Source organism: Leptolyngbya sp. FACHB-541 (genome assembly GCF_014695875.1).
GTDB lineage: Bacteria > Cyanobacteriota > Cyanobacteriia > Elainellales > Elainellaceae > JAAUTN01.
Genome location: NZ_JACJPC010000018.1, coordinates 1 through 57127, shown reverse-complemented (window position 1 = coordinate 57127; position 57127 = coordinate 1). Strand labels below are relative to the sequence as shown.

The 57127-nt window shown below is 48.6% G+C and carries 57 protein-coding genes (1 of these 57 cut by a window edge); 35 read left to right on the top strand and 22 right to left on the bottom strand.

Going from position 1 to position 57127, the window contains the following annotated elements:
• From H6G00_RS02520 to H6G00_RS02505, 4 genes are all read left to right on the top strand, one after another.
• Positions 1-2261, top strand: the 3' portion of a protein-coding gene (locus tag H6G00_RS02520; protein ID WP_190795503.1) for an ATP-binding protein. It extends 76 nt beyond the left edge of the window; 2261 of the gene's 2337 nt are visible here — the last part of the coding sequence; its start codon lies off the left edge, out of view; the stop codon is at positions 2259-2261.
• Between the two features lie 97 nt (positions 2262-2358).
• On the top strand, positions 2359-2664 hold the full coding sequence (locus H6G00_RS02515; RefSeq protein ID WP_190795502.1) for an acylphosphatase: 306 nt from the start codon (positions 2359-2361) through the stop codon (positions 2662-2664).
• A 121-nt stretch (positions 2665-2785) separates the two neighbouring features.
• Positions 2786-4213, top strand: a complete 1428-nt coding sequence (locus tag H6G00_RS02510) for an NCS2 family permease (protein ID WP_190795501.1) — start codon at positions 2786-2788, stop codon at positions 4211-4213.
• A gap of 87 nt (positions 4214-4300) precedes the next feature.
• A complete protein-coding gene (locus tag H6G00_RS02505) occupies positions 4301-4789 on the top strand; it encodes an ureidoglycolate lyase (protein WP_190795500.1) in 489 nt (162 codons plus the stop codon).
• A gap of 136 nt (positions 4790-4925) precedes the next feature.
• Here H6G00_RS02505 and H6G00_RS02500 read toward each other — a convergent pair whose 3' ends face one another.
• Positions 4926-5384, bottom strand: coding sequence for a hypothetical protein (locus H6G00_RS02500; RefSeq protein ID WP_190795499.1), 459 nt, complete (start codon positions 5382-5384; stop codon positions 4926-4928).
• A gap of 229 nt (positions 5385-5613) precedes the next feature.
• On the opposite strand from H6G00_RS02500, the gene H6G00_RS02495 reads away from it, so the two are divergent.
• From H6G00_RS02495 to H6G00_RS02485, 3 genes are all read left to right on the top strand, one after another.
• Positions 5614-5859 (top strand): hypothetical protein, encoded by a 246-nt coding sequence (locus tag H6G00_RS02495; protein ID WP_199318270.1) that lies wholly within the window; start codon positions 5614-5616, stop codon positions 5857-5859.
• A gap of 270 nt (positions 5860-6129) precedes the next feature.
• The gene (locus tag H6G00_RS02490; protein WP_190795497.1) at positions 6130-7260 is read left to right on the top strand and encodes a HetZ-related protein 2; all 1131 of its coding nucleotides are present in this window, start codon (positions 6130-6132) and stop codon (positions 7258-7260) included.
• A gap of 70 nt (positions 7261-7330) precedes the next feature.
• Complete coding sequence (locus H6G00_RS02485; RefSeq protein WP_199318269.1) at positions 7331-8650, top strand: hypothetical protein; 1320 nt, start codon at positions 7331-7333, stop codon at positions 8648-8650.
• 107 nt (positions 8651-8757) lie between these two features.
• On the opposite strand, the gene aroF is transcribed toward H6G00_RS02485, so the two are convergent.
• The 4 genes from aroF to H6G00_RS02465 all read right to left on the bottom strand — a co-directional run bounded on the left by aroF (position 8758) and on the right by H6G00_RS02465 (position 11508).
• Entirely contained in the window at positions 8758-9816 is a 1059-nt protein-coding gene (aroF, locus tag H6G00_RS02480; RefSeq protein WP_190795496.1) for a 3-deoxy-7-phosphoheptulonate synthase, read from the bottom strand.
• A gap of 246 nt (positions 9817-10062) precedes the next feature.
• A complete protein-coding gene (locus tag H6G00_RS02475) occupies positions 10063-10626 on the bottom strand; it encodes a PAM68 family protein (RefSeq protein ID WP_190642418.1) in 564 nt (187 codons plus the stop codon).
• Between the two features lie 29 nt (positions 10627-10655).
• Positions 10656-10925 carry a 30S ribosomal protein S15 gene (gene rpsO, locus H6G00_RS02470; protein ID WP_190642417.1) on the bottom strand — a complete coding sequence of 90 codons (270 nt, stop codon included), beginning with the start codon at positions 10923-10925 and terminating at the stop codon, positions 10656-10658.
• A gap of 115 nt (positions 10926-11040) precedes the next feature.
• On the bottom strand, positions 11041-11508 hold the full coding sequence (locus H6G00_RS02465) for a DUF4278 domain-containing protein (RefSeq protein ID WP_190642416.1): 468 nt from the start codon (positions 11506-11508) through the stop codon (positions 11041-11043).
• A gap of 232 nt (positions 11509-11740) precedes the next feature.
• On the opposite strand from H6G00_RS02465, the gene H6G00_RS02460 reads away from it, so the two are divergent.
• Together H6G00_RS02460 and corA are read left to right on the top strand one after the other, a co-directional pair.
• The gene (locus H6G00_RS02460; protein ID WP_190642415.1) at positions 11741-12046 is read left to right on the top strand and encodes a DUF3288 family protein; all 306 of its coding nucleotides are present in this window, start codon (positions 11741-11743) and stop codon (positions 12044-12046) included.
• Positions 12047-12091: 45 nt separating this feature from the next.
• Positions 12092-13276 carry a magnesium/cobalt transporter CorA gene (gene corA, locus H6G00_RS02455; protein WP_190642414.1) on the top strand — a complete coding sequence of 395 codons (1185 nt, stop codon included), beginning with the start codon at positions 12092-12094 and terminating at the stop codon, positions 13274-13276.
• 18 nt (positions 13277-13294) lie between these two features.
• On the opposite strand, the gene H6G00_RS02450 is transcribed toward corA, so the two are convergent.
• The gene (locus tag H6G00_RS02450) at positions 13295-14140 is read right to left on the bottom strand and encodes an SH3 domain-containing protein (protein WP_190642413.1); all 846 of its coding nucleotides are present in this window, start codon (positions 14138-14140) and stop codon (positions 13295-13297) included.
• Positions 14141-14389: 249 nt separating this feature from the next.
• On the opposite strand from H6G00_RS02450, the gene H6G00_RS02445 reads away from it, so the two are divergent.
• The 7 genes from H6G00_RS02445 to H6G00_RS02415 all read left to right on the top strand — a co-directional run bounded on the left by H6G00_RS02445 (position 14390) and on the right by H6G00_RS02415 (position 20475).
• A complete protein-coding gene (locus tag H6G00_RS02445; protein ID WP_190642412.1) occupies positions 14390-14902 on the top strand; it encodes an adenine phosphoribosyltransferase in 513 nt (170 codons plus the stop codon).
• 68 nt (positions 14903-14970) lie between these two features.
• Positions 14971-16032 carry an ABC transporter permease gene (locus tag H6G00_RS02440; protein ID WP_190642411.1) on the top strand — a complete coding sequence of 354 codons (1062 nt, stop codon included), beginning with the start codon at positions 14971-14973 and terminating at the stop codon, positions 16030-16032.
• A gap of 18 nt (positions 16033-16050) precedes the next feature.
• A complete protein-coding gene (locus tag H6G00_RS02435) occupies positions 16051-16365 on the top strand; it encodes a hypothetical protein (protein ID WP_190642410.1) in 315 nt (104 codons plus the stop codon).
• Positions 16366-16506: 141 nt separating this feature from the next.
• Entirely contained in the window at positions 16507-17262 is a 756-nt protein-coding gene (locus H6G00_RS02430) for a response regulator transcription factor (protein ID WP_190642485.1), read from the top strand.
• A gap of 95 nt (positions 17263-17357) precedes the next feature.
• Positions 17358-18755, top strand: a complete 1398-nt coding sequence (locus tag H6G00_RS02425; RefSeq protein ID WP_190795495.1) for an ATP-binding protein — start codon at positions 17358-17360, stop codon at positions 18753-18755.
• A 112-nt stretch (positions 18756-18867) separates the two neighbouring features.
• Positions 18868-19644: a pseudouridine synthase gene (locus H6G00_RS02420; protein ID WP_190642409.1), complete on the top strand. Its 777-nt coding sequence runs from the start codon at positions 18868-18870 to the stop codon at positions 19642-19644.
• Positions 19645-19665: 21 nt separating this feature from the next.
• A complete protein-coding gene (locus tag H6G00_RS02415; protein ID WP_190642408.1) occupies positions 19666-20475 on the top strand; it encodes a RodZ domain-containing protein in 810 nt (269 codons plus the stop codon).
• Between the two features lie 52 nt (positions 20476-20527).
• Here H6G00_RS02415 and malQ read toward each other — a convergent pair whose 3' ends face one another.
• A complete protein-coding gene (malQ, locus tag H6G00_RS02410; protein WP_190795494.1) occupies positions 20528-22042 on the bottom strand; it encodes a 4-alpha-glucanotransferase in 1515 nt (504 codons plus the stop codon).
• Positions 22043-22324: 282 nt separating this feature from the next.
• On the opposite strand from malQ, the gene H6G00_RS02405 reads away from it, so the two are divergent.
• Positions 22325-22462, top strand: coding sequence for a photosystem II reaction center protein K (locus H6G00_RS02405; RefSeq protein WP_190642406.1), 138 nt, complete (start codon positions 22325-22327; stop codon positions 22460-22462).
• Between the two features lie 107 nt (positions 22463-22569).
• Here the strand turns inward: H6G00_RS02405 and H6G00_RS02400 are convergent, their stop codons facing one another.
• Entirely contained in the window at positions 22570-23034 is a 465-nt protein-coding gene (locus tag H6G00_RS02400) for a hypothetical protein (RefSeq protein WP_190795493.1), read from the bottom strand.
• A gap of 461 nt (positions 23035-23495) precedes the next feature.
• On the opposite strand from H6G00_RS02400, the gene H6G00_RS02395 reads away from it, so the two are divergent.
• Positions 23496-24284, top strand: coding sequence for a tetratricopeptide repeat protein (locus H6G00_RS02395; RefSeq protein WP_190795492.1), 789 nt, complete (start codon positions 23496-23498; stop codon positions 24282-24284).
• Positions 24285-24405: 121 nt separating this feature from the next.
• On the opposite strand, the gene H6G00_RS02390 is transcribed toward H6G00_RS02395, so the two are convergent.
• Positions 24406-25527: an aminotransferase class V-fold PLP-dependent enzyme gene (locus H6G00_RS02390; protein ID WP_190795491.1), complete on the bottom strand. Its 1122-nt coding sequence runs from the start codon at positions 25525-25527 to the stop codon at positions 24406-24408.
• A gap of 118 nt (positions 25528-25645) precedes the next feature.
• Here H6G00_RS02390 and H6G00_RS02385 point away from each other — a divergent pair, with 118 nt between their 5' ends.
• Positions 25646-26437: a YdcF family protein gene (locus H6G00_RS02385; protein WP_190642402.1), complete on the top strand. Its 792-nt coding sequence runs from the start codon at positions 25646-25648 to the stop codon at positions 26435-26437.
• On the opposite strand, the gene H6G00_RS02380 is transcribed toward H6G00_RS02385, so the two are convergent.
• Positions 26405-27400: a CHAD domain-containing protein gene (locus H6G00_RS02380; RefSeq protein ID WP_190795490.1), complete on the bottom strand. Its 996-nt coding sequence runs from the start codon at positions 27398-27400 to the stop codon at positions 26405-26407. The two genes, H6G00_RS02385 and H6G00_RS02380, sit on opposite strands and share 33 nt — an antisense overlap.
• 336 nt (positions 27401-27736) lie before the next feature.
• On the opposite strand from H6G00_RS02380, the gene H6G00_RS02375 reads away from it, so the two are divergent.
• Entirely contained in the window at positions 27737-27973 is a 237-nt protein-coding gene (locus H6G00_RS02375; RefSeq protein WP_190795489.1) for a hypothetical protein, read from the top strand.
• On the opposite strand, the gene H6G00_RS02370 is transcribed toward H6G00_RS02375, so the two are convergent.
• Positions 27968-28195: a ferredoxin-thioredoxin reductase variable chain gene (locus tag H6G00_RS02370; RefSeq protein WP_190642399.1), complete on the bottom strand. Its 228-nt coding sequence runs from the start codon at positions 28193-28195 to the stop codon at positions 27968-27970. The two genes, H6G00_RS02375 and H6G00_RS02370, sit on opposite strands and share 6 nt — an antisense overlap.
• Before the next feature lie 225 nt (positions 28196-28420).
• On the bottom strand, positions 28421-30469 hold the full coding sequence (locus H6G00_RS02365; RefSeq protein WP_190795488.1) for a protein phosphatase 2C domain-containing protein: 2049 nt from the start codon (positions 30467-30469) through the stop codon (positions 28421-28423).
• 341 nt (positions 30470-30810) lie between these two features.
• Here H6G00_RS02365 and H6G00_RS02360 point away from each other — a divergent pair, with 341 nt between their 5' ends.
• Entirely contained in the window at positions 30811-31260 is a 450-nt protein-coding gene (locus H6G00_RS02360) for an NfeD family protein (protein WP_190795487.1), read from the top strand.
• 30 nt (positions 31261-31290) lie between these two features.
• Positions 31291-32271: an SPFH domain-containing protein gene (locus H6G00_RS02355; RefSeq protein ID WP_190642397.1), complete on the top strand. Its 981-nt coding sequence runs from the start codon at positions 31291-31293 to the stop codon at positions 32269-32271.
• Here H6G00_RS02355 and H6G00_RS02350 read toward each other — a convergent pair.
• Positions 32268-32678: a Fur family transcriptional regulator gene (locus tag H6G00_RS02350; RefSeq protein WP_190642396.1), complete on the bottom strand. Its 411-nt coding sequence runs from the start codon at positions 32676-32678 to the stop codon at positions 32268-32270. The genes H6G00_RS02355 and H6G00_RS02350 overlap by 4 nt on opposite strands.
• A gap of 27 nt (positions 32679-32705) precedes the next feature.
• On the opposite strand from H6G00_RS02350, the gene H6G00_RS02345 reads away from it, so the two are divergent.
• A complete protein-coding gene (locus H6G00_RS02345; RefSeq protein ID WP_190689668.1) occupies positions 32706-32843 on the top strand; it encodes a hypothetical protein in 138 nt (45 codons plus the stop codon).
• A 359-nt stretch (positions 32844-33202) separates the two neighbouring features.
• Here H6G00_RS02345 and H6G00_RS02340 read toward each other — a convergent pair whose 3' ends face one another.
• The 5 genes from H6G00_RS02340 to bcp all read right to left on the bottom strand — a co-directional run bounded on the left by H6G00_RS02340 (position 33203) and on the right by bcp (position 36944).
• Entirely contained in the window at positions 33203-33769 is a 567-nt protein-coding gene (locus tag H6G00_RS02340; RefSeq protein ID WP_190642394.1) for a late competence development ComFB family protein, read from the bottom strand.
• 138 nt (positions 33770-33907) lie between these two features.
• Complete coding sequence (locus H6G00_RS02335; protein ID WP_190795486.1) at positions 33908-34858, bottom strand: M23 family metallopeptidase; 951 nt, start codon at positions 34856-34858, stop codon at positions 33908-33910.
• A gap of 146 nt (positions 34859-35004) precedes the next feature.
• Complete coding sequence (locus tag H6G00_RS02330; RefSeq protein ID WP_190795485.1) at positions 35005-35817, bottom strand: alpha/beta hydrolase; 813 nt, start codon at positions 35815-35817, stop codon at positions 35005-35007.
• 139 nt (positions 35818-35956) lie between these two features.
• Positions 35957-36412 (bottom strand): NUDIX hydrolase, encoded by a 456-nt coding sequence (locus H6G00_RS02325; RefSeq protein ID WP_190642391.1) that lies wholly within the window; start codon positions 36410-36412, stop codon positions 35957-35959.
• A gap of 61 nt (positions 36413-36473) precedes the next feature.
• Positions 36474-36944, bottom strand: coding sequence for a thioredoxin-dependent thiol peroxidase (gene bcp / locus H6G00_RS02320; protein ID WP_190795484.1), 471 nt, complete (start codon positions 36942-36944; stop codon positions 36474-36476).
• A 154-nt stretch (positions 36945-37098) separates the two neighbouring features.
• On the opposite strand from bcp, the gene H6G00_RS02315 reads away from it, so the two are divergent.
• The 6 genes from H6G00_RS02315 to H6G00_RS02290 all read left to right on the top strand — a co-directional run bounded on the left by H6G00_RS02315 (position 37099) and on the right by H6G00_RS02290 (position 42494).
• The gene (locus H6G00_RS02315; RefSeq protein WP_190795483.1) at positions 37099-37845 is read left to right on the top strand and encodes an MOSC domain-containing protein; all 747 of its coding nucleotides are present in this window, start codon (positions 37099-37101) and stop codon (positions 37843-37845) included.
• Positions 37846-38151: 306 nt separating this feature from the next.
• Entirely contained in the window at positions 38152-38643 is a 492-nt protein-coding gene (psbV, locus tag H6G00_RS02310) for a photosystem II cytochrome c-550 (RefSeq protein WP_190795482.1), read from the top strand.
• 138 nt (positions 38644-38781) lie between these two features.
• The gene (gene psbV2 / locus H6G00_RS02305) at positions 38782-39270 is read left to right on the top strand and encodes a photosystem II cytochrome PsbV2 (protein ID WP_190795481.1); all 489 of its coding nucleotides are present in this window, start codon (positions 38782-38784) and stop codon (positions 39268-39270) included.
• Positions 39271-39502: 232 nt separating this feature from the next.
• A complete protein-coding gene (gene petE, locus H6G00_RS02300; protein WP_190642386.1) occupies positions 39503-39922 on the top strand; it encodes a plastocyanin in 420 nt (139 codons plus the stop codon).
• 386 nt (positions 39923-40308) lie between these two features.
• Positions 40309-40752, top strand: a complete 444-nt coding sequence (locus tag H6G00_RS02295) for a VOC family protein (RefSeq protein WP_190795480.1) — start codon at positions 40309-40311, stop codon at positions 40750-40752.
• Positions 40753-41246: 494 nt separating this feature from the next.
• Complete coding sequence (locus H6G00_RS02290) at positions 41247-42494, top strand: pentapeptide repeat-containing protein (protein WP_190795479.1); 1248 nt, start codon at positions 41247-41249, stop codon at positions 42492-42494.
• 248 nt (positions 42495-42742) lie between these two features.
• Here H6G00_RS02290 and H6G00_RS02285 read toward each other — a convergent pair whose 3' ends face one another.
• The 3 genes from H6G00_RS02285 to ppsA all read right to left on the bottom strand — a co-directional run bounded on the left by H6G00_RS02285 (position 42743) and on the right by ppsA (position 46592).
• Positions 42743-43018: a hypothetical protein gene (locus tag H6G00_RS02285; RefSeq protein WP_190795478.1), complete on the bottom strand. Its 276-nt coding sequence runs from the start codon at positions 43016-43018 to the stop codon at positions 42743-42745.
• A 177-nt stretch (positions 43019-43195) separates the two neighbouring features.
• Positions 43196-43780, bottom strand: coding sequence for a L,D-transpeptidase (locus H6G00_RS02280; RefSeq protein WP_347278136.1), 585 nt, complete (start codon positions 43778-43780; stop codon positions 43196-43198).
• Positions 43781-44060: 280 nt separating this feature from the next.
• Positions 44061-46592 carry a phosphoenolpyruvate synthase gene (gene ppsA / locus H6G00_RS02275; RefSeq protein ID WP_190795477.1) on the bottom strand — a complete coding sequence of 844 codons (2532 nt, stop codon included), beginning with the start codon at positions 46590-46592 and terminating at the stop codon, positions 44061-44063.
• A 589-nt stretch (positions 46593-47181) separates the two neighbouring features.
• On the opposite strand from ppsA, the gene ptsP reads away from it, so the two are divergent.
• Genes ptsP through H6G00_RS02260 form a run of 3 tightly spaced genes read left to right on the top strand, consistent with a single transcriptional unit; the run spans position 47182 to position 52478 of the window.
• The gene (ptsP, locus tag H6G00_RS02270) at positions 47182-49650 is read left to right on the top strand and encodes a phosphoenolpyruvate--protein phosphotransferase (RefSeq protein ID WP_190795476.1); all 2469 of its coding nucleotides are present in this window, start codon (positions 47182-47184) and stop codon (positions 49648-49650) included.
• Between the two features lie 18 nt (positions 49651-49668).
• Complete coding sequence (gene pfkB / locus H6G00_RS02265) at positions 49669-50631, top strand: 1-phosphofructokinase (RefSeq protein WP_190795475.1); 963 nt, start codon at positions 49669-49671, stop codon at positions 50629-50631.
• 14 nt (positions 50632-50645) lie between these two features.
• Positions 50646-52478, top strand: coding sequence for a PTS fructose-like transporter subunit IIB (locus H6G00_RS02260; RefSeq protein WP_190795521.1), 1833 nt, complete (start codon positions 50646-50648; stop codon positions 52476-52478).
• A 70-nt stretch (positions 52479-52548) separates the two neighbouring features.
• On the opposite strand, the gene H6G00_RS02255 is transcribed toward H6G00_RS02260, so the two are convergent.
• The gene (locus H6G00_RS02255) at positions 52549-53862 is read right to left on the bottom strand and encodes an FGGY-family carbohydrate kinase (RefSeq protein WP_190795474.1); all 1314 of its coding nucleotides are present in this window, start codon (positions 53860-53862) and stop codon (positions 52549-52551) included.
• Positions 53863-54263: 401 nt separating this feature from the next.
• On the opposite strand from H6G00_RS02255, the gene H6G00_RS02250 reads away from it, so the two are divergent.
• From H6G00_RS02250 to H6G00_RS02240, 3 genes are read left to right on the top strand one after another with little or no spacing between them, the layout of a single operon-like run.
• Positions 54264-55310: an aliphatic sulfonate ABC transporter substrate-binding protein gene (locus H6G00_RS02250; RefSeq protein ID WP_190795473.1), complete on the top strand. Its 1047-nt coding sequence runs from the start codon at positions 54264-54266 to the stop codon at positions 55308-55310.
• The gene (locus tag H6G00_RS02245) at positions 55307-56173 is read left to right on the top strand and encodes an ABC transporter permease (RefSeq protein ID WP_190795472.1); all 867 of its coding nucleotides are present in this window, start codon (positions 55307-55309) and stop codon (positions 56171-56173) included. The genes H6G00_RS02250 and H6G00_RS02245 overlap by 4 nt, the downstream gene beginning before the upstream one ends.
• A gap of 41 nt (positions 56174-56214) precedes the next feature.
• Complete coding sequence (locus H6G00_RS02240) at positions 56215-56958, top strand: ABC transporter ATP-binding protein (protein WP_190795471.1); 744 nt, start codon at positions 56215-56217, stop codon at positions 56956-56958.
• Positions 56959-57127 lie beyond the last annotated feature (169 nt).

Below are 57127 nucleotides of genomic sequence, written 5' to 3'. Positions count from 1 at the left end.
TCTCGTTAGTCACTGTCGTATCATCCAGCTTATTTTACTTGCAATTCCGTTCGCGCTACCAAAATGAATTAGAGCAGCTGCAAGCAAGATTTCTACAGGAGGCATCCAGTCTAAACTATCTTGTGAAAGGAGCCTCTGACCATGTCCATAGCCTTAAAACTGAAGCCGAGTTTTATCTAGCAACTCATTCTTCTGAGGAGACACCTTCCCTACTCCTCTCTCAGTTACAGAATCTACCAGAAGAAGATTACTACGTCTTAGATCAGATTCAGCCTCCTTTTACTAAGGACATGGTTGGTAACGTGACTGGAATAGGCTCAGTGGAGCAGATTTCACCCGATGTCAAGCGAGAGATTGAGATGGCGTTATCACTCAACCCTCTTTTTCAAGCGTCCAGAGAAAATATACCTAATCTCGCTTGGGTATATTACATATCAGAAAACAGATTCGTTAATATTTATCCCTGGGTTTCAAGCAGTGAGTACTTGATTAAGGAGAGTGATTACGATCAAGATTTTTATCAACTTGGACTACCAGAGAACAATCCTCAACGCCAAATTTTTTGGACTCACGCCTATACCGATACAGCAGGCAAAGGGTTGATGGTTACCATTTCCGCCCCAATCTATGACAAAGATAATTTCTTAGGTACCATTGCTTTAGATTTTACACTAGATGTACTGAATGAAACGATCAAAAACTCTGCGATTGAGCGCGATCGCCAAATAAATACATTTATTATTAATCAATACGATCAACTATTAGCTCATCCCGACTTAGTTAACTCGACCGATGCTAAAGTAAAGTCTATTCAAGCTGCATTGCCAGAAGATTTACAAAACCAATTTAAGCAACTTCTACAAACTCCTGCCGACCAAATCAACTCCGTCAATTCCTATATATTACTTCACCATCAACTAGAAAATGCACCGTGGAAGCTAGTTCTGTGGGTTCCTAAAACAGCAATTACTTTAAAGGCTTTATCTGGAACGAATTGGCTATTTCTAGCTCTCCTACCTGGACTAGGTTTAATCCTTATCGTTGCTAATCATCTCACTCGCAAAAGATTTATCTTACCCGCTCGAAAATTAGTAGAACACATTGAAACCGAGAGCCAAGGAATTATCTCTGATGAATTAGAGGTGCCTAAAATTTGGCAGCCCTGGTTTGAAAGAATTTCTTACATTTTTGGTGAAAACCGCACTCTACTTCAAAGGTTGGAAGCCTACACTCAACAATTAGAAGCTAAGAATGCTGACTTGCAGAGAACAGAAAACTTGTTAGCTGAGCATAACCGCAACTTAGAGATTCAGGTTGAAGAGCGAACTAACCAGCTCAAGCAAGTTATTTCACAACTTCGCCAGCAAACTCAAGACTTAGAAAACACACTAGAGGAATTAAGACAAACGCAAACTCAGCTTATTCAAAGTGAAAAAATGTCTAGTATGGGCCAACTTGTTGCAGGAGTTGCCCATGAAATTAACAACCCAGTTAACTTTATTTATGGCAATATCGAACCTGCTAGTAATTATGTTGAAGATCTATTTAATCTAATTGATTTGTATCAAGAATATTATCCCAATTTGTCACCAATTATCCAAGCAAAGCTTGAGGAAATCGAACTTGAGTTTTTAAAGGAAGATCTACCTAAATTGTTGTCATCCATGCAGATGGGAGCCGAACGTATTCGCCAAATTGTTCTTTCCCTACGTAACTTTTCTCGCTTAGATGAAGCTGAATTTAAAGCAGTTGATATTCATGAGGGAATTGAAAACACTTTGATCATTTTGGAGCATCGCCTCAAAGCTAAATCTGACTGTCCAGCTATTAAAGTAATTAAGGAGTATGGAGAGTTACCGCTAGTTGAATGCTATGCAGGACAGCTAAATCAAGTGTTTATGAATGTCCTGACCAATGCCATTGACGCTTTAGAGGAGCAAAACCAACAATGCGCTTCCCGTGAGAGCAAAAGTTCTCAAGGTTATATTCATATACGCACTAAACTCACTGATAATAATCAAGTTACTATTAAAATTGCTGATAACGGTTCAGGAATGTCAGAAAAAGTAAAGCATCACATTTTTGATCCCTTCTTCACTACCAAATCTGCTGATAAGGGAACAGGTATGGGTATGTCAATTAGCTATCAAATTGTGACAAAAAATCACGACGGCTCGCTCGGCTTTATTTCATCTCCTGGTCAAGGTACAGAATTTGTAATTGAAATTCCTCTACAGCAGCGCGTCAAGTTTTCCAGATGATGTTGACTGCTGCCCAAACCACTCCCCCCTCAATTCTTTAATTCTGAGGAGAATATTTCAGGATTCAATTAGACAAAGTGCAGGGAGCTTAACCTAAATGAATAGCTCATCGAGTGACTCGTCTCAAGCCAATATTATTCGCGCTCACGTTTTTGTCTCTGGTCGCGTTCAAGGAGTTGGCTATCGGGCTGCGACTGCCGACACTGCCCAACTGTTAAAGCTGAAGGGTTGGGTTCGCAATTTGCGCGATCGCCGAGTTGAGGCCATGTTTGAAGGCGATCGCGCAACCGTTGCAGAAATGCTGCGCTGGTGCCACGAAGGCCCTCCTGCTGCGGTTGTTGACCAAGTTGAGGTGAATTACGAAACGCCGGAGGGACTTAAGGAATTTCAGGTACTTGTGTAGCTAACTGCACATTTTGCGGCTAGACCTGCCGTAATATCATGGTCGTCTCTGGCGGCAATCGATAGTTGAGTGCGATCGCCTACCAGAAATTCCTCCAAAACCTAAAATCCAAAGTTGCCGTATGAGTAGTGGATCTACTGAACTTGAGCCAAACTCCCCTCCTGTCCCGCAGCCGCCTGAGGAAACAGGGGCGATCGCCCGCTTCTTCAAATTTGCCGAACTAGGAACCAACCTGCGAACTGAAGTAATCGCTGGGATCACTACCTTCGTAACGATGGCTTACATTCTGGTGGTGAATCCTGGGATTCTCTCTAACGCCATCTTTTTACAGGAATCGGGTGATTTGTTTGGAGAACTGGTGATTGCAACAGCCATTTCGTCGGCGATCGCCACCCTGGTCATGGGGCTCCTAGCAAACTATCCCTTCGCCCTGGCACCCGGAATGGGGCTAAACGCCTTCTTCGCCTTCTCAGTCGTGATCGGTTTGGGCGTCAGTTGGCAGTTGGCCCTGGCAGCCGTCCTGGTAGAAGGGCTAATTTTTATCGCTCTGACCGTTTCCAATGTTCGTAGTCAAATCATTACGACTATTCCTGAATGCCTGAAACGCGCCACCGCTGTAGGCATTGGTCTATTTATTGCTTATATCGGGCTATCTGGTGATCCGGCTGTTGGCGGAGCCGGACTTATCGTCGCTAACGAAGCCACCAAAACCTCACTAGGAAATTTGGGGCAACCCCAGACCCTAATGGCGATCTTCGGAATTCTAATCACCTCAGCTTTCATTGCCCGTCGAATTAAAGGTGCTTTACTGTGGGGCATTCTCGCAACTGCGGTGCTGGGTTGGATTCTTCAAATCTCCCCTCCTCCCAGTGGCATCATCGCGTTGCCCCAACTCCCTGTCGATTTAGTTGGACAGGCATTTGTTGGACTGGGACAGATTAACGGCGCAAACCTGACAAACTTCCTGGCTGTTACCTTTGTCTTCTTGTTTGTAGACCTGTTTGACACCGTTGGCACCCTTTCTGGCGTAGGTATCCAGGCAGGCATGATCAACGAACAGGGCGAACTACCCAAAGCAGGACAGGCATTCATGGCAGATGCCGTAGGCACCACTGTAGGCGCACTTCTCGGCACCTCCACCGTCACCACCTTTATTGAATCGGCATCTGGTGTCTCTGAAGGTGGAAGGTCTGGATTTACTGCTGTTGTAACTGCCGGATTTTTTGTTCTTTCAATCTTTTTCATTCCCCTGTTCTCTGCTATTCCAGGCTTTGCAACCGCCGCCGCTCTAGTTATTGTCGGCGTATTGATGGTGGGTAACGTATCAGGAATTCGGTGGTCAGATCCGGCAGAGTCAATCCCCTCATTTCTGACCATTCTGGTCATGCCACTCAGCTATTCGATCGCCGAAGGCTTAGCCGTTGGCTTCATCACCTACCCCCTGATCAAAGCCTTTCAGGGCAAAGCTCATGAAATCAATCCTGCTATCTGGATTTTGGCAGCCGTCTTTGTGCTGCGCTTTATCCTACTAGGTCTTGGGATAGCGTAAGAGAAAAGCGTTCACCCTAGTTCCTAGCTCCAGCTTGGAAACCAGAACAATCCCTAACCCCTAATTCCTAACCTCTAGCCCCCTCTCATGCAATCCACCTCAGTCCACCAGCTTCCTGCCCAGCAGATCACTTCTGAAAGCTTTCAGCCTTACGGGCAGGTCATTTTTGCTAGCGAGGATGGCAGGACCTATGACCAAGAAGATGCTCGTCTGAGTCTTGACCAGGGTCTGCCACGCTTTTACATCATGCGGCTCCAGCAAAAGGGGCGCAGGTTTTCTCAAATTACTAGACACGTTCGCTGTACCCAGTGTCTTGGCTCTCTAGAGGGCAAAGATTGGTTGATTGCAGTTGCCCCACCCGGTGAATCAGCAGAACCCTCACTCAATGACCTTGCTGCTTTCCGCATTCCTGGCAATTGTTTTATCAAGCTAGAAGTCGGAACTTGGCACGCTGGACCGTATTTTGACCATGAGTGGGTAGATTTTTACAATCTAGAGCTAAGTGACACAAACGTAACCGATCACCAAACCTGTAGCTTATTCAACCGCTTTGGGCTGGTGTTTGAGATTACTTAAACGGTTTCCATATAAAAAGCAGGAAGGCAAGGTCTAACCTTGCCTTCCTGCTTTTGCCTTGATTTAAGTGATTAGCATTACAAATAATCTGGGAAACTGAACGATTCAAAGAAATATTTCGGGCATGTTTCTTGATCTAACAAGCATGACAAGACTTATTGCTGCGGCGATTGCGCCTCACACCCACACTTGAGTCCATCAACTCTCCAAGGCTTGCTCTGAAATTGGGCTTATAAGACTGAACGACGCTGATGCCATTAATTTCTACATCAACTGCACCACTTGTCCCTAGAGCAATAGCGATCATTTGAGTGAGCAGCCGCCGATTAGGAATTTTCCCTAGCAGTACAACTACTGCTCCTCGCTGAATAATTCGCAGGTTTTCGATTTCGCCTGCTCCAAAACTCTGGCTGAATCGTAAAGACACTCTTTTCGCTAAACCGCTATGGTCATATTCTCCATTCAGTCCTACCCGTTCAGGAGGAATATTTCTAAACGTTGCAAAACGGGGAGCCAGGTTAGGTTGGCTCTTTTCAACGCCACAGCTTCCTTGAGATTCGTGATGCTGCTCTACCCCTGAAAAATTTCGTAGCACATCCATTCGCCTTTAGCACTCTATAAGACTTGATGAACTAAATGTAATCTTTTCCTAAAGATATAGACAATCTATCTCAAGATCGGTGTCTTTAAACTAAATAGGGATTGGCAAGACTGCAACAACTTTGACCAGATCCGGGTGCAATAGAGTAGGCTTGAACGTAAATCAATTTGGACGAAAAGGTTGTTGAGGAGTGGAAGTTAAGCTAAATCGCTTGGAATCAATTGTGCAGCAGATCGGGGAAGCTGTTTTAGCCACGACTGAGACGGTAGATCGTCTATCCGATCGCGTAGACGCTCTGGCAACTCAGGTTCAGCAGCAGGGCTATCAAATTTTTGCGTTGAGTGATGCGGTGCAAACCCTGGCTGAGAATCAAGATACGGCTTTAGAAAAATTAGACCAATTAACCCAAGCCTTACAGCAGCTTGTGGCTGCAATTCAAGAAACAGACGAAGCTGATTCTGGACTGTAAGGTGTTTGGTGGATGCCCCAAGTGGGTGAGTGCTTTGGGACTCACCTTCAGACTAATATTGGGGGACAGATTTAGGTAGGGTCGATTTTAGTCGCCTAATGGCTTCTTGATCAGCAGGTGGATCTACTTGGTATAAAATGTAAGACCCTGCACTGACCCTACATTCAGTAGCTCAGGGGACTTTATTTAGCGGCGGTACATTAGGCTACTTCAAACCCATTGATGAAGCAAACCCATTGATGAAGTGATAAGTTGAAGGATTGTTGTTCCATGACAGTGGTTGAGGATCTCCGGCAAGAGTGGCGATCGCGCCTCAAAACAGACTCTCCAGATCAATCGTCCGTAGCTCAGGAGAGTATCCTCAACTGGCTATTGGGGGAAAACCCCGATCGGTTTAACGAGCTTTCCCCGGAACAGCTTGCGATCGCCCAGCAAGCGATTGACTACCGCTATCGGATTTTGCAGCAGCGATATTTAGGAGCGCATCCAGAGCAAGCCTACCGTAAATTAATTCAGCGGTTGGGCAGTCTGTTCCTGATTCGCAGCAAAATTCGCACCTGGGTTGCGTTGTCTCGCGATCGGCACCGCAGCGTGATGGATGTGCTGCAAGAAGTGATTCAAGAGCTAATTCAGAACGACCGCTATATGCGTCAGCAAATGTTATGGATTGGTCAATGCGCCACCAATCCTCGTTTGCGAAATGCTCTGATGTTAGCCAGCATCGAAGAATATTGCTTACGCCCTATTCGCAATCAGCCCTTGCTAGTTTATCGATTTGTTAACTATTTGCGGCGATCGCAGCGGGGCGGCATGACGCAGGTTCCGGCTGGTGATTTGGTGCGGCTAGTGTCTGAGGAAATTACGCCCGATGACGCCGACAACCCGGTGAGCTTACTCGATTCAGAGGCGATTTCCCAACACCAGGACAATCAAGCCTGGGAAGAACAACAGATGCTTCGGTCTGCCGTCAGTCAGGAGTTTGCGACTTATCTAGAGGAGCAAGTTGATCCCGTTGCAGCACGGTGGCTACATCTGCATCTACAGGGGCGATCGCAAGAAGCGATCGCCAAAGACCTGAATTTGCCGATCAAGCAGGTTTATCGCCTGCGCGAAAAGATTAGCTATCATGCAATTCGAGTTTTTGCTCTGAAAAAGCACCCTGACCTGGTGACCACCTGGCTAGGAACGTCCCTACAAGAACATAGCTTGGGGCTAACTCCTGACCAGTGGCAGCAATTTTGGCATAGCCTCACCCTCGATCAACAGCAGTTGTTAAATGCGCTGAAAGCCGGTAAAACCGTTGAAGCGATCGCCCAAGACCTCGATCAGAAAACCAATCAAATCATGGGCGAATGGATTAAACTTTACTTAGCTGCTCAGGCGTTGCGGAGCGCCTCCTAATCTCCGTTGCCAGGGTGCATTTCAGGATTAGCTCACTCTCACCATCCAAAGCATTGCGGAACCTGTTCCTATGGCGTTTCCCCTGAGCGATCGCATTGAGCCAAAGCGCGTCAATCCTGTTTACCAGTCCGTTCTAGACCAGTTCAAAGAAGATTGGGTAGAGCAGTTAAACATCGAACAGATGTTCATCCTCATTGATGGCGTTCTACCATTTGAAGCTTGTCTCTATTACCAGGTTCTTCCTCTATTTTTAGAAGGAAGTCACCTCAACCTGGGCATGGTCAGCCCTGAAGACACTGCCGCTTCTGACTATGTTCGGCGAATTATCTCTTACCTAAACTATACTCTAGTGCCCCGCCGCATCTCTTCTGAGGCGCTCCAGGCTGTTTTATCTGCTCATCTAAGTCACGCAGGGAGTCACCGTTCCCCGACTCAACCAGGACGCTCTCCCGTCGTTGGACGAAGAGACCCTAGTCGCTCTCGATCTAAACCGTCGGTCAATCAAAACCTGCAAGCAACGCTTGTGGTAGACAGTCCAGAGAGCCTAAACTTAACCGACATTCACGAGCGAGGAAATTCCCACGCGACCCCTTCGCCCCCGCCAGAAATTCCCTTTGTGCCCCCCCAGGATGCTGAAGCGCAACCCTCGGCTCAGCCCGATCCACAAAACACGCTCCTGGCACTACCAGAACCAGAACAGCCTGAGCAGGAACATTCTCCAGCTTCAGTTCCTCTGCTCAACTCCTTGCCTACGCTAGATGTACAGGCTAAATACCTGTCTAGCCCCGTAGAAGTCTTAGCAACCCTGCAATCCAAAGAACTGCTGCAAGAATTGCTCGGGCGCATTTTGTTTGGCGGAATTGGGCGGCTCTATTTTGAACGACAGCAGCAGCATGGGCGAATTCTCTGGAGCCAGGACGGGGTTTTGCAATCGGTGATTGACAAGCTAGACGTAACGACTTTCCAGGGTGTGATCAACGAGTTGAAGCAAATGACTCAGCTTCCTTTAATTACTGTTGACAAGCCAAAGCAAGCTGAGATTGAACGGTTTTATCAACAAACACGATTGCTGTTGCGGTTTCGGGTGATGTCTACGGCTCATGGCGAAGAGGCAACATTGCAGGTGTTGCGGGGAGCCGCGCTCAAGTTTTACCAACAGCAGCAGCTGACAAATCTAGGACGAGATGCTTTGGGTATTGCCAAACAGCTTCAGCTTAAGGTGAATGAAATTCGCGATCGCGCCCGTACTAGCTCTAGTTTCTCAGCAGATCGACTAGAAGCATTGCCGGCCCTCAATCAACTACTGCACTGCATCGAAGCAGAGCTAGAGCAACTGCAAGTTGAGAAAGGATCGGACGAGCCTAAAGATGAGAACGACTTAAAATTTTAGGTAAGAGACTATAGTGCAATATTTCTATTACCGCTGTAACTATTACAGAGAAGGAGTCAGGATTTTATCCTGACTCCTTCTTTATGTAGCGTTTTCAGATAGGTAGCTTATGCCAGAGCTGCAAGAGATAAGGACCAACGATCAACCGCTTTCCCAATTACGGATAGTTCTTGAACCAGACGATCGAATCGATCTGGAGTCAAGGATTGAGGCCCATCTGACAGAGCCTTTGCAGGGTTCGGGTGAACTTCAATCATTAAGGAATCAGTGCCAGCCGCGATCGCAGCCATTGCCATTGAGGGCACATACTCCGCTCTGCCAGTGCCGTGGCTTGGATCAATCATGATCGGCAAGTGAGTCAGCGATCGCAGTACAGGGATTACCGATAAATCTAGAGTGTTGCGAGCATATTGGCGATCGAACGTGCGAATTCCCCGCTCACACAAGATCACATTGGGGTTTCCTGCCGCCAAAATGTATTCTGCTGCCATCAGCCACTCTTCGATCGTGGCAGACATTCCCCGCTTCAGCAGTACGGGTTTATCTTGTGCGCCAACTTTCTTGAGTAGCGAGAAGTTTTGCATATTTCGGGCACCCACTTGCACCACATCAGCGATTTCTGCCACTTTATCTAAATCGGCAGTATCCATTACCTCAGTGATGATGCCCAGACCACTTGCATCACGGGCAGCTGCTAGCAAACCCAATGCGCTTTCACCGTGTCCCTGAAAAGCGTAGGGTGAAGTACGAGGCTTGTAAGCACCACCCCGCAAAAACTGTGCCCCTGCCGCCTTGACTCTCCGAGCCGTCTCAACGATCATCGTTTCGTTCTCAACCGAGCAAGGTCCAGCCACAATAGCGATCGGGGAGTGTTCGCCAAAAGCCACAGGTCCATTAGGCGTAGACACAATAACGGTGCTAGCTTCGCCATGACGATATTCACGGCTGACTCGCTTAAACGGCTTTTCTACCCTCAAAACTTGCTCAATCCAGTCACTCATTTCCTGGAGTTGCAGTGGGTCTAAGTCAACTGTGTCGCCGACCAGCCCAATTACAGTTTTGTGCTTGCCAACAATCTTTTCGGGCGACAGTCCCCAGGTCTGTAGCTCTTCAGCTAGCCGGGATATCTCGGCTTCAGGAGTGCCGATCTTCATGACCACAATCATGTCAAAAGTCCTTAACGTGAGTTATCGGTTAACAGCTTGCAAAAATCCTTTGGCTAGATGATTAGCTCAGCCTTCGATATTTTACGTCTGAGCTAGCTCTAGGCTACGTATGGCTTAATTCTATTGATGAATCTCAATGAATTGGAACAAATTTACGTTAAATCAGAACGTACTGCAGAAGCATTCGTGGCGAGATTGCTCTGGTGCAAACGGGATCAAAGTGCATCCGCACAATCAGAATACCGATTAGGGTTTCTTTCCAGCTGAGCGCCACGCTTCAGTCATTCTTCCTAGATTGGTTGTAAATTCTGACCAGCCGAGGGCGCTACCCGCAGCAGCTTCATCCCACGATGCAGAGAGTACACCGTAGCTTAGCCCAACCACACCTAATCCAAAGAAGCCCATGCTGACCAGCACAACGGCTGCATTGGGCAACGCAACTAGGTCGTGAGTGATGACGAAGTAGCTGACAAAAAATGTTGAGATCCCCAACGCAGATGGAATGCCGCAAAATAGTGCCATTCGCCGTACCATTCGCCGACTGACTGCATCTGGAATGGACATACTAGCTGCAGTGTTTTGACCCGAGCGATCGCTCTTCACTGCTTTAGCAGCCACCTTTTTAGCCTCCGACTTAGCGTCTGACTTTTTAGAGTCAGATTTTCTTTCTGGTTTGACCGGTGCTGTCGGAGTTTTCTTTTCAGGCTTTTTGCGGCTCTTGGTCGGCTCGAAGGGTAAGCGCTCGCGGTTTACGGCATTCGCAGCATCTTTAGAATCTGATTGAGCATCAGGTTGGGGTTCAGGAGACATGCACTCTTCCTATCAGGTTTTAGTCCGCGCTATCCACGAATTCCGAGGCGGGTAATCAAAGCCCGATAGCGTCCCTGGTCTTGCTTCAGAATGTAGGCAAGTAAGCGCTTACGCTGACCGATCATCTTTAGCAAGCCCCGACGAGAGGCATGGTCTTTCTTGTTGATTTTGAGGTGGGCGCTGAGTTTGTTAATGCGCTCAGTTAGCATTGCCACCTGAACGTCTGCCGATCCGGTGTCGGTTTCGTGAATTTGGTACTCGTTGATGATTTCGTGTTTGCGCTCTTGCAGCAGTGCCATGATTAGGTTAAGCCGTCTCTTTAATACAGATACAATCAACCATGTTATCACAGCCTTTCGCTACAATCGTTAGCGCCCAAAACTAGAGAACGCCTGATTTTTAACTTCAGTCGCCTCAGCGGACTTTGGCTCCTCGATATTGAAGCTCTACCGTAGGTTGATGAGGCGATCGCTCTACTGGCTGACCCAGTTCACAAACAGCCCCACGATATTTCCCTAAAACAACTTTCTCGGCTGGATTCTGCTCTGCATCCGTCTTTATCGTTGAAATAGTTTCTACAGCTGAAGTCGAAATAGTGGATGCTACAGCATTACTGCCATCCCTAGCTCTACTGGCAGGAGCCACATCTTCACGACGGAAAAACAAGAAGTCTAGGATAGCCGCCCATTTGACGTTAGCCAAAAGCAGCACGACTAACGGAAGCTGCACTTCCCAGGGCGACAAAATCAGCGTGAAAGCCAGACCAACCAATCCAACTGCAAATGCAACGGTCGCAGTTTCTGTGGAGGTATCTTTGGCAGCCTTGAATACACAGCCTGATCCCAAAGTAACTGTCAGTGGAACAAGGAATAGCAAGGACATTTGCTCAACCCTCTATGTTGCACCGTAGTATAACGAGTCACTTTATTAAAGTACAACGGTTTGTTTGGGATTGCTCACATTTGGCTTGAGGTCGAGCTGTTACTGCACCCTTGGCGATCGCCAGTCTTCCGAAAAAATCGGCATCAAAGCATTAAATAAAATCTACAGCCTTAAGATTGTGTATGGGATTAAGACCTTATTGTAAAGGTTCACACCTATTGACTTTTAGCTTATGGCCTCTTCAAACGACTCTACTAGCGCTAGCAAAGACCAGCAGCATCCGCTTTATAAGAGCGATCGCGACATTATCAATAGCCTTTTAGCTGGCGAACCCAATGACTATAACCTGGTAGAACTTGCCCGGCTCCGCATTCGCTATCGGGGCTTTCCAGGAGCACGCGACATTCAGGCAGATCTGGAAAAGGTGCTAGAACAGTGGCAGCTTAGCGAAACTGCGCTCTACGAAAAAACTCGCCAGATTCATCAAATCGCCAAAGTTTACAAAGGGCGAGGCAGCCAGCGGGAAGACTGGAGTTAAGCCATTTCTATCTGGTTTTATCAAAACACCTCGGACAAACTCAGCATGATCAGTAAACTGTCGTGGCAATCTTCGAAATCTAACCCGCCCAAACCCGCTGTTTCAGCTTCGTCTAATGAAGAAGAATCGTCCTATGTCGATTACTTTTACGACGAACCAGGTAGCGCACCAGGGACGCTCAACATTGAAGATGATGCCCCGATTCCCAATATCATCCTGATTGACTACAACGAAACCAAGGCAACCCGCGTTCACCTTCCCACACCAGAAGCTTCTGCCCCCTATCTAGATACCGAGTCAGTATCGTGGGTAGATGTGCAAGGGTTAGGCAGCGAAGAGGTGTTGAGGCGGTTGGGGGATGTGTTTAGCCTTCATCCGATGGTGTTGGAAGATGTTGTCAATGTGCCACAGCGCCCAAAGGTAGAAGAGTATGACCAACAGTTGGTCATTGTTGCCCGAATGGTGATGCCCTGCGACGATGGCAAAGGTTTTGTTAGTGAGCAGGTCAGTTTTATTTTAGGGCCGCACTACTTGTTGACGGTGCAAGAGGAGCCTGAGCTAGATACGTTCAACCCTGTGCGTGATCGCATTCGTACCTGCAAAGGCACCATTCGCAAACACGGAGCCGATTATCTGGCTTACACCCTGCTCGACACGATCATTGATGGATTCTTTCCCGTTTTAGAGCGCTATGGCGAACAAATTGAGGATTTAGAGGACGAGGTTGTAATGAGACCGACTCGTCAAACACTCGAAAAAATCTACGCCTTAAAGCGCGAATTGCTTACCCTACGTCGGTCGATTTGGCCTCAACGAGACGCAATCAACTCCCTGATTCGTGATGGCAGTACCCTGATTAGCCCAGAGGTGCTGATTTATCTAAGGGATTGCTATGACCACGCGGTTCAGGTGCTAGACATGGTAGAAACTTACCGAGAACTGGCAGCGAGTTTGATGGACGTGTACCTTTCATCAGTCGGCAACCGCATGAACGAGGTGATGAAGCTGCTGACGGTTATATCCAGTATTTTCATTCCGCTCACTTTTATTGCTGGGGTATACGGGATGAACTTTAATACAGAAAAATCACCCTGGAATATGCCAGAACTGAACTGGTACTGGGGCTATCCAGTGGCAATGCTACTGATGGGGACGATCGCTGCTGGTCTCGTCTACTTTTTTTGGAAGCGGGGCTGGTTTGAAAACTTCTCGGGGATCAAAGAAGATTAGGCATCCCCCCAGTTTTGCCTAATCTCCTTCTAAAAACACTGTCATCTGCCATTCGCCGCCAATCTTCTCAAACAACGCCCGGTAGCCCGAGGGAGTGTAGGAGTAGCGACTGGAAACATAGCCCCGCAGTCCGTTAGGCGTAATAATGGGTCGCCAGCCCTCAAAGGTTTCTAGTGATGCACGCTCTTGATCAGATATCCCCCGCTGCCAAGCCTCTGAATCATGCCTGACAATTTCGTTCGATAAAACGTCAATCACGGGGCTAGAGGAACTTGCTGCCTGACGCACATTGACATTCTCACCCACAATAAAGATCTCTGCACCCGTCTCAATATAGGTTGAGGCAAACACATTTGGGCAAACCCAGGTTTGAGAATCTGCATCCGCTTCGAGACTGCGAGCTGACGTATAGATTACGCAACCTGGAGCGATCGCCCTTTCTATCTGTTGCCAAAACGGAGCATCGGGATTATCCACGTTTAGATCGTCTGCAGTTAAAGTCGTTGCTGCAAAGGTCGGTAGCCCTCCCGCAGGAATAATCGAGCGAATAAAGGCAGAGTCGCGATCGCGAATTGCCTGCTTGAGCCGCTCACGAAATCGATGGAAATCGCTGCCGGGTTGAGCTTCATCTACCAACTCGAAAGTTTGTCGAGGATAGGACCCGACGCGGGACGCTACAGTCACAGAGGAATTACTCACTGCTTCCGCTTGTGCTTGAAGGGAGGGTTGGGTTGGGATGTGGGAGGAGCTAGCTACACTGAGCTGCGGTTTGCTGGCGCTGCTCCAAGAGACGGTGGAGGTGCCACTGACGGTGGCAGAGACGGCGATCGCTCCCGCAATCAGGAAAAACTGAAAAGGTTTCATGATGTGTTCTTCCCAGGCAAAACATCGGATAGTTCCAAAGTATGATCCCTTTGAGTCGATCGCCCTCATCTATATAGCTCGTATATAGCTCGTCCAACCAGGTGATTCTGCTTGAATAGGAGAAGCATTTTGAACGAAACCAAAATTTCACGTCTAAAAGCGTTCTCCACTTAGCAACACCGATAGGATGCTGTAGGTGGTAGGATTTCTACGACATTGACTATTCCTTCCTTAAATCCCCATCGCTTCATGGATCTAAAATCCCTTATTCGAGACATTCCAGACTTTCCTAAGCCCGGCATTTTGTTTCGAGATATTACAACTCTGCTTCGTGATCCCGAAGGGCTGCGCTACACCATCGATCATTTGGCAGAAAAATGTGCCGATTTATCAGCCGATTACATTGTAGGTATGGAGTCGCGCGGGTTCATCTTTGGCACTCCATTGGCTTACAAGCTGGGGATTGGGTTCATTCCAGTTCGCAAACCCGGCAAGCTACCTGCTGCCGTACACTCCGTGAAATATGAGCTGGAATATGGGATGGATTGCTTGGAAATACACCAAGATGCTTTTCACCCCGGCAGCCGCATCCTGATTGTGGATGACCTGATCGCGACAGGTGGCACAGCGGCTGCAACGGCAAAGTTAATCGAGCAGTCTGGCTGCGAATTAGTGGGTTTTGGTTTTATCATCGAGCTAACGGCTTTGGGTGGACGCGATCGCCTACCAAACGTGCCAATCGTCACCTTGGTCGAGTACTAAATCCAGCTATCCGGTCAAATTCCTGATTGGGTAGCTTGCTTGAATCGTCTCCTCGTCAGCTTGAGCGCATGACCCACACTAAATTTCCTCCCGCCCAGCAGCGTCTTAGAGCCTTTCGCGATCGCTCCATCCGCTTCATCACAGGCGAAACTACGTCTTACATTGTGAAGCGGCTTCTGCAAGCTCTATTGACGCTGTTGCTGGCCTCAGCTCTGAGCTTTTTTATCATCCAACTGGCTCCAGGAAACTTTCTGGACACGCTGCGACAAAATCCTCAGATTTCGGAGGAAACAATCAATTCTCTAGAGGCGCAGTTTGGGTTAGATAGACCCGCGATCGAGCAGTATTTTCTGTGGCTTAAGCAAATTGTGACTAAGGGAGACTTTGGCATTAGCTTTGCCTATCAGCGCCCAGTTTCTTCACTCCTGTGGGAGCGGATTCCGCCAACGCTGCTGCTGTCGATCGCCTCGATTATTATCACTTGGGCGATCGCCATCCCTCTCGGGATTGTAGGAGCGGTGCATCAGAATAAGAGGAGCGATCGCATCCTGCGGGTGATTAGCTACATCGGACAAGGCTTCCCAACCATCATCACCGGCTTGCTGCTGCTGTTTTTTGCACAGCTCACCTCTCCTCTATTTCCAGTTGGCGGCATGACTAGTATCGATCACGCTGACCTTTCCCCTATTGGCAAGCTCCTTGATATTGGTTGGCATCTGATCTTGCCAACCCTCGCATTGAGCATTACTGGATTCGCTGGACTACAGCGCATCACACGAGGAGAACTGTTAGACGTACTGCGGCAAGACTACATTCAGACTGCTCGTGCCAAAGGGTTGCCCGAAAACCGCGTGATCTATGTTCATGCACTTCGCAACGCAATTAACCCATTGATTACACTACTGGGCTTCGAGTTTGCCAGTCTGCTAGGTGGCGCATTCATCACCGAAAATTACTTTAATTGGCCTGGCTTGGGACGGTTAATCTTGCAGGCAGTTACTGCTCAAGATCTCTATCTGGTCATGGCTAGTCTAATGATGGGTGCAGTGATGCTAATCTTGGGCAACTTGCTGGCAGATTTGCTGCTCAAAGTTGTTGATCCCCGCATCAAGCTCAAGGACATTAACTAGCACGCTGCAAAAAAAACTATGTCACAGGTCTTTTACCTGGTTCGTTCCAGGGTAGATGGTCAATACCTGGTTGCCCATCCTAAACCAACAAATCCGCCTGCTCAAGAGCAGTCTAGTCAATCTGACAGCGGATACTTGCTGATGTTTCAAGAACATTTTGACGCGCTCAGCTATCTCAACACTCACGGTGCAGCAGTAGCAGATCGCTTTGCTGTAGAGTCGATCCCAAATACTCAGTTGAACGGTCTGCTCAAACGTTGGGGATTCATTGGCATCGGCGTTGTCAAAGATCCCTTACTGCCCCAAATCGAATTTCTGTCGCGCACTGCCTGATTTCTCTGAAAATGTATCGGCAGAAATGTAACTCAAGTAACAGAATAAAAGGAATTATTAACCCTTGCAGATCAAGCAGACTGGCGGCATTTTGGTAGGATCAATCTGGACTGCCTAAATACCAGTGCTTAAATGCTGAATATGCTAACGCTAGAAGCTACCAGATCTCATCAACAGGATGTCAGGTTAGGGCGGGTCTTGGTTGTTGAGGATGAAGAGTTAATTCGTGAAACTGTTGCTTTGGCTTTGAGTGAGGAAGGGTATGAGGTGCTGACTGCGGAAGATGGCCGCAGCGCCTTGGATCTCGCCTGTAAGTCTGAAGAGGGGGGCTACTCTGAGTTTTCATCTTTAGATCTAATCATTTTAGATTTGATGCTGCCTTACGTGAATGGGTTAGACCTTTGCCGTCTGATTCGTCATGAAGGCAATAGTGTCCCTATCCTCATGTTGAGCGCCAAGGGTAGTGAGACCGACCGTGTGGTTGGCTTAGAAGTTGGTGCAGATGACTATCTGACCAAACCGTTTGGAATGCGTGAACTGATTGCTCGCTGTCGAGCGTTGCTTCGCCGCCATCGTCATGCTCATCCCCAGCCCGAGGAAACCACTCTAAAGTTTCAAGACATTATTCTGTATCCACAGGAGTGCCGAGTCACAGTACGTGGCGAAGAAATTAGTCTTTCCCCTAAAGAATTTCGGATTTTGGAGCTGTTCATGAGTCATCCCCGGCGGGTCTGGTCACGTGAACAGCTCATTGAGCGAGTCTGGGGTCCAGACTTTATGGGAGATAGCAAGACGGTGGATGTCCACATTCGCTGGTTGCGTGAGAAGTTGGAAGTTGACCCCAGCCATCCAGAATATTTGATGACTGTGCGCGGGTTTGGCTACCGATTTGGTTAGATTCACGATATGTAGAGTGTCTACTTAAGAAATCGCAGTAAGCTAATTGTGGGTTTAACCACAATCGTTTGCAATTATTTGCAATTGAGTTAGCTGTGCGAGTCCTGTGTTTCTTATTAGGATTGATAGTTGGGTTAGCTCTCTGGAGGTGGCAGCGATCGCGCTACAATGTCCGGCTCAAGAAGCTTTTAGGAGATGTAGAGACTGATATTGCTACCTCTGCCTTTTCCTCTACTTCTCAGCTAGCCCTAGCAATCACCCACAGCCAGAGAGACCGTTGCCAATTAGAGCAGCAGGTTGAAATTTATAAACAGATCTTGCAAATAGCTCCCATTGGCTACCTGCAAGTAGACGATGAAAACCGATTGCTGTGGTGCAATGTCAAAGCCCGTGAACTACTGGCAATGGCTCCAGACCAGCAATCAAAGCCACGTTTGCTTTTGGAGCTAGTTCGCTCCTATGAATTAGACCACCTGATCGAGCAAACCCGCGAAGCTAAAAATCCTTGTACAAGCGACTGGACTTTCTACCCAGTTAGCCCCGATCCATCCAAGTTGTCACAGCAGCAAGCTTATGCGCTGCGGGGTTACGGATTACCTTTGCCTGCCGATCAGGTTGGCATCTTCCTAGAAAATCGGCAAGAAGCCGTTACTCTGGTGCAGCAGCGCGATCGCTGGGCATCGGATGTAGCCCACGAGTTGAAGACACCGCTCACCTCAATTCGCCTCGTCGCTGAGACACTTCAAACTCGATTGGAGCCACCCCTCAAAGGTTGGGTGGATCGGCTAATTAATGAAACTATTCGCCTCAGTAATCTAGTTCAAGATTTACTGGACTTAGGCCAAATTGATCGGAACACTCCAGGGGCTTCCCTTAAAACCAGAACAACTGATTTAGTTGAACTCATTTTTTCTGCCTGGGCTAACCTTGAACCTCTGGCTCGAAAGAAGCATTTGCGGCTAGACTATTCTGGACCAGATCGGTTGCTCATGCAGCTTGACGAGCCGCGTATGTATCGTGTTTTGTTTAACTTACTTGATAACAGCATCAAATACAGCCCGCCTCGTCAACAAATTCGGGTGCAGGTAGGAATTGAAGCACTGAGCCAGGGCTTATCCGAACCGGACGGGTGTGTAGCCAATCAACAAATTCGTTTAGAAGTAATTGATGCTGGCCCTGGTTTTCCAGAAAATGCTCTGTCTTATGTATTTGAGCGATTCTACCGCGCTGATCCGTCGCGATCGCACAGCGTCCCACTCCGTATTTCAAATGTAACATCGGTAACCGACCCAACCCAAGACTCCGGTCATGATCAGGTTGATCTAGGAGAGCGAAACAGCAGCGGACTGGGTTTAGCCATTGTTCGCCAGATTGTAGAAGCTCACGCTGGGTCAGTGAGTGCAAGCAACCACCCAGATACAGGAGGAGCTTGGCTACAGGTTTGCCTCCCCTGGCATCAACCCGAACCAACCTCAAAAAATAAAGCTTCTTAAGCAACAAAGCTTCTGGATCTATTCCACTTCCTGTAATATTTGTACATATCGCGCTGGCTTCGGCTTGCTGTTAACCTACTAATGAGTTCTCTGTTCATTCGGCACACTACCTATGGATGAAAGACTGCAAAAAATTCTCGCGCAGTGGGGAGTCACCTCACGACGGGGGGCTGAGCAGATGATCCTAGAAGGGCGTGTTCGGCTTAACGGGAGCGTAGTTCAGCTTGGGCAGAAAGCAGATCCCAATCGCGATTGGATCGAGGTAGATGGTAAATTACTCCAGCCCGAATCGCGTCCAGAATTGATTTACCTGCTGCTACATAAGCCTGCTGGAGTAGTGACGACCTGCAACGATCCTCAAAACCGTGAAACTGTTCTTGATCTGCTGCCTCACCAGTTGAGACAAGATTACAAGGTGTATCCAGTGGGGCGGCTAGATGCAGATTCTACAGGCGCACTGCTACTGACTAATGATGGCACTGTAACGTTTTGCCTGACCCATCCTCGGCACTCGGTGCCTAAAACCTATCATGTTTGGGTTCAAGGTCATCCCCCAGAGTCTGCTCTAGAAGCGTGGCGAAAGGGCGTAATGTTGTCAGACAGACTTACTTTGCCTGCTGAAGTTAGAGTCTTAGAATCAGACAAAGACACTCAAACACTCCTGGAAATTGTGTTACGAGAAGGACGAAATCGACAAATTCGGCGGGTAGCAGCTCAACTGGGGTTTCCAGTTCTCCAGCTTCATCGAGTTGCAATCGGCTCCATTCAGCTTCAGCAGTTGCCCAGCGGGCAGTATCGTCCACTGCAAGATACTGAAATCAGTTTTCTGAAAACTCAGGCTAGTCAGTTCCAGCAAGAGTTGCCAAATCCAATAGTGGTAGGTCGCTAGATATCGAAGGGTATGGAAGTTATGAATAAAGATATAGTTTCTCAAGCAGAGCAAAATCAGTCAGATAAGTTATCAGAAATCGGAGCTTACCTCAGACAAGCTCGCGAAGAACGTCTGCTGACTTTGGAGCAAGTCGCTGCAAAAACGCTAATTCAAGCTCGTCTGTTAAATGCAATTGAACATGGCAAGCTGCACCAATTGCCTGAGCCTGTCTATATTCGAGGCTTTATCAAGCGCTATGCTGATGCTCTAGGGTTGAGTGGAGCGGAGGTTGCTAATGCTTTTCCAGCGGGTTCTGGATTGCGGACAACCCAGCCTTCCTGGAAAAATTCCCCTGCGGCTCAACTGCGTCCGATCCATCTTTACCTGATTTATGTTTTGTTGATTGTGGCAGCCGTAAGCGGATTGTCCTACCTGATGAGCCGCTCTGCCTCCTGGGTGAGTGCAGAAACAAATAATGTGATTCAGGCTCCTGCGACTGAGACGACCACCCCTGAAGCCTCTCCAACGGCAAGCCCTGCACCTCAAGCTACAACGCCTGCTGCCTCTGATAAACCTGTGCGAGTCGCAGTTACTTTGACTGAGCAGTCTTGGTTACGGGTTGAGGTAGACGGGCAAACAGACTTTCAGGGAATTTTGCCAGAAGGGACGGAGCGCACTTGGACAGCAGATAGCCAGCTTACAGTGCGGGCTGGCAACGCGGGCGGCGTTCAAGTTTCGTACAACGACAGTAAACCCGAAAGCATGGGGGCTGCAGGCAATGTTGAGGAGGTAACCTTCTCTGCTAGCCAAGATTCAGCAAGTTTGCCAGCAACAGCACCGTTGCAGTAACACCGATGCTGCTATTGCAATTAGAACTTGCAATTAGAACTGACGCAAAGCACTATGACGTTGCCTTCTCGCTGGGGGCACGTCCATAGGTTTCGGTGAGAATCCGCAGGCGATCGCTCCATCCTGACCACAATGCCTCAGACCGATAACGCCATTCCCAGTTGCCAGCAGGCTGTCCAGGGCTATTCATACGGGAATCAGAACCAAGCCCCAAAATGTCTTGCAAAGGGAAGATAGCGCGATCGCCGACAGAACTCATAGCCAGCCGGATCAGATCCCAGTGAATTCCATCTGAGCTCGTGCAGCCTAAATAGCGAAATAGATTTTCGCGCTCGTAGTCCTGCAGTTCCTCATACCATCCAACCGTTGTGTTGTTGTCATGAGTACCTGTGTAAACCACATAGTTTTGCCCGTAATTAAATGGCAAATAGGGATTGTCAGGTCCACCACCAAAGGCAAACTGAAGAATCTTCATCCCTGGGAACTGAAACTTATCCCGTAGTGCTTCTACGTCTGGTGTAATTAGCCCCAAATCTTCTGCCAGGATGGGCAGGATGCCTAACTCTCTCTCTATCGTCTGGAAAAGCTCTTCGCCTGGCGCATCAACCCACTCGCCGTCGATCGCGGTAGTTTCACCCTGCTTAACCGCCCAATAAGCGCTAAAGCCCCGGAAGTGGTCAACCCGCGTCAGGTCAACATAATCTAGCATTGCCTGAAAGCGCTGTAGCCACCACTTAAACCCCCGCTCCTGCATTACTTCCCAGTTATAAATCGGGTTACCCCAAAGCTGTCCAGTAGCGCTGAAGTAGTCGGGAGGCACCCCTGCCATCAAAGCAGGTTCTAGGGTTTCAGGATCAAGATGAAAAATCTGAGGATAGGCCCAAACGTCAGCACTATCATGGGCAACGTAGATGGGCATGTCGCCGATGATGGTAATGCCGCGTTCATTAGCGTATTGTCTCAGGTGGGACCACTGGCGGAAAAACTCAAATTGCCAGTACTTATGGCGGAAGATTTCGGATGTTAGCCGTTGTTGCCATTGTTCTACTGCGTCAGGTTGACGAGTGGCGATCGCCTCATCCCACTGATGCCACCCCTTGCCGTCATGAGCTTCTTTCAGCGCCATGAAGAATGCATAGTCGTCAAGCCAAAACCCTCGTGTAGCGCAGAATGCATCAAATTCCTGACGCTGCTCGGCAGAGGCATTCGCACTGAAGTTTTCTGCAGCTTGAAACAGCAGAGGAGTTTTAACCTGAGACACCAAATTGTAATCTACCCGATCCAGTGGAAACTCCGGCAGATTAGCGAAATCGTCCTCGCTCAGCAAATTTTGCTCTCGCAGCAAATCTAGGCTGATCAGCATTGGATTACCCGCCATTGACGAGTAAGACATATAAGGAGAGTTACCGTGCCCGGTCGGCCCCAAAGGCAGGATTTGCCAGATCTGCTGCTTGCTGTTGTGTAGAAAATCAACGAACTGATAGGCTTCTGATCCCACATCTCCAATACCAAATCGGCTTGGTAGAGAAGTTGGGTGAAGCAAGATACCGCTGGCTCTTTGAGGCATGGGCAAGGATGAAAAGTAAATAGGACAAATGCTGAGATGCTTGCTTAGACAGGGGCAGGTGCCCGTCTAACGCATTGACTTTAGCATGTCGCCCTACCTACAAAACTAACTCGCTAGATATATTCCGCGCCTGTTAAGTGACAGAAATTTTGACTGCTTCCTAACCCAAAAACTTAGGCTTTATTTGAGGAATGATTTAGGACATGAACTGATAACATCTCACGTAGCTGTGTTAAGATACATGGCAATTATGAAATCTGTGTTGAAGAGGTAGGCTCATTTATGGAAGCGGCATTGCTGTTGGCAAAGTTACCCGAAGCTTATGCAATTTTTGATCCCCTGGTGGATGTTTTGCCTGTGATTCCCGTCTTTTTCTTCCTGCTGGCTTTCGTTTGGCAGGCCGCAGTCGGTTTCAGATAATTCCAAAACAAGCAAATTCAAGCTTTAGATAGTTTGAAGCGGCTCTCAACCAGTGAGAGCCGCTTCAAACTTTTAAACAAAATACAAGCTATGAAATTTTATGCAGTTCAAAGAACCTGATGGGTATAAGCGTGTTGCTTAACATTATCCTCGCTTTTGATGATGCGCTCAGAATTCAAAACTCGTTTGCGCTCTAAGGAAAAATTGAAGTCCTGTCGAGTTGTCCCTTGAGGAATGTGCTCAGTTGCAACAGGGCGAGTTTTATAAGTGCGGGCAGCGGCGATCGCCCGGTTAGCAAATTCATCACAAAACTGAGCCTCCGCCGGAAAGCTGGTTAGCATCTGTGGCTCACCCTCAACTAACACTGACCCTAAAGTGGTGGCACAGGCTAACTCATAAGAGGTTGGAATTCCCTTCAATATTGCCTCCAGTGCTGCCGAAGGAATCGGTTCCGCGACTTTGACCTGGTGAATTTCAGCGTCTTCTTTGATGAAGCAAGTGGCTAAACCAATCACCACATAATCATTCGTAGAGAGATCTGAAGGGTTGGGATTGGTGGTCGTAGTTGTCATAGCCTAAATAGCGCCCTCGCAGCATTGCAATTCCTTTGCATTCTACCGTGTCCGACTCTATAAGCTCGTGTCAGCTTCTAAAGCTGTTACAAAATCGGGCGGTATATGACGAGATTTGCAAATTTTTTACAAAGATTCGGAAATTACACGGACTGCGGTTAGTCCTGAATGGAAGAATGAATTGCTTGTAGTTCCGCTCTAACTCTAACTTACGGGTGCTTCTGCTCACTTGATGTTTCCCTGAATCCGTTTGGAGGCAGGGATGAAGGTTTCAGTACTTATACGCTGACATCTATCGCTAAGACACATTATCAAGTGACACATGGATAGATGTGTCAAACGCCAAGGCGAAAGACACTTAAACCATAGACTCCGCTACTCAAAATCCCCTTAGACCGAGAACGCTGGACTTAGTTCCGCTTGATCGTGTCTCTCTTGAGCCTATATACCCCGAGGATAGAATGAACACGCGCCCTTCTAACCGCCTGAGCCGTCTAAACAAAAGTTGCAAGAATGGAAACAGCTTGAGCAGTACAGCAAGTGCCTGCCCTACCTGCTCGGTTCATCGGACGCCAACGCGCTGGCAGCCAAAACAGCGTCGGTCTTGTAACGTGGTTAGTCGTAAGCCGGTTGAGTTGAGCCAGACTGATCGCAATACGCTCTTGCGACAGCAGGCAATGAATCGGGTGCAGCAAGGCGATCGCCTTGGAGCGATTGAGATTTTTAACGAACTCATTGAGCGCCATCCTGACAACGCGACTGATTACAACAACCGAGGACTGGTTTATTTTCAGAATGGTCAGTTAGAGGAAGCGATCGCCGACTACGATACGGCCCTAGACTTAAATCCTTGCTTAGACAGCGTTTACAACAACCGCGCCAACTATTACGTCGCTCAAGGGCTATATCTGGATGCAATTTTGGATTACGAAATGGCGCTTGAGCTAAACCCCAGTAATGTCCGTGCCTGGATCAATCAGGGCATTACCTTCCGTGACCTGCAAATGTATGATCGTGCCGTTGAAAGCTTTGACTTGGGGCTACACCTGGGTCGTCTAGAAGGACACATCTATGCTGAGCGGGGACGCACTTACCATCTTTGGGGTGATTGGAACTGTGCTGCGGCTGACTACCAACGGGCAATTGATTGTCTCCCTGAATCTGCCGCCTCTACCGCCAATCCATCTGTACGTTTGCGCCAGCAGGTAGAAATCTGGCTGGATGAGCTGCTTCGTCCCTTGGAATTCTAGACAAGAATCCCGTCCCCAGGTAGAACCTGGGGATGCCTACAGCGAGGCTCTGCCTTCTGAAATAGATAAGAGGCAGAGGGCTATAACAAGAAAAGCTTTGCCCTGAAAAACGTTGCTCTTGCTAACTAGCGATCGCCTGCTCCAAATCCTCAATCAGGTCTTCAATATTTTCCAAACCGACCGATAGTCGCAGCAAATTTTCAGGGGTTTTGGTATCTGCCCCTTCGATTGAGGCTCGGTGTTCGATCAGGCTTTCAACGCCTCCCAAACTGGTTGCGCGAGTGATGAGACGCAATTTTGCCGCTACTGCAACTGCCTGCTGTTTGTCGCCTTTAACCTGAAACGAGAGCATTCCGCCAAAGTTTCGCATCTGCTGAGCGGCGATCGCATGACCTGAGTGCGTTTCCAATCCAGGATAGTGAACCGCTTCAACTGCAGGGTGCTGACTGAGAAAACGAGCGATCTGCATGGCATGGTGAGAATGCGCCTGCATTCTCCAGGGCAAGGTTTGAATCCCTCTGAGTGTCAGCCAGCAGTCGAATGGAGCTGCCACTGCGCCGCCTACAGTTTGAATATGCCGAACTTTGTCAAAAAACTCAGACTCTGCCTGCGCTACCACTGCCCCACCCAACACATCACTATGTCCGCTCAAATATTTAGTGGTTGCGTGAATTACTAAATCAGCCCCTTGTTGAAGTGGCTGTTGCAAAATTGGAGTCGCCCAGGTGTTGTCACAAGCGCAAACCGCTCCAACCTGATGGGCAAGATCAGCAACTTTGCCAATATCTGTCACTCTTAGCATCGGATTTGATGGTGTTTCAATCCAAACGAGGCGAGTGTTGGGTTGCAAAGCCTGCTGTACCTGCGTGGGATCGGTCATGTCTACGAATGTGACTGACAGGCCCCAAGGGACAAACATCGTTTTTAGCAATGTTGTAGTTCCCGTGTAGGCATCACAGGGTGCAATTACGTGATCACCGGGAGCAAGCGCTTGAAAGATGCTCATGGTTGCCGCAGACCCGGATGCAAACGCCGCTGCCACTGTTCCCCCCTCTAAGGCAGCAAGACATTGCTCTAGAGCTGTTCGGTTAGGATTGCTGGTGCGGGTGTAGATATAGCCTTGGGGATAGCTGCCATCTGCTGCTCGCTCAAATGTCGTTGATAGCTGAATGGGAGGAGCGATCGCCCCCGTCGTAGGATCGACCTGACGACCTGCATGAACTGCTAGCGTCTCAATTTGCATGGCACATTGCTCTGAATAAAGTTGAACTGTTTGGTCAAATGGTAGGGGGTAGGAGGCAGGCAGAGAAGCCCCCCTCCTACCCCTCCATCCCTCATCCCTTATTCCCTTTCCCTGTTTTATGTTCCTTTTCCTATCTAAGCTACTGCCCCTGTTCGTTTACCCGTTGGGATTATCCTGTTTGCTGCTGCTGCTGGCTTTAGTGCTGCTCTGGCGCAAGCCAAGACTTGCCGCGTTGAACATCGTTTTGGCGCTGGTGCTATTGCTAGCTGGGGGCAATACCTGGGTCGCCAACCAACTTGTGCAATCGCTGGAATGGCAGCATATTCCTACCTTTAGGCTACCGACAGCAGATGCGATCGTGGTCTTGGGCGGCGGGATCAAGCCCGAAACACCTCCTCGCCCCTGGGTAGATGTGAGTGAGGCAGGCGATCGCACCCTTTATGGCGCACAACTCTACCGGGAAGGCAAGGCACCCCTTGTGATTCTTAGCGGTGGTCGAATTGACTGGAAGGATGGCGGTCCACCAGAGTCAGCCGATATGGCAAAAATTGTTGAAGCATTGGGTGTGCCAGCGACGGCAATTCTACAGGACCCTAGTTCGCTTAACACTTATGAAAATGCGGTTAATGTCCGCCAAATTTTGCAGGAACGCAATTTGAATCGGGTGCTGCTGGTGACTTCGGCAATGCACATGCCGCGATCGCTAAAAATCTTCCAAAAACAAGGGATCGAAGCGATCCCCGCACCTACTGACTTTTTAGTGACAGAGCGCAATGCTGAAGAAGCAAGCCAAACTACGGAGGGACTGGTCTTAAGCCTGATCCCAGACGCTGAGCCGCTGCAACAAACGACCCGCGCCTTGAAGGAATACCTGGGTTTAGTGGTTTACCGGTTGAAGGGATGGCTTTAGGGGCGTAGCAACCAGTTGACGAAGCTGTTCTCGAAAATCGGGATTCAAATACTGCCGCTGGATGGGCTGCCAATTTGCCCAGGCACGAATCCGATTTTCTTCAAGTTGCTCAGCTAGTGTCGGCAGTTGTTCTTGCCAGTTGAGTTGCAGTTCACTGGTCAAAAAGTCATTGAGGACAGCAGCATCTTGCAATTCCCCCAAAATTTCCTGCACAGCTTGAAATTCTCGTACCCGCAACATGAAAGTAGGTTCGTAGAAATCGGTGAAGAATTCAGTTTGATAGCGTACCCGCTTCATCTGTTTGCGAAGGTCGTGCAGCACTTCTGCTTGCTCATCTAGCTGTTGGTTGATATGTTCCGAATCGAGCAAAGTCGGTAGTTTGATTTCACCAGATTCTACCCAGGTGCTGAATAGCCAACCAGGATGCAGCAACAAATTACTGATTAAAGGTAACAACAGATCTGGCAAAACTTGCAGTAGCGGTAGCGGAGCGATCGCCCTATAGCTAGGTTGTTCTAACCAGCCTTTGAAAGATTGCTTGAATTTGCGGTACTGTTGGCTTTCAAATAATTTTTCAATTCGGCTAAATTGGCGATCGCGCTGCTTTTGTAAACTCTCTACAACCTGATCTAATTTCTTCTGTTCTTTTCCCTTCAACTGCGGGCGATAGCTTTCTTTGAGTGCTATCTCTAAAACATCTAGATCTCTAACCGCCCCTAAGCATTGAGCGATTTTTTTGATTTGGCGATCGCCTACTGCTTCCGGTAGATCTAAGGCAGGTTCAAATACCTGTAGGGCTGTCCTTAAGCGGCGCATTCCCACTCGCATTTGATGCAGCGGTTCTGGATCGCTACCCTTCAACACATCTGATTCATGTTTTATAGATTTCTTAAAGTGTTTTTGAATTGCTAAATGAGCATAATCTTTTAACGTCTCATTTGCTTGAGCTTCCTGTGTTTTCATTGCTAGTCCCTGTTAAGTTCGTAGCTCACATCTAATTCTCTTTGGGCAGCGTGTCTTAGAGCGTAGCTGCGTACACAGAACATGTCCCAAAATATGCAGCTTCAAATAGAAACAGCATTAACTTCAGATTAATGAGCAGTCCTATTTAATTTATGAACGAGATAGTCTGTGAAAGCGCCTATTTAGGGAACTTTCACAAACCATTTAGGATTGCTCCATGGTAGCGCAGTGCCCTGAGGCTCCGTCCTCACACCTAGGGACGTTTCCTTGCGCTAATCTTGAGCTAAGTCGCTACTGTGTTTTATGAAGTTGCTGAAATATTGCTAGATTGCACCCATGCCCGACCAACATTCCCTATTGATTCCTCAAGCGGCTCAGCCAGAGATTGAGATTTTTGCTAGCTACCGCATCACTTACACCTTTTATGAAGAAGTTCGTTTACGGCAGGCGTTTGAAGAATATTGTGAAGAATATCAGCAGCTAGCAAACCAGCATCGCCAGGAATTGATCAAGATGCAAGGCGATTTCAACTTATTGGGTTGGTTTTACCGAGCCTGGAACAGGCGGTCATGACTCAACCAACTCCAGTTCGCTTTCGCGCAAATGCGCTCTGAGTTTGCCTGCAAACTTGACATGAATTGGAAAATTAGCGCTGATAGGCTTACCTTTCCATTCACTTGCAATCCCGATTACTTCGCCTTCTTGCCCATTGATGTCAAAAGGCTCGTTTCGGTGTTCGGGGTGATGGTAGACAGTAACAGATTCTTTTACGCGAACGCGATCGCCAACTTTCATAAACTTTCGGTGTTCTCTCTCAAGTAGTCGCTAATGTTTACGTCTGAGTCAGCGCATTTCGCCTCAGCCTTGGATCAGACTCCTCATCCTTATCTTTGCATATAAGGTGACATGCACTCAAACCCCTTGTCCCATTGGATAGCACTACTCAATAAACTGCTTGCGGGGAATCGCTGTCTGACAGAGACGTACAGCGATTCAGACCATTTATGTAAGGGGGCTGCTTTAAGGGGAGGATTGAGAAGACGGCTGGAGCAGTCGTTCCCAGGTTCGGTTAAAGCTTTCGGGATTGATTTGTCGCCAAGCAGCAACGCCCGCTACCCCCAGTAGAAACATTAAGACGGCAAGCCCAAAAGCGATCGCCAGCGGACTCGCCTTCTGTCGAGAACGGGTTGCAAAATCGGTTGTTTCTGACTCAAATTCTTCTTCGTCCCCATACAGCAATGCTCTGGAAGATTCTGACAGTTCTGACTGACTGACGAGCGGTGCAGGTGGCAGTTTTGGCTCGAGCGGTTGAGGATACTGAGGTGAAACCTGACACTGCAACAGCACCACAGAAATGTTGTCGTGTCCGTTTTTCTCGCTGGCGACCTCGATCCAGGCTTGAACAGCTTCGTCTAGAGTAAGCTCTCCCTTAAACAACTGGCGGGTTAGTGGCTCCCACGACTGCTCAACTCGATTGTGGTCGCTCAGCCCATCCGAGCAAAGCAGCAGCACACCATCCTCCTCCAGAACGAACCGCTGCACGACTGGATGTAGAAACTCACCATCCCGTGTGCCTAAAGCTTGAGTCAGGGCTCCAGCATCGGGTCGCTTTAAAGCGTCTCGGTAGAGGCTGCGCCCCATCCGCACTTCCCGAGTAGCGACATCATCATCCACGGTGAGCGTGTGGCAATAGCGCGGAGTCAGCCAATAGGCACGACTGTCTCCCAGATGTGCTAGGTAAAGTTCATGGGTGTTACTCGCACCAGTTGGAGTCTCGATTTTCTGGGGCAGTTGCAGTGCCATCACCAGGGTTGTGCCCATGCGTTGACGCAATTCTCGTCCCTGAGTATCGTTTTGCGCGGCAATTAGGTTGTTGACTACACGAATGATTGCTTCTATTTGCTGAGTCACAACCTCTGGAGTCATCAGTTCTGGCTGCTCAGCAATCTCAGCCAGCAGTGCCCGAAACTGAAGCTGCAGAGAGCGCAGGGCAAGCTGGCTGGCAACTTCTCCACCTGCGTGCCCACCAATGCCGTCACACACGATCGCCAGATGGGGCAGTAGCTCACTAAACTGGGGCGGTTCCGCTGAATTGAGCGTGATTGGATAGCAAGCATCTTCGTTGTGTGTCCGTTTTGGACCCGTTGAGGTTGCGCCTGCGATGCTGAGCTGGAGGGGTTGCTGAGCTGCCTGTTCTAGCAAAAGCTGGTTGAGTTGAGTGGCGATCGCTCCAAAGGGGGAACTGCTTTGCATCGCCCCCTCCGCTTCCTTAGACGTAGCAGACTGCATTCGCTGACAAATCTTTCGTAAGGGCTGGATCAAGGCTTCCTGTGAGCCGTCAATCCAGGTTAGCCAAACGTCTGCCAATTCTTTAAGCGATCGCGGACTGGCTGTCTCCTCTGTCGTGGATTCTAATCTCCCATCATTTGGCTCAGCAGTCTCTAGCTCACTCGTATTTGACTCGCCCACCTCTGGCTCAGTAGTATCCAGCTGATCAATCTCTGGCTCATCGCTGTAAAGCTCTCGCAGCCGCACTCGCCATCCCTCAATCCGCAGATTATCTGGAGTCAGGAGACTAGCAGCAACTCCCATCTCCTGAAGTGGAGTCCACAGTTGCAGAATTTGCCACAGCCAGTAAACCTGACGCACCGCTGTTCCCCGTGACCAAACCGTGGCGATTGCTGGGTAAAGCTTACCTGTCAGGTCAATAGGAGCATTCTCCAGCAGCATGGCTACGTCGCCTCCCTTGAGGGCGCAAAACCCAAACACTCCCGGTACATAAAGCCGTTGGGGATACAGGTGCAAGTAGGGCAAAGCTGCATCAGGTAAACTCGATGGAACATCGGGCGATCGCCCCGGCTGCGTATCCAGCCAGATTCTAGGAGCCACCACGCCATATCTACCGTTTATCCGGGTTCCAGTCGGGATGTGGTCTACTGCCCCGACTGCCCATAGGTAGTTATAGAGCAGTGGCGTTTGGCAGCGATCGCAGATACGGCTACCGAGCGAATTATTGGAATGAAGGCACTCTGGGTTGGGGCATTCAATCGAAGAATGGGGACGGCTCATGCACTCAAACAAGACGAACAATTACCCTTAAAGATAAGCTGACATTGCAACGATGTAATACCGTTTCTACATGAAGCTGCATATTTTTGAACCTGCCCTGCCTACGCAGGGCAGGTTCAAAAATACGCAGCTTTAAAGTTGGTATAAAAAGTGGCTATAAACAAACGGAAGATAAGCTGACATCGTGGGGATGTAAACAAACACTAAGTTAGATTGAAAGTGTGGGCAAGCTTACTCTAAGCAAGCCTGTAGTGATTCTCTGAAGCTGAAATAGCGGAATTGCTGTTGCTACCAGTGAAGTTATTGAATATCGACAGACCTGTGTATCGAGAGCTGAATATATGTCGCTAAGTCCCACAGTTCTTTGGCTGCTTGCGGGTGTAATTCTCTGCATCATGGAGATGACTTTACCGACAGCATTTGTGGAATTCACGATGGGAGTCAGCGCCATTGTAGTCGGCTTGGTGGCGCTAGTAGTGCCTCACTTCGGGATTCAGGTTGTTCTCTGGCTAGCACTGTCCGTAATTCTCACTGTCTTGTCTCGCCGCTTTATTCCTCAAAGCAAACATCGGTTAATTGCTGATGCGACGGAAGCACAGACAATCACAGAAATTTTGCCAGGGCAAACAGGTCGAGTACTTTATGAGGGAAATTCCTGGCAGGCTCGTTGCGAAGATGATGAAATGGCGATCGCTCCCAACCAAAGAGTCTACGTCGTAGAACGTCGGGGCAACACACTTATCGTCATACCAGAAAGCCTGCTGCGGGCACAGCCTCAGCAGTTTCCCTAATGAAAACCCAAAAATTGGAGGTTGTTTAACGTGGGTGACTTGGTAGGATTCTTAATATTTTTAGTTTTTGGTGGTACTGTTCTGACAAAATCGGTTCGCATCGTTAACCAGGGAAACGAAGCATTAGTTGAACGGTTAGGGCGATACAATGGTAGAAAACTTTCGCCAGGACTTAATTTCACGGTTCCTTTCCTGGATCGCATTGCTTACCAGCAAACCATTCGTGAGCGGGTGATCGACATTCCGCCGCAGCAGTGCATCACTCGTGACAATGTCTCGATTTCAGTTGATGCGGTCGTGTACTGGCGCATCATGGACTTAGAGAAAGCCTACTACAAGGTCGAGAATCTTCAATCGGCAATGGTCAATCTGGTACTAACTCAGATTCGCGCCGAGATGGGTAAGCTAGAGCTAGATGAAACCTTTACCGCTCGCTCTGAAATCAACGAACTGTTGCTACGAGAGCTAGATGTCTCAACTGACCCCTGGGGCGTTAAAGTGACCCGGGTTGAACTGCGAGACATTGTTCCCTCTAAAGCTGTACAGGAGTCGATGGAGCTCCAGATGTCGGCGGAGCGGCGCAAGCGGGCATCCATTCTCACATCTGAAGGCGAAAGAGAATCAGCCGTTAACTCAGCAAGAGGTAGTGCTGAGGCCCGCGTCTTGGAAGCCGAAGCTCGCCAAAAAGCAACCATCTTGGAAGCTGAGGCACAGCAAAAAACAATTGTTTTACGAGCACAAGCAGAACGCCAAGAGCAAGTGTTGCGGGCACAAGCAACGGCTGAGGCTTTACAAGTCATCGCGAGTACGTTGAAATCTGATCCCAATGCTCATGAAGCACTTCAGTTTTTGATGACTCAAAACTACATCGACATGGGTTCTAAGATTGGCACCAGCGGCAGCAGCAAGGTTATGTTTATGGACCCACGCAGCATTCCTGCTACGGTTGAAGGAATGCGCTCCATGATTGGAGATAGAGATAAGGACGAGCCAAAGATGTTTGGATCTTAGTCAGAAGTGTTATCGCTTGCGTGAGCCAGCTGGCATTCAGTACACAGCCCAAAAAACTCCAGAGTGTGGTAATAGATTTTGAAGCGGTAAGACTGGTGCAGCTGGTCTTCTAGATCGTGAACGGGGCATTCATTAATCGGAATAGATGCCCCGCACTGCAAACAGGTCAAATGGTGTTTGTCTTCCTGAATAGAACTGTAAAGCGATTCTCCGGTTGCTAACGTGCGAACCTGAATCACTCCTTCCAGTTTGAGCGCTTCTAAAGAGCGATAGACCGTTGCTAGCCCCATTCCTTCGTTGCGACTACGCAGCTCTACATAAATATCTTGAGCAGAAGCCGCTCGATTCAAAGTTCTAAGCAGGTTAAGAATCCGCTCCTGGCTGCGGGTACGCTGTTGGGCTTTCATGGCAAAGTAAGTGGTGTTTTAGTTCCTATGAAACCAGGATTTGCACTTAATTCTGATTTCAAGTTTAAGGGGCTAGAAAGAGGAGTTGGGGCTGGAGGCTGCGATCGCATTGCCTCATCTCAGTGCGTCATCTATTTATTACTAGAAGCCTTGGCAAATCTATAATCTCAAGATTTAATCCTTGGGGAACTAGCTATTACTAGATTAGATAATTAAACCTGTACTGAGTCTAGCTTTTCAGTAGAGATCTGATGAAGAATTAAAGAACTTGATTCAAAAATAATTAGTTAGAATAGGCAGGGTATAGCCTGAAGAGGCTTAAAAACCGAAGCTTTAGCCCTATCCCCCCCACCCTCATACTAATTCAAGCAGACAAACCCCTAATACTCGACCGCGAAAACCATTGACTACCTAAAGCTAGACTTTGAGGATTCGATCGCAAACTTTAAGCGGAAGTGTAGCTATTCTGCTGCACTTCCGCTTAAAGTTTAGAGCTATTCAGTTCAAAGCTCTTAGTCGAAATTCTAAGCAATGCCCCGATCGCCACTGGGCTTTGATCCAGCTTCAAACTTGGGAGCATAGGTTTGCAGCAAAGCACTAACCTGAGTAAGCACTTCGTCACCTGCATTTTTGCCCAATACTTGCCGTTCTGGGAAGAATTCTGGTTTATCTAGGTTGCGGGCGATCGCCTCACTCACCTGCTGAGCAATCAGCGTTTGAAGTTCGTCTTTTGCCCGTCCTCGTTGGTAGTCAGCACCCTCTTCAGTGGTGGCATAGAGCGGCGGCAGGCGGTTGAGCGCGTAGGCGGCGATATCACCCAGGTCGAGGGTGACATCACTCGTGGCTTCAATTTCGGCGACGCGGGCGATCGCTTCCGTCAGTACCAACTCTTCCATTACGTTAATGAACTGCTTGCGGGGAACTGCAACCACTTCGCCGGTCAGCAAAGCTCCCATCAATCGATCCAACGCCATGTATTCTTCAATCGACAGCTCAGAGGCGGTGTCGCAGATGCGCCCAACTTCTGCTTCCATGGCAGGGGTCAAATAACCATCCTGTAGAGCTTGGTCAACAATTTTTTCGATACTCATAAAGTTTTTTACGCTCCACCGCGCCACTTGGGTGACAAACTTACAATCAATCTTCTTGAGTTTAGTTTGCCCCAGAATTTGGAAATCGCACGAAATCAGTCCGACTTAAGCTAATCTTATTTCCGACCTGCTGTGAAATTACTCAAAGCCGTCGTATCGCCAAGGCGCTGGATCAACAGCCAACCCATGAACGTAGAGACCCCAGTGTAGATGCGGTCCGGTGACTGCACCTGTTGCCCCGACAGCTCCAACCACCTGTCCAGGTTGTACAAAGTCGCCTTCTTGTACGTCGATCCGGCTTAGGTGCAGAAAAATGCTAGCAACGCCCTGTCCATGATCGATCCCAATAGTATTGCCGTGTAGCTGAAAGCCGTCAGATTCGCGCCCCACAAGGGCAATTCTCCCAGCGGCAGGAGCCATTGCTGCGGAACCGGTACCACCGCCGTAATCTACGCCGCGATGGTAGTAGTCTTGGGCAAATACACCGTTGTAGTAACGTCGAATTCCATACCCAGAGGTAATTTCACCCGCATTAGGGCGAATGAAGGGAGTCGTCCAAAACTTTTCGGGAGTGACCAGTTGCTTAAATTCAGCGACTCGATCAAATTCGTAATCGGTGCCATCTACACCACCGCCACGCAGGGTGATGCGCTGGGTAGGAAAGGAGCGATCGCGCAACCAAACTGCCAAATTGCGCTGGTCGCCTTCGCCATTCACCCGAATTTCATAACGTCCTGGTGCATCGAGTGGGGTGGTGGGCAACAGGGCGCGAAATCGATTGCTACCGATCGCGAAGGTTGGGTAGGTCGTCTGATTTATGGTGACAGTCGGGGCTTCGACATCAGCTGAACTGGTTTGCACGATGACTGCGATGGTATCGCCCAATTGCGGACTGTCAGGCTGAATCTGGACTTCGATGGCTTGGGCAGGAGTGATCAAAACCAGGATGAAGGCGATCGCTCCCAGCAAAGCACTGATGCCCAGACGGTGTTTCCACGACCAGCGACGATTCAGTCCGGCAGCGATTATTCGGTTTAATTTCAACTGAGATGTTACAGATGTTGGGTTGGAACGATCAAAGACACTCATAATGACGAGATGGGCGAATTGACTAGCTTGAAAGTTGCACAAACTTTATAGTTTCAACTTTATAGTTCAAGCTTTAGCCTGCTACGACTGAAATCGTCACTATGAACGTTACAGAATTTATGATTTGATCGGCAATTTAGCGTGCTTCAGGCAGTTTCTACAAACTTACGGATTTCGGTGGCGATTGCCTTAGCTTCAGTCTGCAATAGGTCTGGATCGAAGCTAGAGATTACTTTTAGCTCTGCCTGAGGAGCTTGGGCAAAGACTCGATGACTGCGAATTGCTGCTGCGTCATCTTGCTCTCCTTGCAAAATCAGGATAGGCAGTTTTAGCCAGGAAATTTGGTCTTCGGGTAATAGTTCTGCCCGAATTTCAGACGCGCGACGGTTAAACAAGAGTTTGCAGGCAACAGGCGATCGCATCAGTTTTTGGCGAAGCTGGAGCGATCGCTCGACCCATTCTCGCCAACCAAACACTTTGGCAAAGGGCAACAGGAGTTGTAAGAACCGATAAGCCAGTGGCGGTCGTCCAGTGAGCCAGCGTGACCAATGCCAGCGATCGCCCTTCCCTTCTAGCTGTACTCCCTCTGGCGCTAGCAATATTAACCCTTTCACCTGGTCTGGAAAGCGCAGCGCGTAGCTGGATGCAATCCACCCGCCCAGAGAATGCCCAACCAGGTAAACCTGACGTAATTTCAACGATTCCAGGTACTCCGCCAGACATTCCACCTGTAGCTCAACGGAGTAATGCAGCTCAGGGCGCTCTGATTCTCCAAACCCCAGCAAATCAGGCACTAGGCAATGGTAAGTTTGGCTCAAACGTTCCACCAACGGCAACCACTGGCTGCTGTCATTCCAAGAGCCGTGTAGAAAGACCAATACCGTCCCTTGACCCACTTCGCGCCAAAACAGTTGCCCTTGAGACAGTCGAATACGGGAGTTGCGGATTGGTAAGGTCATCCTAAACTACAAGGTAACAGCTAGACGGGTAATAGCCAGGTCAGGAATAGCCAGTTAGAGCCGCCAGTTAGTGATTCTAACAGTCAACCTATGTCATTTCAGAAAATGCTGTTGATCTTGAGATGCTGACACAATCTGATCAGGCTAGGGTAGTCACGCCGCTGAAATAGTCTTGCAATTGCTGGTCATGATCGTGGGAGAGCTTACCTTGAGGAAGGCTTGATGGCTGAAACGCTCTTACGTCAAGAATTTCTAGCTTATCTTTGATTGACATTTTGCCTGTTACTTCCGCCTCGACTACCACACAAATGGAGTGAAATCGAGGATCGCGATCAGGTGCAGAGTAAACGCCGACCAGACGGCGAATTTTGACCAACTCCAGCCCGGTTTCTTCAGCGAGTTCTCGCTTCACTGCCGTGGGAATGTCTTCTCCCCAATCGACAATGCCGCCTGGTAGCCCCCAACAGCCATTATCTCGTCGTCGAATTAATACAATTTGTCCGTCGGGCATCACAGGAATGATGCTAGTGCCCGTAATCGGGTGACGAAAAATAATGCCCAGAGCGGTTTGGATGATTTGCCACAGCCGAAGCATAAGTGATGGTGCTACTAAAAGTGCTACGCCATAGAGAGTAAAGATGGAACAGGTAAAGTATTCACCCTGACACGTTAGCTAGATCTGCCAAAATTTCAGCCGCATGAGCTTCTGGCTTGACTTTGCGGTAGATCTTTTCAATTTTGCCGTCCGGCCCAATGATAAACGTATTCCGACTAATGCCCATGTATTCCTTACCCATGAACTTCTTTAGCCCATAGCTATCGTAGGTTGTGGCAACTTGCCCAGATGCATCTGACAACAGCGGAAACGGCAAGTTGTATTTAGTTGTGAACTTAGTATGCGCTTTGGCATCATCGGTGCTGATCCCCAGCACGACTACATCGTTGGACTGATAGTCCGGGTAGGCATCCCGAAAAGCACAGGCTTCTTTGGTGCAGCCAGGTGTGTTGTCGCGGGGGTAGAAGTAAAGCACCACTCGTTTCCCACGAAAATCTGAAAGACTAACGCTGTTGCCTTCCCCATCAGGCAGGCTAAATTCAGGAGCAGGATCGCCGGGGCTTAGGGTCATCTTTACACCTTGGTGCAGTCGGTTCGAAGGTAAAACAAATTTGGATCAATTCTGATTTTAAGCCTTCTGTGGATGATTCAGTGCAAATACGTACTCCAAGCTTTCAGAAAAGCCCTTATGCTATTGCAGTCCCAAATTAGGTTATGAGGAGCCTGTGAAAGCAGTAAAGCTTTTTGCAAAGCAGCATAAAGGAGCAGCAACTACTGAACGTGAAGAGTTGCTGCTTAAGCGTGGCGTGGGTGTGGAAGGGGATGTTTATGCGATCGCCGGCAACCCCCGTCAGATTTTGCTTGTAGATACTCCTACCCTTGCTGAATTTGATTTGAACCCTGGAGATTTGCGAGAAAATTTGCTGATTGATGCACCAATCGAGTCCTTAGCTTCGGGGCAGGTTTTACAGGTGGGTCAGTCTGCTTTAATCCGGATTACGTTTCCCTGTGACCCCTGTTCTCAGTTAAATCAACTTAAGCCTGGACTTGCCACCCGAATAAAAGGCAAACGCGGGCTACTGGGGATGGTCGTTAGGGATGGCTTGATCAAGGCAGGGGAGCAGGTGCAGATTAGTCCATACCAATTTTCCCCCCTGCCAGAAAATGCCAAAGGCAGGTTTACAGAGTTCGTGACGAGAATTCAGTCCGGTAAAGTCGTTAGCACAGCTCACTTGCTGATGGCACTGGGATTAGCTCGCAGCTATTACCGCACAATTCCGATCTTCTTGAAGAAGGCGGGCGATCGCCTCCCCATTCATCGCATCGTTGCCCCAGACGGTGGACTGATCACAAAACACATGCCACAGCAACAACAGGCGCTTGAGGATGAGGGCATTGGCGTTATCGAGGGGCGAGTGTCTCCTGATTTCTTCTGGGAACAGGCGCACTTTCATGACATTGGCGCTTTTTGAGATTAAGCAATGTCTCCAATTCTAATCTGGCTTGGGAAAGCGCCCGATCGGTGGCATGATATTGAATTAGGACAGCTCAATCCTGCCTATTCAGGAACTTGTAGCCTGAATGGTTTTAGAGGATGTCAAGAGTAATCATACTTAAAGTTGCTGGAGAGAAAAGTCTGAGTTCTAATTGTGAACTTTATCCTGATCATTAGGAATCAGCTTGCCTGTTCAGCAGATTTTTGCCAAAAGATTCAATCTTGAGATTGAGCCTTGCTGTGTTGAGTTGCTAATACCTGAGCGACGTGTTTAAGGAGAACCATGCTTAAGAGATACATTTGGCTTGTTGTGGTCACTGTATTTTTCGCTTTTCAATTGTTTACAGGAAGGGCGATCGCTGCTGAACTCGACCAAGCCACCCGCACCGTCAAACTAAACGAAGCAGGAGAAACGACTGTCCTCAGCCTGGAGCAGGTTTCTGAGGGCAAGCGCCTGTTTAACTATGCCTGCGGTCAGTGTCACGTAGGCGGCGTTACCAAAACTGACCCCAATGTGGGTCTAGATCCAGAAGCTTTAGCGCTGGCATCGCCACCTCGAGATAACCTGGAATCTCTGGTCAATTATTTGCACGATCCTACGACCTATGACGGGTTAGAGTCTATTGCCGAACTGCACCCCAGCACTCAAAGCACAGACATTTTCCCTAAGATGAGAAACCTGACTGAAGACGACCTCGTTGCCATTTCAGGTCACATCCTTCTACAACCCAAAGTTGTAGGTGAAAAGTGGGGCGGCGGCAAAATTTACTACTAAATTTCTGCCAGCTCTCTGTCCGACCATTAGAAAAACTTGTTTTTCCTTGGGGCAGCCTCTACGTCTGCCCCTCTCTTTTAAGAATGTTCCAAGGCAATTACGGTAAAACCTGCAAGCGTAAGCGGTCATTCCTGTGCCATGTTGCTTTCTACAGTTCGCTACCTGCTAATTCTGCTCATCGTGAGTGTTGGTCTGATTACTTGGAGCCTACCTACACAGGCAGCTACTCTAGACCCCTATGTCGTAAGATATCTGAAGGTTTCTGAGCCAATCGCTCTTGACCTGGACGAAGGGCAGACCAAACTGTTTTCTGCTGAAAACCTCTCTCAAGGCAAGCGCCTGTTTGAGGAAAACTGCAAAAACTGCCATGTGGGTGGGACAACTTTGCCAGATCCACTCGTTTCTCTGTCAATTGAAGCCCTGCGAGGAGCCATGCCTCCGCGTGACAACATCAACAGCTTAGTCACTTTTCTCAGACAACCGATGACCTACGACGGGACAGAGGAATCCTTCTTCTGCCGTCAGATGCCTGAGAGTTGGGTATCCCAGTCAGAAGTTGAGAACCTGGCAGCTTTTATTTTGAGGGCAGCCCAGAAAGCTCCGGGGTGGGGAAGCGCCTCTTTTTAGCGCAGAGCCGCAAATTTGTCCCACAAAAACTTGGATTTACCCAATATTGACCTTTGGAAAGCTTTAGAAGGTAAACATTCGGGCTAAGATCTGATTTGATAATTGTGAAACTTATGGAGTAAGTTCATTTATGGCTTACCCTTCATGAGAAGAATTGACGAGGTTCGGCCTCTAAGATTTTCTACATTTGTAAGTTTCACAACAAGTTAAATTTAAACCTCTAGAGGTAACCATGAAATTGATTGCTCTAGTTTCAAGGAGTTTAAGTCTAGCCCTCTGCACAATTGCATTGGTTGTTAGCACCTTCCTACTAGTAGTTTCTCCCGCATCGGCGGCAACTCACACCATCAAGATGGGCGCTGACAACGGCATGCTGAAGTTTGAGCCGTCTACTTTGACTGTTCAAAGTGGCGATACCGTTAAGTGGGTCAATAATAAACTCCCTCCCCATAACGTCGTTTTTGATGACAAAGCCATCCCCACTAACAGTAAGGATTTGGCAACCAAACTTTCACATCAACAGCTGATGTTTGCTCCTGGCGAATCGTTTGAGGTTACTTTCTCATCCGACATGCCTGCTGGTGATTACAGCTATTACTGTGCTCCTCACCGAGGCGCAGGAATGGGTGGCAAGATCACTGTAGAGGGCTAGTAGAATTCGGGCTGACAGTGCAGCATCTATGATAGGTGGGCTTGAAGCTCATGCCGGACTAACGGCTTATTTGTTGTTGCACTAGCCCGTCTATTAGAACTGGCTCAGAATTTTCGGCATAACGCTGAGAAGCGAAGCATTCGTAACTTAGGGGTAGAAACTTGAAGCGGTAAGGCTGTGTCTTTTCAGTCGATCTGTTCAAGTCGCTGCCCCTAGTTTTGTGTTTACAGGCATAGCTCTTGACGTAGTATAGATGTACTGATATTGTTTTTGGGTTGGTTATGAACTCTTAGTTAAGTCCTCGAATGGCGTTAGCACATCACTTTTGTGCTTGATTTTTGGTGTGCCTTTTCGTCTTCAAAGCACAGCAGATGGAGGATAAGGTAATGGAAGATAGTCCCAGTATTCTTTCACACATCTCGATTGGCACAAACGATTTTGAACGGGCGATCGCCTTCTATGACCAGGTATTGCCCACACTAGGCTGCAAGCGGATTATGGAGCATCCAGGTGCAGTCGCTTACGGCAAGCAGTATCCAGAATTTTGGGTACAAACTCCGATCGACGGTAACCCTGCAACAGTTGGGAATGGAACCCACTTTGGTTTTATTGCGCCTACTAAAGACTCTGTCCACGCATTTTATGAGGCGGCTCTAGCAGCGGGTGGTATGGACGAGGGGGCACCAGGAAGCAGACCTGATTATGGAGAACCCTATTATGGCTGTTTTGTCCGCGACCCAGATGGACATAAGATTGAAGCATCTTTCTGGGATATGCAGCTTGTCCACGAACTATATATTGACCAGCCTAGACCTGTGGAAAATTCCTAACTGACTAATTTATAAAGCTTCTGCATGAATGGTAGCGTGGCTGTGCTGGGCTATACCATTCACGCTTCAAAAGTAATTCGTGCGACGGTCTAATCTTAATCCGTTGTAGGGTAATACCGATTCCAAAAATTAGGGTTACAGATGGAAGGGCACCCCGCCCTGCAGGGTGCCCTTCCATCTGTAGCCTCTTTTCAAAGAAACGTTATTAAGTGGGCTTTAGAAGTTCGTAGAATGTATTTCTCACGAACTCACGAACTTTTTGAAATTTCTATATTCTATATATGACATTGCAACACAGTTGCAATCCCATTCTTATAATCTGAGGATGTAGAGTAGATTTTTGTCGGAGACGGGTAATCAGTGGCATTAAAGTCAGTAAGAGTGGGAAATAAAGCAGTAAAATTTGTCACCGATGCAGCTTTTCCTCTATGTAGGATCAGCGTAATCTGGGAAATTTTTTAGCTTTTTATCTTAGCTGTGCAAGGGGACTCTCCATGACAGACAATGATTACCTCTCCCTGATTCAGCAAGGAGTAGAAGCCTGGAACCGTTGGAGAGGCGAAAATCCCGAAGTTAAGCCAGATTTGAGTAGAGCTTATCTTTTTGAGGCTGATCTGAGTGGATTTGACTTAAACCATGTAAACTTCAGTCGGGTTTGTCTGATTGGGGCTAATCTTAAGCGGGCAAATCTGAGCGGCGCGGAGCTGGATGGAGCTTATGCAAGTGGCGCGAACTTGAGTGAAGCAAATTTAAGCGGGGCCAATCTCAGTAGCGCGAACTTGAGTGAAGCGAATTTGAATGGGGCTGATCTGACTTCTGCCCAGTTAGAAGCTACTGATTTGACGGCAGCTCAGTTGACGGGTGCTTGTCTAGAAAATTGGCGGATTAGCAGGGCAACCAAACTGCATAAAGTTGAAGGTCGATATGTCTACCTTGATCGGCAGCAGAAACGCTGTCCGCTAGAGGGTGAATTTAAACCAGGAGAGCTGGCTGCGATGCTTCAGGCAGAGAGCGATCGCTCACCCATCCAGCCGTCCCCAACACCGTCTCCTCCCAAACATAAACAAGTTCCACCAGTCTGGATATCTCCCCAAGTTCCCGGAGTTGAATCTAAACCTGCTCCGGTTGAGTCACCTCCTGAAAAACCGACAGAAGTAGCTGCTCTGCAACCAGTTGCTACTCCAAAGCGATCGCGTTCGATTCCCTGGGAGATTTTGGTAGGAGTTGGAGTTGGGTTGGCGGTGATTGCTGCGATCGCTAGTTTTCCTCGCACTCGCACGGTAACTGAACTTCCGCCACTAGTCTGCAATGAGCCACCGCTACCGTCCCTTTCTGATAGAGCGCCCGACCATGAGTATGAAGATGGCACTCGCTTTTATGGCAGCTTTTCAAATACTGCCCCTCTGGATGGTAGAGGCAGCATGATGTATCCCAATGGCGATCGCTACGATGGCGAGTTTCGGGACGGGAAACGGAACGGTTGTGGAACATTTACTTTCGAAAATGGTCGCAACTATGTAGGTCAGTTTCGAGACGATCAGTTCCAGGGACAGGGAATTTGGACGCTGGAAAATGGCGATCGCTACATTGGCGAATTTCAAGCCAACAAATGTAATGGGCAAGGAACATTTATATCCGTAGATGGATCTCAAAAGACGGGAATTTGGGAGAATGGTGACTTGGCGGGCGACAACCTGTCCTGCGACCGATCCCCTTTGAGGCTGCCGGGTTCTCCAGAATGAACCTTTTACCCATTTGACGGGAGTGTTAGCTTTGCTTTTACTTCTCTACCCACAAAACCTGGGGAAAAAGAGGTTGGCAGCTAGAACGGCTCCCTCATTTAGGGAATTGCACAACCAAACCACCGATACACCGTGAGGAGAAAACACATGGATAAGCGGTCGTCCAATTTGCTGAAGTTTTTATTTTTTGCGGTAACCTTGTTGTCTGCTGCTAGCCTAACCGTTACATCTCTAAAGCTAGCTCAAGCTCAAGACTCTCCCCCTCCAACGCCCACCCCTTCGCCAACGTTACCGACTCCGACTCCCACACCTGGGGCGACTCCAACTCCGACTCCGACTCCCACACCCGGAGTGACTCCGACTCCAAGTCCAACTCCCACACCTGGAGTGACCCCAACTCCCACACCTAGGGTGACTCCGACTCCCACGCCCGGAGTGACTCCAACTCCCACACCTGGGGTGACTCCGACTCCAAGTCCAACTCCCACACCTAGGGTGACTCCGACTCCAAGTCCAACTCCCACACCTAGGGTGACCCCGACTCCTAGCCCAACGCCAACCCCAGATTCTAATCCTCGGGCACTTTGGTAAGAACTGGTAAGAACCGGTAAAGAACTAGTTCGATTAGATCGTACTAAAAAATAAGGGGAGGGTTCACCCTCCCCTTATTTTTGATCATAACTCTTACAGTGTGGTTATATCTACGGTTCCACAATGACTGCTGTTCCAGGAGTGACAATTTCGTATAGCTCACGAACATCTTCGTTGTACATTCGAATACAGCCATGCGAAGCTGCACGCCCTACACTTTCGCGATTGGGGGTGCCATGAAAACCAATATAGTTATTGCCATCTGTCCAAAAGGCAATCCACCTTTCCCCAAGTGGATTTTCAGGTCCAGGTGGCATGGTTTCCCCAGTGAGCGGATTTGTCCATCCTGGGTCTTGTAACATGTGCAAAACCTCAAAACTGCCTGTTGGAGTTTCCCATCCCGCTCTACCGATCGCCACCGGATAGGTCGTTTTTAACTCATCATCTTGATAGACATAAACCCGACGCTCCCCTAACTTCAACACCAGTCGCACTTCTTGAGCTTCTGGAAAGACGGGGTCTGGTGGCAACAGCTCCGGTACTACAATTTGTGGCTCTAGCGTCGTCGTAGAAGGAGTTGCAGCCTGATAAGTTGCTGACTCAGGAGCTACAGTTTGAGCCGCAGAGTAAGGCTGAATGGATAGAAGAAGAATTGCTGAGCCCAAGCAACCCCACAGAGAACGATTCAGAAACACGCTGTTACGACCCTTGCTAACTACAATCGAAAGTTTAAAGGAGTAGTGTGAGACAAGTCTCTGGAATAGAATGAGAAATCTTAAGCTAAATGTCAAGATTCAAAGACAGAAGATTTCTTTACCAGGTTCCTCTGATAGACAACACTCTCGACTCTATTATTCTAAGAATAAAGTGCTCCATCAGCATGAGACGCAAAATAAGGCAGAGTTCTTAACTCTGCCTACCAAGTCGGAGTTTTGGAACGAGTTTTGTGAGTTAACTCGCTCCAAGACTGTAGGGCTAAGTGGGTTGACTTTGGGACATTGATGCTTCGGTTTTGGCGATCGCCAACAATGTCTTTAACACCGAATCCGGATTCAAACTGATCGAATCAATCCCCTGCTCCACCAGGAATTGAGCAAACTCAGGATAGTCACTAGGTGCCTGTCCGCAGATGCCAATCTTGCGATTAAACCGTTTTGCCGTCGCAATTACTCGCTCTAGCTTGCGTTTCACCGCTTCATCGCGCTCGTCAAACAAGTGAGACACGAGGGCTGAGTCGCGATCAAGTCCTAACGTGAGTTGGGTCAGGTCATTGGAACCGATCGAGAAACCGTCAAACACTTCACTAAAGCGATCGGCTAGCTCAACATTGCTAGGCAATTCACACATCACGTATACCTGCAAGCCATTCTCCCCCTGCACCAGTCCGTGCTTAGCCATCTCGTCCAAAACTTTACGCCCCTCTGCTGGAGTGCGGCAGAACGGAATCATTGGAATCACATTCGTCAACCCCATTTCATCCCGTACACGCTTAAAGGCTTTGCACTCCAGTCCGTAAGCAGCCTGGTACTTCGGGTCGTAGTAACGTGATGCTCCACGCCAGCCCATCATTGGGTTTTCTTCTTTTGGCTCAAAGTCCCGCCCCCCAATCAGGTTGGCGTACTCATTACTCTTCAGATCTGACATTCTCACCACGACTGGATTGGGATAAAATGCTGCCGCTAACATACCAATTCCAGATGCTAGTTTGTCTACAAAGTAGTCTGACATCTCCTCATACTGAGTGGTGAGCTGACTAATCTCCCACTTAGCGGCTTTATCCTTAAGCTGGTTGAAATGCAGCAGTGCCAATGGATGCACTTTAATGTGATTGGCAATAATGAACTCTGTTCGGGCTAACCCTACCCCATCATTCGGAATTAGTGATAGCCGAAACGCTTCATGAGGATTGCCTACATTCATCAACACCTTGGTACGGGTGCGCGGCAAGTCATTTAACTGGAGTTCTTCAATCTCGAACGGCAGGATGCCGTCGTAGACGTGCCCTTCCTCCCCATCGGCACAGGAAACGGTAACTTCCTGCTCATCTCGGAGAATTTCAGTGGCGTTGTCACAGCCTACAATGGCTGGAATTCCTAATTCCCGTGCAATAATTGCAGCATGACAGGTGCGTCCGCCCTGATTCGTGATGACCGCACTGGCCCGTTTCATAATTGGCTCCCAGTCAGGATCAGTACGCGTCGTTACCAGCACTTCTCCTTCCTGAAACTCATCTAGCTTACGGATATCAATAATGGTTCGTACCTTACCCTGACCAATCATTTCACCGACTGCACGACCTCTGAGCAACGGTTCTGCTTTTTGTTTTGCCGTGAGTTTATAGGTCTTTAAAACATTGCTTCCCTTCTGGGAGTGCACCGTTTCGGGACGAGCCTGCACGACAAACAGTTCACCTGTTGTGCCATCTTTTGCCCATTCCACATCCATTGGGCTGTAGGCATCTCGCACGTTAGAGTAATGGTCTTCAATGATGCAAGCCCATTCTGCCAACTTCAGAATTTCATCATCTTCCAGAGCATATTTTCCCTGATCGACTTTAGGCACGGGCAGGTTTGTGGTGGGTCTGCTGCCACCAATGTCATAAACCATTTTGATTTCTTTACTACCCAGACGCTTTTCTAGAATTGGGCGAAAACCTTGTTTCAATGTGGGTTTGAACACAATGTATTCATCTGGGTTAACCACTCCCTGCACCACGTTTTCACCTAATCCATAGGCAGCCGTGACAAGTGCCGCATTTTTAAAGCCACTTTCCGTATCGATTGAAAACATTACACCTGCCGATGCCAGGTCAGAGCGCACCATTTTTTGCACGCCAACGGATAAAGCAACCTCAAAATGGTCAAAGTTTTTAATTGTGCGATAAGAAATAGCGCGATCGGTAAACAGAGAGGCAAAACACATATGGCAGGCTTCTAAAACGCCATTAATGCCATTGATGTTGAGATAAGTGTCTTGCTGTCCGGCAAAGCTTGCATCCGGCAAATCTTCAGCAGTAGCACTGGAGCGGACAGCTACATCAACGCCACTGTAGCGACTGAGGCAAGCCTGTCGCTCTGCTCCATTCAATGCTTCACACATTTCGATATCAACGTCATATCGCGCTGAAAGCTGCACGTAGGCATCTACGATCGCCTCCTCTAGCTCCGATGGAAAGGGTGTGTCTAAAATTAACGTGCGGGCTTGTCGTCCTCGTTCCCGTAAGTTGTTGATGTTTTCTACATCCAGGTCAGCCAATAAACGCTGAAGTCGAGCTTTTAGCCCTGCTTTCTCCATGAAATAACGGAAGGCATGAGCCTTTGTGGCAAAGCCCGTTGGAACGTTCACTCCCTTGGGCGTGAGTTGCTGGATCATCTCTCCCAGAGATGCATTTTTGCCGCCTACCAGGGGTACATCACTAATGCCAACCTGCTCAAACCAAAGCACAAATTCCTGTTCTTTTAGCTCTTGATTCAAGGGAGAAATATCTAGTTTTCTGGTTGTAATCATGTTGTTTACTCCACAGAGTTCAGTAGAGAAGCAGCTATTTTGTTAATCAGGTTTGTTAGCCAAAAGTAAAATTCTTGCCGATAAAAACTTCTTTTTATCCAGCTTTTGCAAGGTGTAGAGAAGGAAATTAAGTAGTTTTTGTGGGTTGGGTTAATACTAGCGTAGCTCAACAAATGATGAGGTTGCCTTTTTCTGTTTAATCAACTTTACATAGCAATCCTAAATGGGTTGTGGAGGGGTATGTCTCGCACAGCCTGATCCTTCTACAATCCACTTAGAATGGCGCTAACTTCACTACCACGAGTTATAAAACAGGTATTAAGGCGCTTAAAGTTTTGTTTTGATTTATGAAGGGATATCGCCTAATCCAGGATATTTTCTAATTTAAGATTAAGAAATGAATTTATCAATACATTTCTACGGCCATGTTTAGTAATGTATGTATCAATAATCTAATTTTGTAAGCTTGTTGTAAGCAACAGACCTTCCTTTACATCCTCTTCCTAAAGGTAGAAGAAATGAAGGGTTTTTCTCATTCCATTAAAAGCTTGCTTTGCTTGAATCGTTAATATCTGACTTTTGAAAAGACATGATTAACCTGAGCCAAAAAAGTATCAAGATAAAGGCGGAAGCTGTTAATAAAGCAGATGCAATTTCTCAGGCAGGGAAGCTGCTGATTGAGAATGGCAATATGCAGCCGGGATACATCAGCTCGATGATGGAACGAGAGAAGGTTGCTCATACCTATTTGGGAAACGGGATTGCGATTCCGCATGGGCTGCCCAAAGATCGAGATTTGATTTTAGAAACGGGCATTTCGGTCGTGCAAATTCCGGCTGGGGTGGAGTGGAATCCGGGGGAGCAGGTCTATCTCGTGGTAGGGATTGCGGCAAAATCTGACGAACACCTGGAAATTCTCTCTAACCTGACTCATGTTTTGGATGATGAGCCAACAATTCAACGGTTATCCAAAACGACGAATCCCGATGACATCATTGCTTGCTTGACCAATCAAACTTCTAATGGCAACGGGGCAAATGCTACCGAGACGGAGCTTGCGAAGAACGAATTTACCAAAGCGGTAGATGTAACCATTCTTGGCAAAACAGGACTTCATGCCCGTCCAGCTACCGTTCTGGTGAATGTGGCGAAGGAGTTTGAATCGGAAATTCAGCTTCGCTATGGTAGCCAAACTGCTAATGCCAAAAGTTTGGTGTCGCTGCTGAAGCTGGGTGTGGAAGGGGGGCAAACTGTTCGCCTAATGGCACAGGGGAAGGATGAAGATGCAGCACTGGCGTCCCTCAGGCGAGAGATTGAGGCAGGTTTGGGAGAGGAAGCGGAGGAAACCTCAACCGTTACTTTAGGACGAGCTTTAACCTTTGAGTCGCCTGCGGTTCCTGGGATTGCAGCTTCACCGGGGTTGGCGATCGCCCCCTTGTTCCAGTTCAAGCGCGGCAAGATCGTGTTTGAACACACGGCAAAAGATCCAGCGGCAGAAGAAACTCGACTGCGGCAAGCCGTTGAAACTGGCAAAGCTCAACTGCAAGACCTGTATGAAGAGGTAAAAGCGCGGTCGGGTGCGGGTAAAGCGGCTATCTTTTTGGCGCATCAGGAGTTTTTGGGTGATCCCGAACTCTTAGCGGATGCAGTCAATCATCTCCAAGACCAGCGCAGTGCAGCCTGGGCATGGCAACAGGTTTATGAGCAGCGGGCGAGTGCGTTAGAACAGCTTAAAGATCCGTTGCTAGCAGGTCGAGCAGCCGATTTGCGTGATGTGGGTCGTCGAGTGCTACGGCTGCTTGCCGATACGGTTGAAGATGAGCCTGTGTTGCCTTCTGCTCCGGTGATTTTGATTGCGGAAGACCTGACTCCATCAGATACAGCAGGACTTGATCCAACTCTTATTTTGGGTTTCTGTACGGCTTATGGTGGACCGACTTCGCATAGTGCAATTATTGCGCGATCGCTCGATATTCCGGCGATCGTTGGTGCAGGTCCAGCCGTCCTTGACTTAACTGATGGCACTCGCTGCATTCTAGATGGCGAAAGTGGCAACCTCTATCCCCGTCCGTCTGAAGCTGACCTGGGGACTGCCAGAGCCGCCCAGCAAGACTTACAGACGTTGCGTGAAAAAGAGCAGCTTGCCCGATTCCAGCCTGCCATCATGACCGATGGGCATCGGCTGGAAGTGGTGGCAAATATTGGTGCGGCTGTTGAAGCAGAACAGGCGGTAAATGCGGGTGCAGAGGGTGTTGGACTACTTCGGACTGAGTTCCTGTTTTTGAATCGTTCAGAGCCACCGTCAGAGGAGGAACAGTTTGCTGCTTACACTCAGATGGCTGAGGCATTAAATGGTTTACCGCTGATCATTCGCACTTTGGACATTGGCGGTGACAAGTCTGTGCCTTATCTGAACCTGCCATCTGAAGAAAATCCGTTTTTGGGTGTGCGTGGAATTCGGCTGTGTTTACAGCGTCCCGACTTGTTTCGTCCTCAACTGCGGGCGATCTATCGGGCTGCTCAAACCGGTTCGGTCAAGATTATGTTTCCGATGATCGCGACGTTAGAGGAACTTCAGGCAGCAAAACAAATTGCTGAAGAACTGCGGTTGGCGATCGGCGCACCGCCGGTAGACATCGGCATGATGATCGAAGTGCCTTCGGCAGTATTAATGGCAAATGAGTTTGCTCAAGAAGTTGATTTCTTCTCCATCGGTACTAATGATCTGACGCAATACGTTTTGGCGATGGATCGCGGTCATCCTGTCTTAGCAAAACAGGCAGATGGACTGCATCCAGCCGTGCTGCGAATGATTCACCAAACCGTACAGGCGGCAACGGCGGCAGGTAAATGGGTGGGAGTCTGCGGCGGCATGGCAGGCGACCCCAAAGGAGCGGCAATCCTGGCAGGGTTGGGCGTAGCGGAACTGAGCATCAGCATCCCCAGTGTGGCGGCTGTCAAAGCCAAACTTCGCAGCCTTTCCCTTTCTCAAACCCAGGACTTAGCAAAACGGGCGCTGAACTGCCGCAACGCCCAGGAAGTCCGCAATTTAGTGTAATTACCTTGTGCATCTCCTATGCATTCCAACATTGCCACCATTACTCTTAATCCGGCCGTTGACCAGACGGCTTCCATTTCTCATTTCAGGGCAGGTGAAGTGAATCGGGTGGAATGGGAGCAGGCAGACCCCGGCGGCAAAGGGGTAAATGTAGCCTCATTTCTCACCGATTTTGGCTTTTCGGTCAGCGTTTCTGGCTTTTTGGGGAAGGAAAATGCGGAGCTATTCGATCATTTCTTTACCCAAAAAGGTATCCAAAACCAATTTGTCACCATTCCTGGAAAAACTCGCGTCAATATCAAAATCATTGATGCTGCTCAAAAACAAGTCACTGATATTAACTTTCCGGGACAGCCACCGACAGAAAGTGATATTGCTAAGCTGCGTCAGGCGATCGCCACTCTAACCCAAGACCACGACTGGTTTGTGCTATCGGGCAGCGTTCCCGCTGGGCTATCCAGCGATATCTACGGAAAACTGGTATCTGAGCTAAAAGCACAAAACAAAACCGTTGTATTAGATGCCAGTGGCGAGAGTTTGCGACAGGCAATTCCCTTTGCTCCTTACGCGATTAAACCCAATATTGATGAGTTGCAGGAATTGGTCGGTCACCCGTTGGAGGGGGAAGGGGCAATTGCCCAGTCTGCCCAAACCCTCTTGGAGAAAGGAATTCACTCTGTTGTCGTCTCAATGGGAGCCCAAGGAGCCATCTTTGCAGAACAAGAGGCGATCGTGGTCGCCCGACCACCTCAAATTGAAGTGGTCAGCACCGTTGGTGCTGGCGATGCAATGGTGTCTGGCTTTATCACTGGTAAGCTGCGCGGACTCACTTTAGCAGACTGTGCTCGACTTGCAACTGCTTTCTCTATTGGCGCACTTAGCCAGATTGGACCACGGCTACCTCCACCCGACATGGTTGAATCTTACATGAGTAAGGTTGATGTGCAGGTTCTGTGGGTTTCATCATTTAACAACTTCTAATAATCATGAAAACAATCAAAAGAATTGCGGCTGTCACCGCCTGTCCAACCGGAATTGCTCACACCTTTATGGCAGCCGAAGCGCTGCGAAAAACCGCCGAAGTGATGGGTTATGACATCAAAGTTGAAACCCAAGGATCTGAAGGAGTTAAAACACCGTTGTCGGCAGGTGATATCGCCGATGCGGATTTAGTCATTATTGGAGCTGATATTCACGTCGATCCGTCTCGCTTTGTCGGAAAACCTATTTATGCAACTTCCACCAGTCGCACCATTCGCAGTACCAAAGCAGTGATTGAAGAGGCAGTTTCAGAAGCACAGCACGAGTCAGAAAGCCAGCAGGAATCAGAAGTGGATGTGCCTGCTCCTCCGGTTGCAGCAACCGTTTCATCTGCTGCTACTTCGGTTGCCTCAACATCACCTTCTAATGGTTTAAAACATTTAGTAGGTATTACCTCTTGCCCAACTGGAATTGCTCATACCTTTATGGCGGCTGAGGCTTTACGCAAAGCAGCGGTAGAGTTGGGACATGAGATTAAGGTAGAAACACAGGGTTCCGTTGGGGCAAAAAATCAACTCACACCAGAAGATATCGCACAGGCGGATGCAGTGGTGATTGCGGCAGATACTTATGTGGATCTGACCCGGTTTAAGGGGAAGCGGGTCTATGAAACCTCGACAAAGCAGGCTTTGAAGGCAGGTAAAGGAGTTATCAATGATGCTCTGACTTTGCCAGAACCCGAAGTCCAAGCTACGAGCGGAAATGGTAGAGATTATCTACAGTCAGTTCAGCAGGCAAAAGCAGACCGAAGTGCGAAGCGATCGGGTCCTTATCGTCACTTGTTAACAGGCGTATCTTACATGCTGCCTGTAATTGTGGCAGGTGGTTTGATCATTGCTTTGTCGTTTGTGTTTGGGCTGGAGCCGGAAGAAGGAAGTTTTGGCGCTGCTTTACTGCAAATTGGCGGTGAGTCTGCCTTTGCATTGATTGTTCCAGTTCTCTCTGGCTTTATTGCCTTTTCCATTGCCGATCGCCCCGGTTTAGCCCCAGGACTAATTGGCGGTATGCTAGCGGCTAATCTCGGAATGGGGTTTTTAGGTGGTATCTTATCTGGCTTTCTAGCAGGATATATTGCTTTACTTGTGCGCGATAAGATCAACTTGCCAGCTAATCTGGAAGGACTCAAACCTGTTCTGGTGATTCCTCTACTCTCCACTTTAGCGGTCGGGTTACTGCTAGTTTATGTCTTTGGAGCGCCCGTCAAAGCAATTTTGGATGGACTCACAGCTTTTCTACAAAACATGGGTCAAACCAATGCAGTCATTCTCGGTTTAATTTTGGGCGGCATGATGGCAGTAGACATGGGCGGTCCAGTCAACAAAGCCGCTTATACCTTTGCAGTCGGTTTGTTAGCGAGCAGTGTGTTTGAGCCCATGGCAGCAGTGATGGCGGCAGGCATGACTCCTCCTTTGGGGCTAGCACTGGGAACTTTACTGGCGAAACGTCAGTTCACTGACGAGGAAAAGGATGCAGGCAAGGTTGCAACGGTACTGGGCATTGCGTTTATCACGGAAGGGGCAATTCCATTTGCGGCAAAAGATCCGGTTCGAGTGTTGCCTGCCTGCATTGCTGGGTCAGCCGTTACCGGGGCACTCTCGATGCTGTTTGGCTGCACCCTCCGCGCTCCTCATGGCGGCATCTTTGTACTGGCGATTCCCAATGCGGTGACTCAAGGTGGACTGTATGTGGTGGCGATCGCTGCTGGCACCTTAGTTACGGCAGTGGCGATCGCTCAACTTAAGCGCTGGCAGCCTAAAGCAAAAGCAGTAGCCGAACCACAAAGCTAAAGATACATATCACTTATCGCTGAGTTCCTGGATCTCCAAATTCTCAAGGAATTTGGAGATTTTTAATATTTCACCTGTCCAGGTATGGCGTTTGCCTGCTTGCTAATAGTGCAGTTCCGTAGGCTGCTTCAGTTTGGGCAGAGGGAAGGACAGGTACCTGTAAGTGGCGCGATCGCATCTCAGCCCAAATCGGATTTTTTGCACCACCGCCCGCTGTGTAGACTTGAGATAGCGGAGTTGCGCCTAATTCTTGCAGCAGCCGATAGCCTCTCGCCTCAATTCGAGCAATGCCTTCTAGCAGACCGTGCAGAAATTCTACGGGGCGATCGGGTCGAGGGTCTAGCCGAGGCTGAAGCTGGGGATCGTTAATCGGAAAGCGTTCGCCAGGTGTGAGCAGCGGGTAATAGTCGAGCGGGCTGGCTTGTGCGGGTTGAATTTGCTCACTTAAATGCTTCAGTTCTGCATCGGTGAAGAACTGTTTTAGTACGGCTCCGCCTGTGTTGGATGCGCCACCGACTAACCACAAATCCCCCAGACGATGGCTGTAAATGCCATATCGAGCATCGTCCACACGGGTTTCGCTGAGCAGCTTTAGCACCAGAGTGGAGCCGAGAGACGTGACGGCCTCACCTGGAAACTGAACTCCACTAGCAAGAAAGGCAGCAATGCTATCGGTCGTTCCCGCACACACCAAACAGCCGGCAGGCAAATGGAATTGCGTGACAATTTCCCTTTTTACCACTTCAATCGGTGTCCCCGGAGCAACAACCTGCGGCAGCTTAAAAGAGACAGGTAACTCTTGCATCCAGTCGGGATAACGTAACTCACCTACGTTATATCCTAATTTCAGGGCATTGTGATAGTCACTGATACCCAGGTGACCGTGCAACAGAAATGTAAGCCAATCGGCTTGATGTAGAAAATAGGCTTCAGAAGAAACACACGGCACCTCTGTACAAGTAGACCACCATAGCAGTTTGGCAAGGCTGGAAGTGGCGCTAATCACGGTGTGGTTAGGTGGGGCGATCGCCTTCACCTGATCCATCACCGCCATTCCACGCGGATCGTTGTAGAGAATTGGCTGATCGAGCAGAATACCCTGAGCATCACAAATTAGCACCGTGGAAGAGGTGCCATTGATGGCGATCGCCTTTAACTGTTGACGAATTTCTACAGGAAGCTGTTCAAGTAGGGTGAACAGTGCCGTTTGCCAGATCGTTGCCAAATCCTGATCATCTTCAAATCGGAAACTGGTTTGAGCTTGGATTTGTTGGTGGGTGTTGATGGCGATCGCCCGTGCGCCTGAAGTGCCAAAATCGATGCCCAGATAAGAGCCGGACACTTCAGTCGAGGTGCTATCAGACTGTGTGTAGTCTAGTGCCATGAAACGTTAGAACCAGAAGTTGGAGAGGAATTAGGACTAGAGATAAGCCTATCAGTTCCAACAATGCCATACATTCGGCAATTCCCGTCAAGGTTGTCACGCCGCTACCGATCAACGCAACAGATTACTCAACCTTATAAGCAAAATTTTGCCTCCATCTTGCCTGCATCTACAAAAGTATGCAATGATTCTCCAAGAATTTACGGTAACTCGGTAGAGATACAGTAATTTTGAATTCTACTCATTTTAACTCTCTGTGAAGCGGCTGAGCCTTTTCACCTCAAGCTTTGCGTTTTTTGTAAGGACTGTTCCCTGAATCGGTTTTATTTTTGAGGAAGTATCACATGATTGCTAACAGCAGATGCACACTGATACCCCGTTGGGTGAGAGGCTTTAGAGCGATGGCTCCAAGACAGTTTCCTGGCTTTGCGTTCTTGTTCTCGCTAGTGTTCAGCCTAATTTTGGTGACGAGCAGTTGCAGTGCTCCCGCTGGAGACAATCCGGGCGCGATCAAGCTCGATTTTGCTTACTACAATCCAGTTAGCCTGGTACTAAAGAAGAATGGCTGGCTAGAAGAAGAGTTGGCTCAAGATAACATCAGCGTTGAGTGGGTTCAGAGTTTGGGCAGCAACAAAGCCCTAGAATTGCTCAACAGCCGCAGTATTGATTTTGGCTCTACAGCGGGGGCTGCCGCCTTACTGGGTAAAGCGAATGGCAACCCGATTAAGTCGGTTTACATTTACTCAAAGCCGGAGTGGACTGCCCTCGTAACAACGGCTGATTCTGATATCAAAACGGTTAAAGACCTTCAGGGACGGAAAGTTGCGGTGACCCGAGGAACTGATCCTCACATTTTCTTACTACGAGCACTGGATCAAGTCGGTTTATCAGAACAGGATATTGAGGTCGTCCAACTTCAGCACGCAGACGGCAAAACTGCGCTGGAGCGAGGAGATGTTGATGCCTGGGCAGGGCTAGATCCCCACATGGCGCAAACTGAGTTAGAAAAGGGTTCTCGCTTATTTTTCCGCGATCCTAACTTAAATACTTATGGGTTTTTAAATGTGAGAGAAGCGTTTGCTCAGCAATACCCCGGTTATGTAGAACGGGTGCTGGCAGTGTATGAACGGGCAAGGCAGTGGTCTTTGGAAAATCCAGATGAGTTAAAAGCAATTTTGCAGAAGGAAGCGAAACTCAGCGATGCAGTTGCAACTAAGCAATTAGAACGAACGGATTTATCCAATGCGGTGATTGGTCAGGTGCATAAAGACACGATTGTTGCAGCAGGAGATGTGCTCAAGAGCAGTGGTGTCATTCCTGGCTCAATTAATGTTAATCAAGTTGCTGATGAGCTAGTCGATCCACAGTTTGTTGAAAAGGTTGCTAGTCACCAAAGAGTTATCAGTCACCAGAAAATTGCCCATCACCCGCAGCACTCACGCTCATGAATGATTCGTCGCCTCCCAAACGCCTCAATTCTGCAACGCTTGCGCCTGCTTACCGATCGCGATCTCGTGCCTGTTGGCGGCAACCCGGTTTAAGAGGACATTGGACGCTGGGTTTCATTCTGCCCGTTGGGTTACTGGTTGTTTGGGAACTGTTGTCTCGGATAGGTGTGTTTCCTCCCAACTTGTTGCCTGCTCCCTCGACGATCGCCCTCACCCTATGGACACTCACCCTCAGTGGTGAACTGTTGATTCACATTGGAATTACGCTCTACCGAGTTTTTCTAGGGTTTTTCATTGGTGGAGTTCTCGCCACAATTCTAGGAGCCTTGACTGGATACTCGCGTATCGCACATCAACTGCTCGATCCGTTGTTCCAAGCGTTGAGAAACATCCCTTCGCTAGCCTGGGTGCCCTTGTTTATCCTGTGGTTGGGAATTGCTGAAACATCCAAAATTGCCCTGATCGCCGTTGGTGTGTTTTTTCCGGTTTATCTGACGCTGATGGCGGGCATTCAGCAGGTCGATCGCAAACTAGTGGAGGTGGGGCGTGTCTATCGCTTCAGTCAAGCTCAGTTAATCTGGCGCGTCTTTTTGCCTGCAACATTACCTTCCTACATCGTGGGATTGCGAAATGGCTTAGGCTTGGGCTGGATGTTTGTGGTGGCGGCTGAAATTATGGGAGCCAGTCGAGGGTTGGGCTTTCTCCTAATTGATGGTCAAACAACGGGTCGCCCAGACATTATCATTGCCAGCATTCTCCTGTTTGCCATCATGGGTAAGCTGACAGATACGGGATTGGTGGCGATCGGTAAGCGGTTAGTGAGTTGGCAAGATTCCTACAGCTTGCAAGCCCAAAAGAATTAAACAGAAAAAGGTTGTGATGTAAATCCGGGGAAGAACCAGGCATGTTGCGAGTCGAAAACGTCTACAAGCAATTTGACAACGGTTTTTTGGCGCTAGATGCAGTCAATTTAGAAGTCCATCCTGGGGAAATTGTCAGTCTGGTGGGAACAAGTGGCTGCGGCAAAAGTACGCTGCTGCGAATCATATCAGGACTAGATTTTCCCAGTGAGGGTGATGTGTGGATTGACAACGAACTGCTCGTCACTCCCCATCCTGAAGTGGGCATGATTTTTCAGGAACCCCGGTTGATGCCTTGGTTGACTGTGAAGGATAATGTCCGGTTTGGGTTGGAGCGAACAGCAGATAGTGAAGCAGCGATCGCCACAACGCTGGCAAAAGTAGGATTAGCTGACTTTGCGAATGCGCTGCCGCGCCAACTTTCAGGTGGCATGGCTCAGCGAGTGGCGATCGCCCGTGCCCTGATTACACAACCTTCAATCCTTCTATTAGATGAGCCGTTTAGTGCGCTCGATGCCTTTACCCGCACTAAATTGCAAGATCATCTGCTGCACATTTGGGAATATGACCGTCCGACGATGTTACTCGTTACCCATGACATCGAGGAAGCTCTGGTGTTAAGCGATCGCATTATTGTGATGCGAAGCAATCCAGGACGAATTCATCGAGAGTTTGTTTTAGATCTGCCCCGTCCTCGCAAACGCACGGATACCCATCTACAACAGTGGAAAGAGCGACTGTTAAATGAGTTGGATTTATCATTGGTGCGATCGCTCACAGAAGTTTAACCACGGTAGGTGAGCCGGGGAAATCACAAATCCATTGCAGGCTTTTGCTCGAAATAATACCAATTCTCTAAAGTTCAGCTACAGATAAGGCATCTAAAATAGACCGTCGCCCTACAATCGAGAAGATTACTTCTGGTGTTAAAGCATCAAGTCTCTCTTTCACCTGCTG

Coding starts and splice junctions, on each gene's coding strand:
- H6G00_RS02400 (WP_190795493.1), bottom strand. CDS start 23,034: ATGACAACTACGACCACCAATCCCAACCCTTCAGATCTCTCTACGAAT.
- H6G00_RS02330 (WP_190795485.1), bottom strand. CDS start 35,817: ATGACCTTACCAATCCGCAACTCCCGTATTCGACTGTCTCAAGGGCAA.
- H6G00_RS02465 (WP_190642416.1), bottom strand. CDS start 11,508: ATGTCCTTGCTATTCCTTGTTCCACTGACAGTTACTTTGGGATCAGGC.
- H6G00_RS02385 (WP_190642402.1), top strand. CDS start 25,646: ATGTTCCTTTTCCTATCTAAGCTACTGCCCCTGTTCGTTTACCCGTTG.
- H6G00_RS02485 (WP_199318269.1), top strand. CDS start 7,331: ATGGCGTTTCCCCTGAGCGATCGCATTGAGCCAAAGCGCGTCAATCCT.
- bcp (WP_190795484.1), bottom strand. CDS start 36,944: ATGACCCTAAGCCCCGGCGATCCTGCTCCTGAATTTAGCCTGCCTGAT.
- H6G00_RS02245 (WP_190795472.1), top strand. CDS start 55,307: ATGAATGATTCGTCGCCTCCCAAACGCCTCAATTCTGCAACGCTTGCG.
- H6G00_RS02515 (WP_190795502.1), top strand. CDS start 2,359: ATGAATAGCTCATCGAGTGACTCGTCTCAAGCCAATATTATTCGCGCT.
- petE (WP_190642386.1), top strand. CDS start 39,503: ATGAAATTGATTGCTCTAGTTTCAAGGAGTTTAAGTCTAGCCCTCTGC.
- H6G00_RS02450 (WP_190642413.1), bottom strand. CDS start 14,140: ATGAAACCTTTTCAGTTTTTCCTGATTGCGGGAGCGATCGCCGTCTCT.
- psbV (WP_190795482.1), top strand. CDS start 38,152: ATGCTTAAGAGATACATTTGGCTTGTTGTGGTCACTGTATTTTTCGCT.
- H6G00_RS02390 (WP_190795491.1), bottom strand. CDS start 25,527: ATGCAAATTGAGACGCTAGCAGTTCATGCAGGTCGTCAGGTCGATCCT.
- rpsO (WP_190642417.1), bottom strand. CDS start 10,925: ATGGCACTGCTGCAAGAGCGCAAACACGAAATCATCAACGAGTACCAA.
- H6G00_RS02340 (WP_190642394.1), bottom strand. CDS start 33,769: ATGAGTATCGAAAAAATTGTTGACCAAGCTCTACAGGATGGTTATTTG.
- H6G00_RS02325 (WP_190642391.1), bottom strand. CDS start 36,412: ATGCTTCGGCTGTGGCAAATCATCCAAACCGCTCTGGGCATTATTTTT.
- H6G00_RS02380 (WP_190795490.1), bottom strand. CDS start 27,400: ATGAAAACACAGGAAGCTCAAGCAAATGAGACGTTAAAAGATTATGCT.
- H6G00_RS02335 (WP_190795486.1), bottom strand. CDS start 34,858: ATGAGTGTCTTTGATCGTTCCAACCCAACATCTGTAACATCTCAGTTG.
- ppsA (WP_190795477.1), bottom strand. CDS start 46,592: ATGATTACAACCAGAAAACTAGATATTTCTCCCTTGAATCAAGAGCTA.
- H6G00_RS02345 (WP_190689668.1), top strand. CDS start 32,706: ATGAAACCAGGATTTGCACTTAATTCTGATTTCAAGTTTAAGGGGCTA.
- H6G00_RS02460 (WP_190642415.1), top strand. CDS start 11,741: ATGGCCTCTTCAAACGACTCTACTAGCGCTAGCAAAGACCAGCAGCAT.
- H6G00_RS02430 (WP_190642485.1), top strand. CDS start 16,507: ATGCTAACGCTAGAAGCTACCAGATCTCATCAACAGGATGTCAGGTTA.
- H6G00_RS02375 (WP_190795489.1), top strand. CDS start 27,737: ATGCCCGACCAACATTCCCTATTGATTCCTCAAGCGGCTCAGCCAGAG.
- H6G00_RS02490 (WP_190795497.1), top strand. CDS start 6,130: ATGACAGTGGTTGAGGATCTCCGGCAAGAGTGGCGATCGCGCCTCAAA.
- H6G00_RS02290 (WP_190795479.1), top strand. CDS start 41,247: ATGACAGACAATGATTACCTCTCCCTGATTCAGCAAGGAGTAGAAGCC.
- H6G00_RS02405 (WP_190642406.1), top strand. CDS start 22,325: ATGGAAGCGGCATTGCTGTTGGCAAAGTTACCCGAAGCTTATGCAATT.
- H6G00_RS02445 (WP_190642412.1), top strand. CDS start 14,390: ATGGATCTAAAATCCCTTATTCGAGACATTCCAGACTTTCCTAAGCCC.
- H6G00_RS02350 (WP_190642396.1), bottom strand. CDS start 32,678: ATGAAAGCCCAACAGCGTACCCGCAGCCAGGAGCGGATTCTTAACCTG.
- pfkB (WP_190795475.1), top strand. CDS start 49,669: ATGCATTCCAACATTGCCACCATTACTCTTAATCCGGCCGTTGACCAG.
- H6G00_RS02295 (WP_190795480.1), top strand. CDS start 40,309: ATGGAAGATAGTCCCAGTATTCTTTCACACATCTCGATTGGCACAAAC.
- malQ (WP_190795494.1), bottom strand. CDS start 22,042: ATGCCTCAAAGAGCCAGCGGTATCTTGCTTCACCCAACTTCTCTACCA.
- psbV2 (WP_190795481.1), top strand. CDS start 38,782: ATGTTGCTTTCTACAGTTCGCTACCTGCTAATTCTGCTCATCGTGAGT.
- H6G00_RS02365 (WP_190795488.1), bottom strand. CDS start 30,469: ATGAGCCGTCCCCATTCTTCGATTGAATGCCCCAACCCAGAGTGCCTT.
- H6G00_RS02435 (WP_190642410.1), top strand. CDS start 16,051: ATGTCACAGGTCTTTTACCTGGTTCGTTCCAGGGTAGATGGTCAATAC.
- H6G00_RS02255 (WP_190795474.1), bottom strand. CDS start 53,862: ATGGCACTAGACTACACACAGTCTGATAGCACCTCGACTGAAGTGTCC.
- H6G00_RS02415 (WP_190642408.1), top strand. CDS start 19,666: ATGAATAAAGATATAGTTTCTCAAGCAGAGCAAAATCAGTCAGATAAG.
- ptsP (WP_190795476.1), top strand. CDS start 47,182: ATGATTAACCTGAGCCAAAAAAGTATCAAGATAAAGGCGGAAGCTGTT.
- H6G00_RS02370 (WP_190642399.1), bottom strand. CDS start 28,195: ATGAAAGTTGGCGATCGCGTTCGCGTAAAAGAATCTGTTACTGTCTAC.
- aroF (WP_190795496.1), bottom strand. CDS start 9,816: ATGATTGTGGTCATGAAGATCGGCACTCCTGAAGCCGAGATATCCCGG.
- H6G00_RS02395 (WP_190795492.1), top strand. CDS start 23,496: ATGAACACGCGCCCTTCTAACCGCCTGAGCCGTCTAAACAAAAGTTGC.
- H6G00_RS02510 (WP_190795501.1), top strand. CDS start 2,786: ATGAGTAGTGGATCTACTGAACTTGAGCCAAACTCCCCTCCTGTCCCG.
- H6G00_RS02250 (WP_190795473.1), top strand. CDS start 54,264: ATGGCTCCAAGACAGTTTCCTGGCTTTGCGTTCTTGTTCTCGCTAGTG.
- H6G00_RS02240 (WP_190795471.1), top strand. CDS start 56,215: ATGTTGCGAGTCGAAAACGTCTACAAGCAATTTGACAACGGTTTTTTG.
- corA (WP_190642414.1), top strand. CDS start 12,092: ATGATCAGTAAACTGTCGTGGCAATCTTCGAAATCTAACCCGCCCAAA.
- H6G00_RS02475 (WP_190642418.1), bottom strand. CDS start 10,626: ATGTCTCCTGAACCCCAACCTGATGCTCAATCAGATTCTAAAGATGCT.
- H6G00_RS02505 (WP_190795500.1), top strand. CDS start 4,301: ATGCAATCCACCTCAGTCCACCAGCTTCCTGCCCAGCAGATCACTTCT.
- H6G00_RS02440 (WP_190642411.1), top strand. CDS start 14,971: ATGACCCACACTAAATTTCCTCCCGCCCAGCAGCGTCTTAGAGCCTTT.
- H6G00_RS02420 (WP_190642409.1), top strand. CDS start 18,868: ATGGATGAAAGACTGCAAAAAATTCTCGCGCAGTGGGGAGTCACCTCA.
- H6G00_RS02360 (WP_190795487.1), top strand. CDS start 30,811: ATGTCGCTAAGTCCCACAGTTCTTTGGCTGCTTGCGGGTGTAATTCTC.